Origin of the sequence: Paraburkholderia phosphatilytica, from assembly GCF_003443895.1 — a bacterium.
GTDB lineage: Bacteria > Pseudomonadota > Gammaproteobacteria > Burkholderiales > Burkholderiaceae > Paraburkholderia > Paraburkholderia phosphatilytica.
The window spans coordinates 1-57,671 of the sequence record NZ_QQOA01000014.1 but is presented as its reverse complement, the minus strand read 5'-3'; the positions used below and the strand labels follow the sequence as shown (position 1 = coordinate 57,671).

General features: G+C 59.8%; 53 protein-coding genes and 1 pseudogene (1 of these 54 running past the window's edge). 37 read left to right on the top strand and 17 right to left on the bottom strand.

What is annotated here, in order from left to right; genetic code table 11:
* The 10 genes from DVS29_RS16920 to DVS29_RS16875 all read left to right on the top strand — a co-directional run.
* Nucleotides 1-1,724, top strand: partial view of an acetate--CoA ligase family protein gene (locus DVS29_RS16920; RefSeq protein ID WP_118181618.1) — the 3' portion only. Its footprint begins 397 nt before the window's first position; 1,724 of the gene's 2,121 nt are visible here — the last part of the coding sequence; its start codon lies beyond the left edge, outside the window; its stop codon occupies nt 1,722-1,724.
* Between the two features lie 13 nt (nt 1,725-1,737).
* On the top strand, nt 1,738-2,802 hold the full coding sequence (locus tag DVS29_RS16915; protein WP_240655654.1) for a CDP-6-deoxy-delta-3,4-glucoseen reductase: 1,065 nt from the start codon (nt 1,738-1,740) through the stop codon (nt 2,800-2,802).
* Nucleotides 2,803-2,827: 25 nt separating this feature from the next.
* Nucleotides 2,828-3,556, top strand: coding sequence for an enoyl-CoA hydratase/isomerase family protein (locus tag DVS29_RS16910; RefSeq protein ID WP_118181616.1), 729 nt, complete (start codon nt 2,828-2,830; stop codon nt 3,554-3,556).
* A gap of 44 nt (nt 3,557-3,600) precedes the next feature.
* Entirely contained in the window at nt 3,601-4,389 is a 789-nt protein-coding gene (locus tag DVS29_RS16905) for an enoyl-CoA hydratase/isomerase family protein (RefSeq protein ID WP_164707935.1), read from the top strand.
* An 86-nt stretch (nt 4,390-4,475) separates the two neighbouring features.
* Nucleotides 4,476-4,733 carry a hypothetical protein gene (locus DVS29_RS16900; RefSeq protein WP_118181615.1) on the top strand — a complete coding sequence of 86 codons (258 nt, stop codon included), beginning with the start codon at nt 4,476-4,478 and terminating at the stop codon, nt 4,731-4,733.
* A gap of 131 nt (nt 4,734-4,864) precedes the next feature.
* On the top strand, nt 4,865-6,274 hold the full coding sequence (gene tcuA / locus DVS29_RS16895) for an FAD-dependent tricarballylate dehydrogenase TcuA (protein ID WP_118181707.1): 1,410 nt from the start codon (nt 4,865-4,867) through the stop codon (nt 6,272-6,274).
* Complete coding sequence (tcuB, locus tag DVS29_RS16890; RefSeq protein ID WP_118181614.1) at nt 6,261-7,421, top strand: tricarballylate utilization 4Fe-4S protein TcuB; 1,161 nt, start codon at nt 6,261-6,263, stop codon at nt 7,419-7,421. Before tcuA ends, tcuB begins: the two co-directional genes overlap by 14 nt.
* A gap of 196 nt (nt 7,422-7,617) precedes the next feature.
* The gene (locus DVS29_RS16885) at nt 7,618-8,103 is read left to right on the top strand and encodes a tripartite tricarboxylate transporter TctB family protein (protein WP_118181706.1); all 486 of its coding nucleotides are present in this window, start codon (nt 7,618-7,620) and stop codon (nt 8,101-8,103) included.
* Nucleotides 8,100-9,662: a tripartite tricarboxylate transporter permease gene (locus DVS29_RS16880; RefSeq protein ID WP_118181613.1), complete on the top strand. Its 1,563-nt coding sequence runs from the start codon at nt 8,100-8,102 to the stop codon at nt 9,660-9,662. The genes DVS29_RS16885 and DVS29_RS16880 overlap by 4 nt, the downstream gene beginning before the upstream one ends.
* A 187-nt stretch (nt 9,663-9,849) precedes the next feature.
* The gene (locus DVS29_RS16875) at nt 9,850-10,602 is read left to right on the top strand and encodes an IclR family transcriptional regulator (protein ID WP_205962467.1); all 753 of its coding nucleotides are present in this window, start codon (nt 9,850-9,852) and stop codon (nt 10,600-10,602) included.
* Nucleotides 10,603-10,629: 27 nt separating this feature from the next.
* Here DVS29_RS16875 and DVS29_RS16870 read toward each other — a convergent pair whose 3' ends face one another.
* Together DVS29_RS16870 and DVS29_RS16865 are read right to left on the bottom strand one after the other, a co-directional pair.
* Nucleotides 10,630-11,406, bottom strand: a complete 777-nt coding sequence (locus tag DVS29_RS16870; RefSeq protein WP_118181612.1) for an SDR family oxidoreductase — start codon at nt 11,404-11,406, stop codon at nt 10,630-10,632.
* Nucleotides 11,407-11,457: 51 nt separating this feature from the next.
* Nucleotides 11,458-12,579 (bottom strand): CapA family protein, encoded by a 1,122-nt coding sequence (locus tag DVS29_RS16865; RefSeq protein ID WP_118181611.1) that lies wholly within the window; start codon nt 12,577-12,579, stop codon nt 11,458-11,460.
* Between the two features lie 253 nt (nt 12,580-12,832).
* On the opposite strand from DVS29_RS16865, the gene DVS29_RS16860 reads away from it, so the two are divergent.
* Nucleotides 12,833-13,660 carry an SDR family NAD(P)-dependent oxidoreductase gene (locus tag DVS29_RS16860; RefSeq protein WP_118181704.1) on the top strand — a complete coding sequence of 276 codons (828 nt, stop codon included), beginning with the start codon at nt 12,833-12,835 and terminating at the stop codon, nt 13,658-13,660.
* A 43-nt stretch (nt 13,661-13,703) separates the two neighbouring features.
* On the opposite strand, the gene DVS29_RS16855 is transcribed toward DVS29_RS16860, so the two are convergent.
* The 3 genes from DVS29_RS16855 to DVS29_RS16845 all read right to left on the bottom strand — a co-directional run bounded on the left by DVS29_RS16855 (nt 13,704) and on the right by DVS29_RS16845 (nt 16,535).
* Nucleotides 13,704-14,870 (bottom strand): lactonase family protein, encoded by a 1,167-nt coding sequence (locus tag DVS29_RS16855; protein ID WP_118181610.1) that lies wholly within the window; start codon nt 14,868-14,870, stop codon nt 13,704-13,706.
* A gap of 88 nt (nt 14,871-14,958) precedes the next feature.
* Nucleotides 14,959-15,360, bottom strand: coding sequence for a Zn-ribbon domain-containing OB-fold protein (locus DVS29_RS16850; protein ID WP_118181609.1), 402 nt, complete (start codon nt 15,358-15,360; stop codon nt 14,959-14,961).
* A gap of 5 nt (nt 15,361-15,365) precedes the next feature.
* Nucleotides 15,366-16,535, bottom strand: a complete 1,170-nt coding sequence (locus tag DVS29_RS16845; protein WP_118181608.1) for a thiolase domain-containing protein — start codon at nt 16,533-16,535, stop codon at nt 15,366-15,368.
* Between the two features lie 346 nt (nt 16,536-16,881).
* Here DVS29_RS16845 and DVS29_RS16840 point away from each other — a divergent pair, with 346 nt between their 5' ends.
* Nucleotides 16,882-17,118: a rubredoxin gene (locus tag DVS29_RS16840; RefSeq protein ID WP_205962466.1), complete on the top strand. Its 237-nt coding sequence runs from the start codon at nt 16,882-16,884 to the stop codon at nt 17,116-17,118.
* Between the two features lie 4 nt (nt 17,119-17,122).
* Here DVS29_RS16840 and DVS29_RS36910 read toward each other — a convergent pair whose 3' ends face one another.
* Complete coding sequence (locus tag DVS29_RS36910; protein WP_124800660.1) at nt 17,123-17,302, bottom strand: hypothetical protein; 180 nt, start codon at nt 17,300-17,302, stop codon at nt 17,123-17,125.
* Here DVS29_RS36910 and DVS29_RS16835 point away from each other — a divergent pair.
* From DVS29_RS16835 to DVS29_RS16805, 7 genes are all read left to right on the top strand, one after another.
* Nucleotides 17,301-18,665: an MFS transporter gene (locus DVS29_RS16835; RefSeq protein ID WP_240655653.1), complete on the top strand. Its 1,365-nt coding sequence runs from the start codon at nt 17,301-17,303 to the stop codon at nt 18,663-18,665. The two genes, DVS29_RS36910 and DVS29_RS16835, sit on opposite strands and share 2 nt — an antisense overlap.
* A gap of 44 nt (nt 18,666-18,709) precedes the next feature.
* Nucleotides 18,710-20,557, top strand: a complete 1,848-nt coding sequence (locus DVS29_RS16830; RefSeq protein ID WP_118181607.1) for an NAD-binding protein — start codon at nt 18,710-18,712, stop codon at nt 20,555-20,557.
* A 68-nt stretch (nt 20,558-20,625) separates the two neighbouring features.
* On the top strand, nt 20,626-21,717 hold the full coding sequence (locus DVS29_RS16825; protein WP_240655652.1) for an amidohydrolase family protein: 1,092 nt from the start codon (nt 20,626-20,628) through the stop codon (nt 21,715-21,717).
* A gap of 353 nt (nt 21,718-22,070) precedes the next feature.
* Entirely contained in the window at nt 22,071-23,447 is a 1,377-nt protein-coding gene (locus tag DVS29_RS16820; RefSeq protein ID WP_118181605.1) for an MmgE/PrpD family protein, read from the top strand.
* A gap of 99 nt (nt 23,448-23,546) precedes the next feature.
* Entirely contained in the window at nt 23,547-24,521 is a 975-nt protein-coding gene (locus tag DVS29_RS16815; RefSeq protein WP_240655651.1) for a Bug family tripartite tricarboxylate transporter substrate binding protein, read from the top strand.
* Nucleotides 24,522-24,544: 23 nt separating this feature from the next.
* The gene (locus DVS29_RS16810) at nt 24,545-26,296 is read left to right on the top strand and encodes an NAD(P)-binding domain-containing protein (RefSeq protein WP_118181604.1); all 1,752 of its coding nucleotides are present in this window, start codon (nt 24,545-24,547) and stop codon (nt 26,294-26,296) included.
* Nucleotides 26,293-27,723, top strand: a complete 1,431-nt coding sequence (locus DVS29_RS16805; protein ID WP_118181603.1) for an aldehyde dehydrogenase family protein — start codon at nt 26,293-26,295, stop codon at nt 27,721-27,723. Before DVS29_RS16810 ends, DVS29_RS16805 begins: the two co-directional genes overlap by 4 nt.
* 655 nt (nt 27,724-28,378) lie before the next feature.
* Here the strand turns inward: DVS29_RS16805 and DVS29_RS38335 are convergent.
* The 4 genes and pseudogenes from DVS29_RS38335 to DVS29_RS16785 form a co-directional block, all read right to left on the bottom strand.
* A complete protein-coding gene (locus DVS29_RS38335) occupies nt 28,379-28,672 on the bottom strand; it encodes a helix-turn-helix domain-containing protein (RefSeq protein WP_118181602.1) in 294 nt (97 codons plus the stop codon).
* Between the two features lie 477 nt (nt 28,673-29,149).
* Nucleotides 29,150-29,439 (bottom strand): annotated as a pseudogene (locus tag DVS29_RS37845) (transposase); the annotation flags it as partial.
* A gap of 53 nt (nt 29,440-29,492) precedes the next feature.
* Complete coding sequence (locus tag DVS29_RS16790) at nt 29,493-30,530, bottom strand: amidohydrolase family protein (RefSeq protein WP_118181600.1); 1,038 nt, start codon at nt 30,528-30,530, stop codon at nt 29,493-29,495.
* 109 nt (nt 30,531-30,639) lie between these two features.
* A complete protein-coding gene (locus DVS29_RS16785) occupies nt 30,640-31,974 on the bottom strand; it encodes an MFS transporter (protein ID WP_118181599.1) in 1,335 nt (444 codons plus the stop codon).
* 228 nt (nt 31,975-32,202) lie between these two features.
* Here DVS29_RS16785 and DVS29_RS16780 point away from each other — a divergent pair, with 228 nt between their 5' ends.
* A complete protein-coding gene (locus DVS29_RS16780; protein ID WP_118181598.1) occupies nt 32,203-33,183 on the top strand; it encodes an NAD-dependent epimerase/dehydratase family protein in 981 nt (326 codons plus the stop codon).
* 122 nt (nt 33,184-33,305) lie between these two features.
* Here the strand turns inward: DVS29_RS16780 and DVS29_RS16775 are convergent, their stop codons facing one another.
* Entirely contained in the window at nt 33,306-34,487 is a 1,182-nt protein-coding gene (locus tag DVS29_RS16775) for a porin (protein ID WP_118181597.1), read from the bottom strand.
* A gap of 940 nt (nt 34,488-35,427) precedes the next feature.
* Nucleotides 35,428-36,450 (bottom strand): zinc-dependent alcohol dehydrogenase family protein, encoded by a 1,023-nt coding sequence (locus DVS29_RS16770; protein ID WP_118181596.1) that lies wholly within the window; start codon nt 36,448-36,450, stop codon nt 35,428-35,430.
* A 326-nt stretch (nt 36,451-36,776) separates the two neighbouring features.
* Between DVS29_RS16770 and DVS29_RS16765 the strand changes: the two genes are divergently transcribed.
* The 3 genes from DVS29_RS16765 (at nt 36,777) to DVS29_RS16755 (ending at nt 40,908) form a co-directional block, all read left to right on the top strand.
* Complete coding sequence (locus DVS29_RS16765; RefSeq protein WP_118181595.1) at nt 36,777-38,099, top strand: MFS transporter; 1,323 nt, start codon at nt 36,777-36,779, stop codon at nt 38,097-38,099.
* Between the two features lie 157 nt (nt 38,100-38,256).
* On the top strand, nt 38,257-39,735 hold the full coding sequence (locus tag DVS29_RS16760) for an NAD-dependent succinate-semialdehyde dehydrogenase (RefSeq protein ID WP_118181594.1): 1,479 nt from the start codon (nt 38,257-38,259) through the stop codon (nt 39,733-39,735).
* A 264-nt stretch (nt 39,736-39,999) separates the two neighbouring features.
* Nucleotides 40,000-40,908, top strand: coding sequence for a LysR family transcriptional regulator (locus DVS29_RS16755; RefSeq protein WP_118181593.1), 909 nt, complete (start codon nt 40,000-40,002; stop codon nt 40,906-40,908).
* 112 nt (nt 40,909-41,020) lie between these two features.
* Here the strand turns inward: DVS29_RS16755 and DVS29_RS16750 are convergent, their stop codons facing one another.
* The 3 genes from DVS29_RS16750 to DVS29_RS16740 all read right to left on the bottom strand — a co-directional run bounded on the left by DVS29_RS16750 (nt 41,021) and on the right by DVS29_RS16740 (nt 43,323).
* Nucleotides 41,021-42,439 (bottom strand): arabinose transporter, encoded by a 1,419-nt coding sequence (locus DVS29_RS16750; protein WP_240655650.1) that lies wholly within the window; start codon nt 42,437-42,439, stop codon nt 41,021-41,023.
* Nucleotides 42,440-42,515: 76 nt separating this feature from the next.
* A complete protein-coding gene (locus DVS29_RS16745; protein ID WP_118181699.1) occupies nt 42,516-42,890 on the bottom strand; it encodes a DUF2255 family protein in 375 nt (124 codons plus the stop codon).
* 79 nt (nt 42,891-42,969) lie between these two features.
* Nucleotides 42,970-43,323 (bottom strand): cyclophilin-like fold protein, encoded by a 354-nt coding sequence (locus DVS29_RS16740; protein ID WP_118181592.1) that lies wholly within the window; start codon nt 43,321-43,323, stop codon nt 42,970-42,972.
* 339 nt (nt 43,324-43,662) lie between these two features.
* Here DVS29_RS16740 and DVS29_RS16735 point away from each other — a divergent pair, with 339 nt between their 5' ends.
* From DVS29_RS16735 to DVS29_RS16705, 8 genes are all read left to right on the top strand, one after another.
* A complete protein-coding gene (locus tag DVS29_RS16735; RefSeq protein WP_240655649.1) occupies nt 43,663-44,817 on the top strand; it encodes an aldo/keto reductase in 1,155 nt (384 codons plus the stop codon).
* Nucleotides 44,818-44,896: 79 nt separating this feature from the next.
* On the top strand, nt 44,897-45,559 hold the full coding sequence (gene paoA, locus DVS29_RS16730) for an aldehyde dehydrogenase iron-sulfur subunit PaoA (RefSeq protein ID WP_118181590.1): 663 nt from the start codon (nt 44,897-44,899) through the stop codon (nt 45,557-45,559).
* Complete coding sequence (locus DVS29_RS16725; RefSeq protein WP_118181589.1) at nt 45,556-46,506, top strand: FAD binding domain-containing protein; 951 nt, start codon at nt 45,556-45,558, stop codon at nt 46,504-46,506. Before paoA ends, DVS29_RS16725 begins: the two co-directional genes overlap by 4 nt.
* A 3-nt stretch (nt 46,507-46,509) precedes the next feature.
* Nucleotides 46,510-48,720 carry an aldehyde oxidoreductase molybdenum-binding subunit PaoC gene (paoC, locus tag DVS29_RS16720; protein ID WP_118181588.1) on the top strand — a complete coding sequence of 737 codons (2,211 nt, stop codon included), beginning with the start codon at nt 46,510-46,512 and terminating at the stop codon, nt 48,718-48,720.
* A 32-nt stretch (nt 48,721-48,752) separates the two neighbouring features.
* Entirely contained in the window at nt 48,753-49,037 is a 285-nt protein-coding gene (locus tag DVS29_RS38155) for an SDR family NAD(P)-dependent oxidoreductase (RefSeq protein WP_276314310.1), read from the top strand.
* Nucleotides 49,034-49,603, top strand: a complete 570-nt coding sequence (locus DVS29_RS16715) for an SDR family oxidoreductase (protein ID WP_276314309.1) — start codon at nt 49,034-49,036, stop codon at nt 49,601-49,603. The genes DVS29_RS38155 and DVS29_RS16715 overlap by 4 nt, the downstream gene beginning before the upstream one ends.
* A 62-nt stretch (nt 49,604-49,665) precedes the next feature.
* Nucleotides 49,666-50,172 (top strand): (R)-mandelonitrile lyase, encoded by a 507-nt coding sequence (locus DVS29_RS16710; protein ID WP_420816118.1) that lies wholly within the window; start codon nt 49,666-49,668, stop codon nt 50,170-50,172.
* 105 nt (nt 50,173-50,277) lie between these two features.
* Complete coding sequence (locus DVS29_RS16705) at nt 50,278-50,955, top strand: carboxymuconolactone decarboxylase family protein (protein WP_118181587.1); 678 nt, start codon at nt 50,278-50,280, stop codon at nt 50,953-50,955.
* Between the two features lie 137 nt (nt 50,956-51,092).
* On the opposite strand, the gene DVS29_RS37640 is transcribed toward DVS29_RS16705, so the two are convergent.
* Together DVS29_RS37640 and DVS29_RS16695 are read right to left on the bottom strand one after the other, a co-directional pair.
* Nucleotides 51,093-51,272 (bottom strand): hypothetical protein, encoded by a 180-nt coding sequence (locus tag DVS29_RS37640; protein WP_205962465.1) that lies wholly within the window; start codon nt 51,270-51,272, stop codon nt 51,093-51,095.
* Between the two features lie 16 nt (nt 51,273-51,288).
* Complete coding sequence (locus DVS29_RS16695; RefSeq protein WP_118181697.1) at nt 51,289-52,254, bottom strand: LysR family transcriptional regulator; 966 nt, start codon at nt 52,252-52,254, stop codon at nt 51,289-51,291.
* A 188-nt stretch (nt 52,255-52,442) separates the two neighbouring features.
* Between DVS29_RS16695 and DVS29_RS16690 the strand changes: the two genes are divergently transcribed.
* The 6 genes from DVS29_RS16690 to DVS29_RS16665 all read left to right on the top strand — a co-directional run bounded on the left by DVS29_RS16690 (nt 52,443) and on the right by DVS29_RS16665 (nt 57,444).
* Nucleotides 52,443-53,012 carry a flavodoxin family protein gene (locus DVS29_RS16690; protein WP_118181586.1) on the top strand — a complete coding sequence of 190 codons (570 nt, stop codon included), beginning with the start codon at nt 52,443-52,445 and terminating at the stop codon, nt 53,010-53,012.
* A gap of 35 nt (nt 53,013-53,047) precedes the next feature.
* Nucleotides 53,048-53,347 (top strand): YciI family protein, encoded by a 300-nt coding sequence (locus DVS29_RS16685; protein WP_118181585.1) that lies wholly within the window; start codon nt 53,048-53,050, stop codon nt 53,345-53,347.
* 84 nt (nt 53,348-53,431) lie between these two features.
* Complete coding sequence (locus DVS29_RS16680) at nt 53,432-54,481, top strand: NAD(P)-dependent alcohol dehydrogenase (protein WP_118181584.1); 1,050 nt, start codon at nt 53,432-53,434, stop codon at nt 54,479-54,481.
* A gap of 12 nt (nt 54,482-54,493) precedes the next feature.
* On the top strand, nt 54,494-55,183 hold the full coding sequence (locus tag DVS29_RS16675; RefSeq protein ID WP_118181583.1) for a type 1 glutamine amidotransferase domain-containing protein: 690 nt from the start codon (nt 54,494-54,496) through the stop codon (nt 55,181-55,183).
* 216 nt (nt 55,184-55,399) lie between these two features.
* Complete coding sequence (locus DVS29_RS16670) at nt 55,400-56,431, top strand: amidohydrolase family protein (protein WP_118181582.1); 1,032 nt, start codon at nt 55,400-55,402, stop codon at nt 56,429-56,431.
* A gap of 29 nt (nt 56,432-56,460) precedes the next feature.
* Nucleotides 56,461-57,444 (top strand): aldo/keto reductase, encoded by a 984-nt coding sequence (locus tag DVS29_RS16665; RefSeq protein WP_118181581.1) that lies wholly within the window; start codon nt 56,461-56,463, stop codon nt 57,442-57,444.
* Nucleotides 57,445-57,671 lie beyond the last annotated feature (227 nt).

Genomic DNA, 57,671 nt, shown 5'->3' with positions numbered 1-57,671 from the left:
TGGGCTTCGCAAACATTCATTCGCAGGTGTTCGCCGCGTTCGGAAGCATCACGCGGGAGCCCAAGCTGAAGAAAGGGGGCGTCTCGCTCGTCACACAGAGTGGCGGCTTCGGCTACAGCCTCGCGCTCGCGTGCGCCGAGGCGGACATCGGATTTCGCCACGTGATTGCCACCGGTAATGAGACGGACGTCGACACCGTCCAACTGATCGACGCGTTGCTTAACGATCAGGAGACCGAGATCATCCTCGCGTACATCGAAGGTACGAAGGATGGACGGTCGCTGCTCGATGTCGGCCGGCGCGCGCTCGCGGCTGGCAAGCCCGTTCTGCTCTGGAAGGGGGGCGTCACCGAAGAAGGTGCACGGGCAGCCGCTTCGCATACCGCAAGCATGACCGGGAGTTACGATTTCTATCGTGCGCTCTTCAAACAGACCGGTATCGTCGAAGTCAGGGAGATTCATGAGGCTGTAGACTTCCTCAAGGCTTTCGCGGCAAAGAAATATCCGGCCCACGGCGCCATGGCGGTCATGGGGGTTTCCGGTGGTTCGGCCATCGTTTTCGCGGATGCCGGTGAACCCGAAGGGCTCCGCCTCGCGAATCTTGGGGAAGAGACGGAACGGCTGCTCGCGGAAGTGGTGCCGAATATCGGCGCCGTGCACAATCCGATCGACCTGACTGCGGGCTATTTTTCCGCGGGCAATCGCGACAAGCTGCGCACGGCTATCGAGGTGACACTTGCCGACCCCGGCGTGGATGCCCTTTGCGTGAACCTTGCAACGACTGGTAGCGCAGGCAGTACCGCTGCTGCCGACGTGATCGCCGATGTGGCAAAGGGATCGGCCAAGCCTGTCTGCGTGTTTTCATCGGCGCCCCGCGACCAGATTGCGGATGCCGGCAGACTGCTCGATGCTGCAGCAGTGCCTCTCTTTCCGTCACCGTCCCGCGCGGCGAAAGCGCTCGCGATGCTTGCGCGCTACGGCGCCGCACGAAGCCAGGTGGGAACTTCCGGATCCCCAGATTCCCGCTGCGCCCCGTCGTCGAAAGACGTCCTCTCAGGCTGGGCCGGCAAACTGTCCGAAGCGCAGTCCAAGGACATCCTTTCGCGCGCAGGTATTCCCGTCACTCGTGATGTGCTGGTAACCGATGCCGGGGGCAGCTTGCCGGACCAGTTGTCATGGCCAGTCGTCGTGAAGATCGTATCTCCGGATATCGCTCATAAAACGGAAATCGGCGGCGTCAAGGTCGGAGTCCGCGACGCGAAGGAACTTGAGTCGGCCATCGTCGAGGTTCGCGCGAACGCCCGGTCTCATGCCCCCGACGCCAGAATCGAAGGCGTGATGGTCTCGCAGATGGTCAAGGACGGGTTCGAGCTGATCGCGGGTGTCGTGAACGACGAGGTGTTCGGACCCGTCGTGGTGGTCGGTGCAGGTGGAATCTACGCTGAGCTGATGCGCGACTCCTCCTGCCGGCTCGCACCGTTCGACGAAACGGTCGCGCGACAGATGCTCGACGAACTGCGCTGCCGTCCAATTCTGGACGGAGCTCGAGGCAAGCCGGCGCTCGACGTCGATGCCGCGTCCAAAGCGCTTTCGGCACTCTCCCGGTTCGCATGGGAGCACCGCGATGGCGTATCCGAGATCGACGTCAACCCGCTTTTCGTTTTGCCAGACGGTGTCCTGGCGGCCGACGCGCTGATCGTGCCCGTGCCGTTCCCGGGCCATTGAAAGGATGGACATTGTGGAACTTCCTGTCGATCTTTCCAAGAATGACGAAACAGTTCACGCTGAACGCCACATCGTCACTTTCCAGCCCCTCGATCGCACGCTCGAGGTCCGTCGCGGAGAGAAGATCCTCGCCGCGGCGCTGGCGGCTAACTTTCCTGTTCCATACAGCTGTCAGAGTGGCGTTTGCGGATCATGTAAGGCTAGGGTGACGGCTGGAACCTGTGACCATGGCGAAGCGCAGCATGCAGGTCTTTCAGCTTCGGAGACACAGCAGGGCTATGTCCTGCTGTGTCAGGCAACGCCAGCATCGGATGTGACGGTGCAATGCCGGACGGTCCCGTCCGTCAATGGCTATCCAGTCAAAAAGACACCGTGCCGCGTCGCTGCGCTGGAACGTCTTGCCGACGACGTCATGCGTATCCGGCTCAAGCTGCCAGCCAACGCGCAGTTCAGATTTCTTCCAGGGCAGTACATCGACTTGCTGATCCCAGGCGGGATCAGGCGCAGCCTGTCGATAGCCAACTCGCCGGAGGATGAAGGTTTCATCGAACTGCATCTTCGCAATTACGGCGGACCTCTGAGTAACTTCGTCTTCGGCAAATTGAAGGAGAACGACCTCCTTCGACTGGAGGGGCCGTTTGGCTCGTTCTTCGTGCGGGACGATTCCGACAAGCCAATGATTCTGCTGGCAAGCGGCACCGGATTCGCCCCGATCCAATCCATCATCGAGCACGAACTGCAAAAAGGCAGTGGCCGACAGATGACGCTGTACTGGGGCGGCCGGCGGCCGCACGACCTGTATTTCGATTCACTCGCCCGGTCCTGGGCAGACCACGGAATCACCTATGTCCCGGTCGTTTCCGACGCTCTGTCGGAAGACGACTGGAGAGGGCGTTCGGGATTCGTTCACGAAGCGGTGATGAGGGACATCGCCGATCTCTCGTCGTATCAGGTCTACGCGTGCGGGGCGCCGGTGGTCGTGCTCTCGGCAAAGAGAGACTTTACCGGGCGATGCAGTCTGCCCGAAGACGAATTCTTCGCCGACATTTTCGTCTCGGGCGCATCTCCGTCCGCTTGAATGCGCAAAACACTCAGGAGTTGGTATGTCGTTAGATGGGTTGAAGATCGGGAAACGGGATTCGCAACTGTGGATCGAGATCGACCGCGCCGGGAAGGCGAATGCCATGACGGTCGCGATGATGGATGCGATCTCGTCGGCGATTCTGCAGGCGAGCACCGACGATAGCACGCAGGCCGTGGTGCTGACTGCGAAAGGCGAGAAGCTCTTTTGTGCGGGAGTGGACGTGCGCGAGCAGTCCCCGGATGGCGATGCTGCGCGTCAGCGGGAGAGACGTTCCCACGCGCTCGCCGCGCTTCAGGATGCGGTGATAGCGACGCCGGTTCCGGTCGTCGTGGCGTTGAACGGGCTTGCCGTCGGCGCCGGCGCAATGCTCGCACTCATGGCTGACGGATGTGTCGCCGTTGAAGGATCGGCGCTCTCGCTTCCAGAAATCGATATCGGGATCGCCACCTTTTCGGGCGCAAACATCCTTACGGTGCTAGGCGGACGTGCCCTTGCGGCGGACCTGATCCAGACCGGGCGACGGCTTGTGGCCCGGGACGCGCTCAACCGCGGCCTGATCGGCGCAGTGGTCGAAAGAGGTGAGCTCGAACAATCGGCGAGAGAAATCGCAGAAGCAATGGGATCCAAGAATCGCACGGCATTCGCGGACAACAAGCGCTGGATCAATCGGGGCTTGCGCTCCGCACTCGAGGAAGCCCGGCAGGAGCACGCGCGCCATCGGGCCAAGTTGCAGAGCGTCGAAAAGTAAGGGCCCCTGTGCCCGACAGATCACGAATTCAAACGGAGACGGACGTGGCGGATCTTGAAATCAGCAGGGTTGGTCGTGTAGTGGTTGCTACGCTGAATCGACCGGAGAAAAAGAACGCCTTGAGCGAGGACATGCTCGAGTTGCTTCGCAACGAGCTGAAGAAAGCGAACGACGACGACGATGTAGGCAGTTTCGTTCTCACGGGAGCAGGAGACGCATTCTGCTCGGGCGGGGATCTCGGGCGCCGCGCAGCCGAAGGCGGGGATCCCACGCCGCTTGAGCGAAAACACCGGCTCCAGCGTGTTACTCACAAGGTCGCGCTGGTGGTTGAGGAATTCGAAAAACCGTTGATTGCGGCCGTGAACGGTGCGGCCGTCGGCGCGGGGATGGACCTGTCGCTTATGTGTGACATCCGCTTTGCCGCGCGATCGGCACGGTTCGCGGAAGCGTACATCCGGGTCGGCCTGATCCCGGGTAACGGAGGTTGCTACTTTCTCCCCAGACTGGTTGGGCCGGCCAAGGCACTGGAACTGCTGTGGACGGGTGACTTCGTCGACGCTTACGAAGCGAACCGACTCGGCATCGTCAATCGCGTGATGGCGGACGAAAGCCTTCAGGACGAAACGCTGGCATTTGCGACCCGTCTGGCGGACGGGCCACCCGTTCAGACACGCGATATCAAGAAGCTGATGTACCAGTCGATGCGCACTGATCTTCGCACCAGCCTCGAGACCACCTCGGCTCTTATGGCGGTAGTCCAGTCGACCGACGACTATCGGGAAGCGATCACGGCGTACAAGGAGAAACGCAAGGGTGAATTCAAGGGGCGGTGAGGCGCCTCGAGCATCCGGTACAGCCGGCCTGCGCGTGAAACTCACAGCGAGGCTGGAAGCAGACCTCGACCCTATCAGAGCAGACCATGCAGCAGATCGTGCGCTCGTTGAGATGGAACATCGATAAGTGGTTCGGACCGGCGTGCCGGGATCGAATCATCGTGACCCGGGCCAAAGGCGTCACAAGTGCTGCGAGGTACGTCTGCGTCCGTGAAAAAGATTCGGATGGCGAAATAGCGCTTTTCCTGTTTCGCCATATGGACGGTTCATGGGACGTTTTTCCACCCGACCGGCTCAGGCCGTCGTTCACTTTGCAATTGCAGGAATCAGCGAGCAGCGACTAGTCGCTCTTGTGGAAGTCATGCATGAGGACCGGAATCGGGTCTTCAAAAAAATTGAAGACGTGTTGTCTGAAGGCTGGTGGCGATGACCCCAACGCCACCGTAGCATGGCCTCTCAGAATAGGACAAATATCATGGTAGACGTTCTCGTAATCGGAGGAGGCAACGCCGCACTCTGCGCCGCGATCATGGCGCGGGAAGCGGGGGCCAGCGTACTCTTGCTTGAAGCGGCTCCGCGGGAGTGGCGCGGCGGCAACTCGCAACATACGCGCAACCTGCGCTGCATGCATGACGCACCACAGGACGTACTCGTCGACGCCTATCCCGAAGAGGAGTTCTGGCAGGACCTGCTCAAGGTAACGGGCGGTAACACGAATGAGGAATTGGCGCGTATCGCAATTCGCGCGTCGTCGAGTTGTCGTGACTGGATGAGGAAACACGGTGTGCACTTCCAGCCCCCGCTTTCGGGCGCTCTTCACGTAGCACGTACCAACGCATTCTTTATGGGCGGTGGAAAAGCGCTGGTCAATGCCTACTACCGGAGCGCCGAGGCGATCGGTGTCGCTATCCGTTACGACGCCTCCGTCGATTCGATCGAGCTCGACGGCACACGCTTTGTCGCTGCGAGGATTGGCAATGAGCGCATTGCAGCGACGAGTTGTGTGCTGGCGGCCGGCGGCTTTGAATCGAATCGCGAATGGCTGCGTGAGGCATGGGGACAGGTGGAAGGCGTCTGGGTGGCAGACAACTTTTTGATCCGTGGCACCCGGTTCAATCAGGGCACATTGCTGAAGTTCATGATCGACGCTGGCGCGGACGCTATCGGTGACCCCTCGCAGTCACATTGCGTGGCAATCGATGCGCGCGCGCCTCTCTACGACGGCGGAATCTGCACGCGCGTCGACTGCGTGTCGCTGGGGGTAGTACTCAATCGCGACGGCAAGCGCTTTTACGACGAGGGCGAGGATTTCTGGCCCAAGCGTTACGCGATCTGGGGCCGTCTGGTTGCGCAGCAACCCGGGCAGATTGCCTATTCGATTATCGATTCCAAAGCGATCGGTCGGTTCATGCCTCCTGTATTCCCAGGTACCAGAGCGAACTCGCTTCGGGAACTGGCGACGGCACTCGGTTTCAACGAGGAGGCATTTCTGGAGACGATCCAGACGTACAACCATTCTTGTCGACCCGGTACGTTCAATCATGCCGTGCTCGACGACTGTCATACCGAAGGGTTGACACCGCCCAAGACACACTGGGCGCAGCCGTTGGAGCGTGCTCCGTTTTACGCATACGCATTGCGCCCCGGCATCACATTCACATACCTCGGTCTGAAGGTGAATTCCAATGCCGCCGTTCATTTCGGCGGCGAGCCGTCCCCGAACCTGTTCGTCGCAGGCGAGATGATGGCTGGAAACATTCTTGGCAAGGGGTACACGGCTGGCGTGGGTATGTCGATCGGAACTGCCTTTGGCCGGATCGCTGGCACTCAGGCCGCGGCAGCAGCGCAGCACTACAGGGAAGCTATCAATCATGCAGTCGCTTGAAGCATTGACCCGCGAGGCGAGAGCGCTCGCGGCAAACGAAGTCGTCGCCCTGATCGACATGACGCAGGCAGAGAAGGAAGTCAGCCGGATCATGCAGATCTGTAACGCCTGCCGGTATTGCGAAGGGTTCTGTGCCGTATTTCCGGCAATGACGCGACGGCTCGAGTTCGGGAGGGCAGACGTACATTTCCTCGCGAACCTTTGCCACAACTGTGGTGCGTGTCTGCACGCGTGCCAGTACGCCCCCCCGCACGAGTTCGCTGTCAACGTTCCTCAGGCGATGGCGAAGGTGCGTGTGAACACCTATACCGAATATGCGTGGCCAGCTTCTTTCGGTGCGTTGTACCGGAAAAACGGCACGACGGTCGCGCTGGCGCTCGCCGGCGGGCTTGCGCTGTTTCTCGCCCTTGCCGTGATCTCAGGCAGACCGCAACCGGGGAGCGCAAACTTCTACAGCGTGTTTCCGCACAATCTCCTCGCACTCATCTTTGGGACCGTGTTTCTTCTCGCCCTGATCTCGCTGTCGATCGGTGTGCGCAAATTCTGGAAAAACGAAGACCCGGGAGGCTTGTCGGCCGATGCGGCCGCAGAGGCAGCGGGATCGGTGCTGACGCTCAGATACCTCGGCGGTGGGCACGGCAAAGGCTGCAACAACGACAGCGACAGCTATTCGCTTTCCAGGCGACGGTTTCATCATCTGACCTTCTACGGTTTCATGCTCTGTTTTGCATCGACCTGTGTCGCCACGCTTTATCACTATCTCTTTGCTCTGGAAGCACCTTACGGCCTGACCAGTCTTCCCGTGTTTCTGGGGTCTTTTGGGGGGATGAGTCTTGTCGTCGGATGCAGTGGTCTGTTTATCCTGAACCTCAGGCGTCATCCGCTACACGGCGATGCATCGCAGAAGGGCATGGATCGCGGGTTCATCGCGCTGCTCTGGCTGGCCGGCCTCACCGGGCTGGTGCTGCTGGGCGCCCGGGAAACGGGGGCGATGCCCGTGCTACTGGCTGTGCATCTGGGTGTGGTGATGGCGCTTTTCATGACACTGCCCTACGGAAAGTTTGCGCACGGTATCTATCGATCCGCCGCTTTGCTGAAGTGGGCGATCGAGAAGCGAAAACCGTCTTCGTTGATGGTTGAGGAGTAAGCGCACAAGGAGAGAGCTAACGCGAAGTCCGGTACTCAGGCCGGGTAGCCGCGCCTATGCTGCCGACGGGCACCGGACACGATCGGTATATCCAGCATAAGTCATCGCCATCGGCATCGCAGCGACGTGATAGGAGCAGATCATCTCCTGGCGGAGAGAGAAGTGAATGTTATTGACGTTCATAGGAGGAGACACCATGAACAGAACGCTGTTACATAAGGATCTGATCGGCGGGACATTGCTTATCGTCGTCGGAATCGCAGTACTGACGCATTCGGTTTCCTACCACATCGGCACGCTGGTTCAGATGGGACCCGGGTTCTTCCCATTTTTTCTGGGACTCATTCTGGCCTTGGCCGGTAGCGGGATTGCCGTTCAGGGGTATCTTGCGGCCCATACCGAGGCGGTGCCCGAAAGGCGCACTGCGAAAAAAAAGCTGCGTCCGGAGTGGAAGGCATGGATGCTGATCTGCGTTGGCATGGTGGCGTTCGTCGTCCTGACAAAATGCCTTGGGCTCGTCGCGGGCACGTTTGCGGTCGTGTTTATTTCTGCACTCGGTGATCGGGATAACAACCTTAAGTCAGCCGTCCTGCTGGCGCTGGCGATGGATGCAATCGCCGTGATTGTGTTCTGGTGGGCATTGCAGATCCAGCTGCCGTTGTACAAGTGGGGGGCTCTATGATTGCGCAAACGCTGCATGATCTCATGTATGGTTTTAGCGTCGCAGCGATGCCGCAAAACCTGTTATGGTCGTTCGTCGGTGTGCTGGTCGGCAATCTGATTGGTGTGCTTCCGGGCATGGGAGCACTCTCCGCGATCGCCATGCTGTTGCCGCTGACCTATTCGATGCACGCAGTTCCCGCGCTTCTGATGTTGGCCGGGATATTTTACGGCTCGCAGTATGGCGGTGCGCTCGGTGCGATCCTGTTGAACCTGCCGTCGCATCCACCGCATGCCGTCACCTGTATCGACGGGTATCCGATGACGAAGCAGGGGCGTGGGGGAGCTGCGCTGGGTATCACGATGGTGTCGTCATTTTTTGCGGCGTCGGTCGGCATCATAGTGATGATTTTTCTTTCGCCCTGGCTCGTCAAGATCGCTTTCGAGTTCGGCCCGACTGAGATCGTCTCGATCATGCTGCTCGGTCTGATTGCCGGGGCGACGATGTCCCGGGGTTCGCGGCTTAAAGGGATCGCGATGACGGTCTTCGGTCTTTTGCTCGGCATTGTCGGCACGGACGTCAACAGCGGCGTGGAGCGGTTCACCTTTGGGTTCGCAGAACTCTCGGACAAGGTCGAACTCGTTGCGCTGTCGATGGGGCTGTTCGGCGTTGCCGATTTCCTGATAAACGTGAACCGGATCAGCTTCATCGGGACGCAGATGAAAGTGCGCCTGCGTGATATGCGGCCAACACGCGGCGAGCTTAAGCAGGCCTTCTGGCCGATGGTCCGGGGTACATTCGTCGGCACTCTTTTCGGTGCCATGCCGGGAACAGGTCCGACCATTACCACTTTCCTCGCGTACGCGCTCGAAAAGAAGATATCGAAGCGACCGGATCGTTTCGGCCAGGGTGCTATAGAAGGCGTGGCCAGTCCTGAAGCGTCTGCTCACGCAAAGACACAGGTTGATTTCATCCCGACCATGACGCTCGGTATCCCGGGCGATGCGGTAATGGCCCTGCTGCTTGGCGCATTGCTGATCCAGGGATTCCAGCCCGGTCCCCAACTGATCACACAGCACGCCGATCTGTTCTGGGGGCTGATAGCGAGCTTCTGGATCGGCAACGTGCTTCTTGTGCTGCTGAACGTACCGCTCATCGGAGTCTGGGTAAAACTCCTGCAGGTGCCTTATCGCCTGATGTATCCGTCTGCGCTCTTCTTTATAGCGGTCGGCGTCTTCAGTACGAACAACAGCCTTTTCGAAGTTGGTGAGGTACTGGTGTTCGGGATCATCGGGGCGGTCCTGCTCGCGCTCGATTTTCCTGTCGCTACCATTCTTCTCGGGTACGTTCTCGGGCCGATGGTCGAGGAAAATTTCCGGCGGGCACTGCTGCTCTCGCGCGGCGACCTGGCGATCTTCGTGCAACGGCCGATCAGTGCAACATTCATGGCGATCTGCCTGGTGCTGGTCGTCGGGCAGTGCTACTTCGCCTGGCGCGAGCACAAGCGCAAGCGCTCGAAGGGCGCTTCGCCACAGGTGGCCGTGCCTCCGTTAGCCCATGCTCCGCTGACCGAGGAATGATGCCGAAGCCCCGCCGATGCGGGGCTGTTCATTTCTTTCGGCACGGCCGTGAAACCTGCGGTGCGTATCGCAACGGCCGGCTGCCCGTTTTTTCGGATACTGGGTGCCCCGGCAGTCCAGGTGTAGAGAAGGCCGATTGCTTGACGCGACCGTGGCTGATGTACCATACGCCTGTCTTTGACCCCGTATGGAACGTTACGAAATGATGCGCTCGGTTGAACGTATTCTGGCTGTTTTCGAAAGTTTTAGCGTTGAGCGGAGCAGCCTGTCTCTTCAGGAAATCTCCGAACGCATCGATCTGCCGAAATCTACCACCTTCCGGATTGTGCAGAGTCTGGAGCGGGCCGGCTACCTGGTTCGACTGGAGGATCAACAGTACTGTCTGTCGTTCCGGTTCACGAGGCTTGCCGGTCTCGTGCGCGGCACTCTGGGTATTCGGGAGATCGCCCGTCCGTTCATGCTGGAGCTCGCCGAGACGACGAAAGAAACGGTCTCTCTCCATACGGTCAACGGCCGCAACCGCGTATGCATCGATTCCATATCGACGGTTACCGCCCCTCTAAGAGCAGTAGTGCAGGCGGGCGAACAGATACCGCTGCAGGCGGGCTCAGGTTCCAAGGTGCTGATGGCGTATATGTCGAAGGCGGACCTGACGCCGCTGCTGCCAGCTGCGACGAAAGCCACCAGGCAGACCAAGGCGGCTTTTCTCGAAGAACTCCAGCACATCCGTGAGCATGGCTACGCGGTCTCGCACGGTGAGCGTCTCATGGGCATCTCGGCGATCTCCGCACCGATCATAGGGGTCGACGAGCAGGTCCACTATTGCCTGTCCGTCGGCGCCCCTACCGTGCGCATGGAGATGCATGAGAAGAACTTCATCAAGCTCGTAGTCGATGCCGCTGTGAATATCTCGCGTCAGTTTGGGGGACACACGGAATAGGGCGTGCAGGGGCGACGAGCAGGGCGTTCAGAACAAAGATCCCAGCATTCCACCTTCAACCGGGATCGTCGCACCGGTAATGAATCCCGCTTGGACCGACGCCAGAAAGGTCACGACACCGGCAAGTTCGTCTTGCGTGCCCATCCGGCCTAGAGGCGTCAACTTCTTGCGCGCCTCGGCCTGAGCAGGAGTGTAGGCAGCGGATCCCGCGCGATGCGGGGTCTCGATCAGGGCGGGCGCAACACAGTTGACCGTGACGCCGCTCAAGCCAACTTCATTCGCGAGATGTTTCATATAAGCGGTCACACCGGCTCGAAAGACCGTCGAAAGGCTATGGTGAGCCATGGGGGCTTTCACCGAAGCCGATGTGATCGCAATCACCCGGCCCCATCCGCGCCTGGTGATCAACGGAATAGTCTGGCTAACGACCTGCACCACCCCGGCGAGCTGATTCTGATAAGCCTCGTCCCAGCGCGCCATATCGACCTCCTCGGTTGTCTCCCGAATAGGATTGGGTGGGCGAGCCGTGTTGAGTACGATGATGTCCAGTCCGCCAAACTCCGTTTTCACCACTTCGACCAGCGCAGCGACGTCGCTGCCGACGCGCATGTCTCCGGCTTTCGCGACGGCCCTCACTCCGTGCTCCCGGGTGATCTCGTCCGCGACCGACTTCAGCTTGTCCGCCGAGCGTGCGAAAAGCACTACATTGGCTCCCTCTGCCGCGAGTGCGTGAGCGATGTTGCGACCCATGCCGCCACTTGATGCGGTGACCAGAGCGGTTTTCCCTTTGATGCCCAAATCCATGATTAACTACCCTTCACGTTTGATGATGGAACGGTTTGCGTGGCAACTGTCTCACTGCGCGGTGACCTTGACTTCATCGCCCTCGATCTCGAACCGGTGGGGCATATCTTCCGAAGCCCATCTCATATATTCGACTACTTCCTCGAATCGCGGATCGCCTGCGCGAAGCACCTCAGGGCGGTAGCGACCGTCGAATTTGACCGGAAGAAACGAGACCTTGGCGACTCCCTGGGAGGAAACGTACGCTTTTGCGAGCAGCGCGAGCGTGCAATCCTTTCCGTAAGGCATCAAGGGGTATTGCGGATCGAGATCCATGAAGTTGCGCACGGCGCCCTGCGCCCACGCGGGCTCGTTTGTCCAGGCGGGGGCCGCGAAGGATTTCGTCATCGCGAAGACGCCCAGACTGTAGAAAATGACCTTCCCCCTGTATACCTCGATGGCCTTAGGGATATGCGGGGCGTGTCCGACGACAAGATCAGCGCCTGCATCGATCGCTGCGTGAGCGACGTCGATCTGATAGTCGGAAATGATGCGCGGAAGACGTATTGCGCCGGCGTGGTACGCGAGTATCACCACGTCGACCCGCTTGCGAAGAGCGGCGATATCCTCTGTCAGCAGGGCAAGATCCTGAGGGTTTGGCGCGGTCCATACACGAACCGGCTGATGGGGGCCATGCGGCTCGTATGTCGTTTTGATCCGGATATTGACGACCCCGGGTTTCCCTTTGCCTGCGTCGGTCCCGGCAGTGGCTACCGACGTGTAGCCGAGATAGCCTACGCGTACGCCCGCCTTTTCGACGATCGCCGGTTGACGGGCCTCGTCCAGATCACGTCCCGCACCGGTGACCTGCAGGCCGTTTTCGAGGAAAAGCCTTCGCGTGTCGAGCATCGCTTCCGGACCCGCATCGAGACTGTGATTGTTCGCCATCGTCACCGCGTCGAACAGACCGCCCGTGAAAAGCGTCGACATTTCAACCGGCTGACAGACCTGAGGGGCGTGGTCCGACTTCACTCCACGTGTGGAGTACGTCCGCATGCAATTCACGAAGCGGAAATCGGCCTCCCGCAGGGCGGGCGCTACCAGCTCCGTGTAGCCTTCGATGGGGAACCCTTGCTCTGGCCCGTGGGTGGGACCGCAGTCGCCACCGATCAGAATCGATGCAAGCCGTGTCATTGCGCCTCCTTATGTATGTCGCCGGTCGCCTGCTAACGGGCCTCGTGGAAAGGCTAGCGCAACCAGCCGTCCATGGAAACCAGAAAAACGCATCGGCGATCAGTGCTTAAAGTTTCAACCAGTGAAATGAGTATTGATTATAGGAACCCATGATAGCATCTGACGACGCGGCGATGTGCGTGAATACAGCGTGTGGGTTTGTGTTTTGCGCATGCCCCGTTCCGTTTTGACTTACAACACGAAGGAGACAGTGGTGGCTGATACTGATGGCTGGACCTCGAGCGCCCGCCTCGCCGGCAAGGTGGCGGTCGTGATCGGGGCAGGACAGAGTCCGGGCGAGGGCGTCGGCAACGGGCGGGCGGTCGCGATGCGTTTCGCGAGGGAAGGTGCGCGCGTGCTCGCCGTCGACAGATCGGTGGAATCAGCGCAGGAGACCGCGCGAATTATCAGAAACGAGGGTTTCGAGGCTGATGCGATTGCCGCCGACGTGGCGAACGAGGATCAACTCGCGGCGGCTATCCATGGCGCCAGACAGAGGTGGGGGGCCGTCGACATACTGCACAACAACGTCGGCGTCAGTCTTGGCGGCGGCGACGCCGACCTGATGGATATCACCGAAGAGCGCTTCGACAATATCTGCCGCATCAATCTGCGCGGCACCGTGTTTGCGTGTAAACATGCGGTGGCGATCATGCGCGAGCAGCGATCGGGGGTGATCGTCAACGTATCGTCGGCCGCCGGACCTGGAAAGTATCCCTATGTCGCCTACAAGGCGACCAAGGCCGGCGTCATCGCGTTCACGGAGCAACTCGCGTTGCAGAATGCGCCGCATGGCATCCGCGCCAACTGCATCCTGCCAGGGCTGATCGCCACCCCGATGGCGGTCGATACGCGGGCTCGCGAGTGGAATCAAAGCCGGGAACAGGTTCTGGCGGAACGGGACGCGAAGGTTCCGCTCGGCCGTCAAGGCACCGCATGGGACGTCGCGAATGCCGCCCTTTACCTTGCGTCCGACGAGGCGTCCTTCGTTACGGGCGTGTCGTTACTTGTCGACGGCGGCCGGATTCTGAACCGTATCTGACGGTGAGCGGAGGCAGCGCAGAGGCTGCCTTTCGCTTCTAATGTCAGGCTACCGCAACGATGCCCATCCAGTACTGCAACTGACCATCGTGCGTGTCGATCGGGTATTGATGGGCATACGCGAGCGAGCCGTCGTCGTGCACCCGGAATACCGTGAGGGCGGCCGGGATCGGCTTGATTTCGCCCTCGACGTTTGCCGCGAGCGGTTTGATGCTCGCCGTCACCAGTAGTCTGCCGGTAGGGTCGCACGCAAAAGTTCGAACGTGAACGCTTCGCGTGTCGGCATGCTGCACAAGCGTCGGTTCGCCTGTCGACGGGTCGATCCTGAACACGGCGATGCTGTTCTCGCCGCCCGCGAAAACCTTCTGGCCATCGATTTCCTCTGTCCGGTCGGCGCGGTTCGCCACGTATACATATCGACCCGAGGGGTGGACGTGGATGGGGCCGCCCAGTTGCCGGGCGTCTACGCGGTCGGGCGTTTCAAGCAGGCTGCAACGATATGCCGGCTCGCTCGCGATGGTGCTGTCGGTCACCCGGAACATGTAGAGCTGGTTTGTGCGCTCGTCCGAAACATACATCCACGGCCGAGTGGGATGAAAATCGACGTGCCTTGGGCCGAAGCCGTAGCCCCGATCCGGCGCGATCACCTCGCCCGGCGAGAGGACGCCGTGCGAAAACGGGAACAGCCTCAGGGCGCCGGGATCCTCCGTCTTGTCCGGCCGGGCGTGGTTTCCGCGGTCGACGATCAACGCTGCCTGCGCCGACGGCAGCACACGAACCTGATGGGGATAGGCCCCGCAGTCAGGGACACCGCCCTGAGTAACGGGCTCGCCGATGGTGCCGTCTTCCAGAAGGGCGTGAACGGTCAGACCGCTGCGCGGAAAGTTGTGCGCGCTCAGAAGGTACTTTCCATCCGGATCTACGCAGATATGGACAGCTCGTCGCTCAAGCGGACGTGACGGGCCGTGTCTGGTCAGCGACCCGCCATGGTCGATCCTGTACGCACTCACGTGGTTGAAATCGGAGGGTACGCGCGGCCCCGCAGCGCTGGTCGCCACGTAAAGATAAGGGCGATGCGGATGACGCCAGGCATACTGGACTTTTGCGGCAGTCCGGATACTTTCCCGTCGGGTCAGGGTTGCGGAAGCGACGTCGAGATCGTAGCGTGTCAGGGTATCGTCGACGGCACTGAAAAGCGGAATGAGGCTCATTGCTCGGGGCTCCAGATTTCGGCGTAACGGGCGGGTTCGCCGTCCTTGTCACTGTCGTGCGGCAGCCCACCCGGTCAAGGATTGCATGTCAGACCGGCGTGAACATCGGGATGGCGACGCCGCTTTCGGATCTCTTGAAAACTACCCGAACCCGCTGCCCAATTGCGATCGCGTCACAGTCGGTGTCGACGATATTGGTGAGCATCTTGGGACCGTCGTCCAGCTTCACATAAGCGATGCAATAGGGTGCCCCAGTGCCTCGCCGCATGACGCTGTACGAGTAGATTTCGCCAGTTCCAGCGGCCTCCTTCCACGACAGGTCGGTGCTCCAGCAGAAAGGGCACAGGGCCCGGGGATAGTGATGAGGCCGGCGGCAGCTCGTGCAGAACCTGAGCACCAGCTGTCCTCTATCGGCCGCCTCGAAGTAAGGCTCGTCACCGGGATTGATAGCGGGATCCTTGATCACGCGTTCTACGACGGTTGAAGTCATGCGAGTTACTCCCTTTCAAGGATGACGGTTGCGCCGCCATGGCGACTTCCGATCGCGCCACCAATGCCAGTGGCGAGAGCAAGCGCGCAGTTCGGTACCTGTACGGACGGATGGGCTTCAGCGCGCAACTGTCTTACCGCCTCGATGATTTTCGTCATTCCGCCGCGATTCGATGGGTGGTTGTTACAGAGGCCGCCGCCGTCGGTGTTGAAGGGCAGCCTTCCCGTGCCGGAGATCAGGTTGCCATCGGCGACGAACCGGCCACCTTCGCCCTTCGGGCAGAACCCGAGGTCCTCAAGCTGTAGGATCACCGTGATGGTGAAGCTGTCGTAGATCGACGCGTACTGGATGTCTGCGGGCGTCACCGCAGCCTCTTCGAAGGCTCGTGGTCCGGTCCACGCGGCTGTCGTGTAGGTGAGGTCGATATCCCCTCCCGTCAGGTGCTTGGCCGACTCGCCGCAGCCAAGCACGCGCACGCGGGGGCGTGAAAGCGACTTTGCGATCTCCGGTCGTGCAATCACGATGGCGCCCCCGCCGTCGCTGACGACGCACGAATCAAGCCGGTGAAGCGGGTCCGAGATCATTGGCGATGCCAGAACGTCCTCGACGGACACGACGGAACGCAGCATCGCATGCTCGTTGTATTGCGCGTGGTGGGAAGCGGCCACCTTGACCCATGCCAGCTGCTCGTTTGTCGTCCCGAATTCGTGCATATGGCGTTTTGCCGCCATTGCATAGAGGTTGAGCGGTACAGGACCGTATGGAATTTCAAACGGAGCGTCGGGGAGGTGGGCGCCCCGGTTGCGCACCTGTGTTCCAGCGCTCCCTTCGGAGTTGGGCCGGCCGGCAAGCGTCACGAGCGCGACATTGCACTTGCCTGCCGCAATCGCCTGCGCGGCGTGCGCCACGTGGATCAGGTATGAGCAGCCGCCCATGTCTGTCGAATCGATGTGGCGCAGCCTCGTCAGATTCAGATAGTCCGACAGCGACCATGCGTTTGCGCCGGGAGCGTCACCAGCGCAGAAAAAGCCGTCGATGTCGTCGCGTGTAAGACCGGCGTCCTCGATCGCACCCTTCGCGACCTCAGCGTGCAGCTGGGCAACAGAGTGATTGGGCGCCTTGCGCAACGGGTGTTCGTAGGCACCGACGATATAGGCCTTGCCTCTGATTGTCATACGGTACGTCTCCTGTCTCAGTGATGCATCCGCAGCGTCAAACCGTCTTGTCGCCGGGGATGTTCAAGGTTTCGATGACTGTATTTTTCCGTTTCTTTGTTCCACTCAGTGGAATCGATGCTATCAGTCAGAACCATGATACCATCGCTTTACGCTCGGAAGTTCTTCTGCGAAACGGACTGAAAATCGCGGAATGACGTGCTCGCGCGTAGTGGAGGTCGCCGCAGGTGGAGGCCGATCCGGTATTTCTGGCTTCATCGGCGCGGCTGCCCGAGCCGGAGGCTACTGATCAGGCGACACCTGATGGCCCGGCATCCATATGGGTTGTCAGCGCTGGCGCGCTGTCATGGAGAAGATCATGATTGAACAGGTGAAAGAAGTGACGACGGAAATTGCTAAGTCTCAGCCGCAGGCGGAATTCAGGATCTGGCAATGCGCTTTGTGTGGTTTTATCTACGACGAGGCGGAGGGTCTGCCGTCGGAAGGCATTGCGCCGGGTACGCGCTGGGAAGACGTGCCGGACGACTGGGTTTGCCCAGAATGCTCGGTAGGTAAGGCCGACTTCGACATGGTGGAGGTCTAGGTCTTCAGCGCAGCGGCTGGGCATGTCCGCGCACCACCTTCGCCGCGCGACTGTCACCCGGGCCGCAGGCAAGAGATGCATTCAGGCAACGGTTCAATGACGCCTTCAGGGTCGGTCGAGCCGGGATCTGGTAGTTCGCACAAAAACGACTCAGCCGCAGATGACGGTTGAAGGAGACACCCATGAACCACTCAGTGCAGTCACCCATCGAAAAGTGGGGTGAAAGCGTCGGCAATTCGGTCGTAACCGACCAGCAGATTCAGCACACGTATCGCAAGGTTGCGTTTCGTCTCGTGCCGTTTCTTTTTCTGTGCTGGGTCGTGAACTACCTCGATCGGGTCAACCTTGGCTTCGCGAAGATGTCGCTCTCCCAGGATCTTGGCCTTTCGGACGCTGCGTACGGTTTGGGGGTTGGTCTCTTTTCGATTGGCTATGTGCTTTTCGAGGTGCCCAGCAATCTGATGCTTGAGAAAATCGGGGCGAGGCTCACCATGACCCGCATCATGGTGCTATGGGGCGCAGTAACGTGTTCGATGATGTTCATCCATAACACCACCCAGTTTTACATTGCACGCATCCTTCTCGGTGCCGCTGAAGCCGGTTTCTACCCTGGGCTTCTGCTTTACCTGACCTACTGGTTCCCGTCGGCTCGACGTGCGCGTATCACTTCACGCTTCCTGCTGTCGATCGCCGTTTCGGGAATCATCGGCGGCCCCATCGCCGGATGGATCCTTCACAGCTTCAACAACGTGGCGGGACTGCGTGACTGGCAGTGGCTTTTCCTGATTGAGGGGCTACCGGCCGTCCTGCTTGGCGTCATCGCCTACTTCTATCTCGACGACAGGCCGAAGGACGCTAAGTGGCTAACAGAGACTGAGAGGCAGATTCTGATCGACAACATCCAGGCAGACAGGAAGTTCAAAGGATCGACTGGCCATCAGGGGTTGGTCGCGGTTCTGCGCGACCCACGAGTCTACGTGGTCGTTCTCGCTTCACTGGTTACGCCAATGCTTGGCATCGTAATGAATTACTGGATTCCCACGATCATTCATCGGGCAGGAGTGAAAGACATTCTGCATGTAGCGCTGCTTTCGGCGATACCGTCGATTTTCGGGGCGATCGGGATGGTTCTGATCGCTCGACATTCCGACAAACGCGTGGAAAGACGCTGGCATTACTTCTTCTCGATCTCGATCGGAGCGGTTGGCCTCGTGCTTCTACCCCAGGTGGGCAGCAATCCCGTGCTGACGATCGGATGCCTCTCGTTGCTCGGCATCGCCTACTACGCGGGCAGTACGATGTTCTGGACGATTCCACCGGCGTATTTCTCGGCCGCATCGGTCGCAGCGGGTATCGCGTTAATGAGCAGCCTGGGACAGGCGGGGTCGCTTCTCACGCCAACCTGGCTCGGATGGCTCATGACGAATACTCACAGCATCGCGATCGGACTGTACACCATCGCGGCAATCGCGCTCGCCGGAGGTGTGATCATCCTGGTCGGCGTGCCGGCCGCCGCGCTGCGGGAACGTCAGGACACTTCAATTTGATCATCATCCCGGCTCCGGGCATGAGCTAACCACGGTAAGAGTGCATGGACACGGCAGAACTGAAAGCGGAATTCGATCTCGACACATCGATCGGTTTCATCGGACTTGGCGCCATGGGCGCGCCTATGGCGCGCCATCTTGCCCGGCAGGGCTACAGGCTGGTCGTCAACGACTTCAACCGTTCGGCGGTCGATTCTGTCGTCGCACTGGGCGCGCACGCGGCGGCTTCGGCCAGGGAAGTGGCAGATCAATGCAGCATTGTCCTGCTGTGTCTGCCGTCTCTACCCGCGATCCGCGATGTCGTCTTCGGTGAAGCCGGTGTTGCCGGTGGTTCTGCCGTTCGTGTCGTGGTCGATTTTTCGACGACGGGAGCGAGCTTCGCCAAAGAAGTCGCGGAAGGCCTTGCGACCCGGGATATAGCGCTGCTCGATTCTCCGATTACAGGAAACGTCACGACCGCAGGTAACGGCACATTGGGAATCATGTGCTCGGGGCCTCGGGCTGCATACGAAAAGGTCGCTGCAGTCGTGGCAACCCTTGCCAGTGCCACGGTGCTCTATCTTGATGAGGAGTCGGGTAAGGCGCAGACCCTTAAATTACTGAACAACCTGTTGTCTGCGACTGGAATGGCGTCGACGTGCGAGGCGTTCATTCTGGGCGTCAAGGGTGGACTTGCGCCGCGACGGATGCTCGAGATTATCAATTCGGGAGACGCGAGTTCCAGTGCCTCGCGGAACAAGTTCGCGCGATCGGTGTTGCCCCGCCGTTTCGATTTCGGCGCACGGATGGCGATTACGGCGAAGGACATCAGCCTGTCGGTCGAAGAAGCGCAGAGTCGCGGCGTACCAATGTGGGTGGCGCAGACCGTCCAGCAGATCTGGAAGTTCGCATCCACGCAGGGAGGAAGCGACCGCGATGGCACCTCCCTGATCACATACCTCGAACCTTGGGCCGGCATCGAGGTTTCCAGCGCGGAAGAGGAGCCGTCCTGCCGGATTTCATTTTCCGAACCCGCGCATCGATCGCTGGTGCTGATCTGCGCCCTCGCGGACGTCCGCGAACTGGCCGACAGACTGGTCGCCTCAGGATACCTCGGCCAGCAAGACGATGAAGACGCGCACCTGATCCGTTTGCGGTTGCCGAACGGTTCCCCGATCGGCGTGACACTTCTCGGCGTAGCAGCGGGGGCAGAAGAGTCGATGGCGGCCGGCATCGCAGAAGCTGCCGATGGCGGTGCCGCAGTTGTGAACATGTGCGCGATGGCCATGAGCAAGGCCGCCAGGATGAAGGCGCTTCTTGGTCCGGGGATCCCGTATTGCGACGCGCTTCACACGGGCACACACCGCGATATTGCGGCAGGCGATGGCGTGATCGTCGTCGGGGGGGATGCCTTGGCCATCGATGCCGCGGGCCATGTGATCGTGAACCTGTGCCGCGACGCCTTCCGGATCGGCTCGGCAGCGGGCGCCGCACATCTGATGCTGAACATCCATGCGTCGCTGTTCGCGACGCTGCTGGTGGTCACGAGCGAAGCGTACGTTGCCGGCGCCAAGGCGGGGTTGACGCCCGGGCAGATGGCGAAAATCATGGGCATCGAAACGGGGCGCAACGCGGCAAGTTCGCGAATTCTGCCTTGCGAGGTGGCAACACGTCACTTCAACTACGGCTTCAGCCTGGGCGAGACGTTCGCCCGACTCACTGCTGCGACCGACGAGGCGCGTCGACTCGGCGTGACCACCTGGATCTTCGACAAGGTACGGGGCATCTACGGCCTCGTGCAGGCGTGCACCGGTCCGACCGACGACGTGACGGCCGTGGCACGGCAGTATGAGCGATGGGCTGGCGTCGAAGTGCGGAGTGTCGAATCGGGTGGCGTCGAGCCGGTTCGGTAGGACGCGCGCTACGCGATGTGCAACTGCTTTTCCGTTTCAGTGAATTCTGTCGCAAAGGTTGGCACAGCATGAACAGGAATGAAGTGATGCAGTCCTCCGGGGCTGCAGGTGTCGCGTTCAAGGGAACGACCCACCGTCCGATTGCGGAACTGGCGAAGTGGGCCGATCTGCTGCGCGAAGATGCGCTCGAACCGGATCTTCCCATCATCGATCCGCATCATCATGTATGGGATGACGAACGTGGACGGTACATGTCCTCGGAACTGATGCACGATCTGTCGAGCGGACACCGTATCGAATCGACGGTCTTCGTGCAGTTCAAGTCCGGATACCGGAAGGACGGCCCGGCGTCGATGCAGCCCGTCGGTGAGGTCGAATTCGCCCGTTCATTCGCGGAGACTTGCGCGATCCAGATGCCGGATGGGCCGCGACTTTGCGAAGGGATCGTCGCTCACGCGGATCTGACTCTCGGAGACGACGTGCAGGCCGTTCTCGACGCGATGGCAGCGGCCGGAGGCAAGCGGCTCAAGGGCATCCGACATGGCGCTACCCGGGACAGCGGCAGCGCCGGGTATGGGCGGACCTTCGCAAAGCCACATCTTCTCTCCGACCCGGCTTTCCGGCGCGGATTCGCAAGACTCGCTCCGATGGGTCTCGCATTCGATGCATGGCTCTTCTACCCGCAACTGCCTGACCTGGTTTCGCTTCTGCGTGATTATCCCGACTCCACGGTAGTCATGGATCATGCGGGGGGTGTCCTCGGCGTTGACCCGCACACTGATCGAGCTGCCGTCTTCAACGCGTGGCGTGAAAACCTGAAGCCGGTCGCCAGTTGCCCGAACGTATCGGTGAAGATCGGTGGACTGGGGATGCTATACGCCGGATGGAATTTCCATCTTCGCGACACGCCGCCGTCCTCCGAAGATCTGGCAAAGCACTGGAGTCCATACGTCGAAACGTGCATAGACCTGTTCGGCCCCGAACGATGCATGTTTGAAAGCAACTTCCCGGTTGACAAGCAGACATGCGGGTACGGTGTTCTCTGGAATGCGTTCAAGCGGATTACCGAGAGCTTCTCGCCGGCAGAAAAGCTCGCGCTCTACAGTGGCACAGCCGCCCAGGTCTACAGCCTCGAGAAACCGGTCGTAAGGCAGCAATAGGCGTTCCTTCGCTGTATCGCTCCCTGCATCGGTCACCGCAAACGCAGGCTCGCGGGTGGAAGCGCCGCCCCGGGCCCCATCGGTATCGGCGCTACTCCCGCTGGCCCACTGGAATTTCAGGCGAGCGCGCCTCACTCCGCAACCGGTCCTTCCTCGCAAGAAAGCACAACGTTACGTCATGTCTATTAGTTTCATTCAGTGGAATGAGTTTCTTTTTTGTTGACTCGAATCCTGTTGCAGTCGTAAAGTCAAATGAACAGGTTCCGTTTTCGCCAGCTTTGGTTCGCATCTGGAAAAGCGGTCCTGACCGAGCCGGCAAGCAGGGCCAGTAAAAATATCGACAGGAGACGGATTTGTCTTATCGCACTGAAACAGTTGCGCAGCGCTACGGCCGCTTCATCGCGGATGCGGATCTTGCAAGCTTCCCGAGCGACGTCGCAGAACACGGAAAGATGCTGGTGGCCAGCACCCTGGCGAGTGCAGCGCTGGGATCGACGCTGCAATCGAGCAAACTGATCAGGAAGCTCGAAAAGGAGCGCGGCGGATTTCCGGTCAGTACGATCTGGTTCGGCGGGTGGGACAGGATGCCAGCCGTAGCCGCCGCGCGCCTGAACGCCCTCATGAGCGATGCGGCTGCGTCCGATGACAGTGACCTTCGCAACATTGTGCATAGCGGTACACAAGCCTGTGCGGCCGCCATGGCCGTGGGTGAAGCCTGCAAGGCAAATGGGCAGCAGGTGCTGGAGGCGGTGGTCGCGGGATATGAAGTCGCGGGAAACATCAATACCGCAATGATCGGCGGCCTGCAACGCAAGGGCTTTCATGGTTGTGTGGTCGCGACCTTTGCTGCGGCTGCAGCTACGGCACGCCTGCTCAGGCTGCAGCCTGAGCAGGCTGCCCATGCGCTGGTTCTCGCAGCAACGTCGTTGGGCGGTCTGCATGCCGTCGCAGCTACGAGCCTCGCGCGCGAATATCACGCGGGCAATGCAGCGATGATGGGCGTGTCGGCTGCCGAAGCTGCGAAGCATGGATACACCGCAGATCTGACTGGTTTCGAGATGCCGAGAGGTTTCTTCGATACGCTTGGCACGGGCAACCACGCACAGGACGTCGTCGGGCAGCTAGGCAGCAAGTGGAGTCTCCAGGCAGAACTGGGCATCAAGCTGGTACCCGGGGGCTCTCCCTTCCATGCGGTTGCGGAAGCCGCGGCCATCGCAGCAGAAAAGGGCGATCTCGATGTGGCCGACATCAAGGAAATCGAATTCACGCTGCCCGACTATCCGTTTCCCGGGCCGAAACACCCGACCGATCTGATCGGTATCGCCCACAGCCCCTTCTACTTCGCTGCTGCGGGCGCGGCTGACCGCGAGTATGGCTGGCAGCATGCGCTTCCTGAAAAGATTGCAGATCCACGCATCCGCTCGCTCTTCGATCGTGTCACGCGGCTCGACATTGACGTTCCGAACAAGATCGACTTCAAGAGCGGCGCGATCGTGCGGATAACGACGGTCGATGGTGCGGTCCACGAGGCTTCCGTGCAAGCGCCAAAGGGCGCGGCGGTTCGTGGTATTCACTGGGCCGAAGTCAGGCAGAAGTATGAGGCGCTCATGCCATACGGTGGGGTGAGCGCAGGGAAGGTGGCCGCGAGTTTCAGTCAGATCCAGGAATTGAACGCACTGACATCCATCAGTGAGTTGATCGACACGATAGAAGCGGATACGCCGTCGTGAGAGGAGACTTGCGCCGCGTTGGCGCAATTGAGTTAACCATCGCGCAACACAGCCGTCATACAGTGCGGTCGCGCGCGAAACTGGAGTGAGGAGATGCAAGTGAAAACACTGAACAGGATTGCAGTCGGGATGCTCGTCGCTGCGACCGGCGCTTTTTCGGGCATTGCTTCATCGGCCGAATTTCCATCCCGAACGATAAGAATCATCGTCCCCGTGTCGGCTGGCGGGTGGGGCGACGTGACGACCCGTGTCGTTGCACAAAAACTCGGTGAGGTGCTTGGCCAGTCCGTACTCGTCGACAACCGGACTGGGGCGGGGGGGTTGGTGGGTATTCGATATACGAAGGAGCAGCCGGCGGACGGATACACCCTGATGTCTACCGGAAGCACCCTTTCCATCCAAGAAGCGGTTAACAAGGAGCCGGGATACGACGCTCTGAAAGACTTTGCTTTCGTAGGAACCTTCGCTCGCTCGCCGGCCCTCGTCGTCGCCGGTGCAAAGTCGAACTACAAGAGCTTCAGCGATCTCGTCGCCGACGCGAAGGCGCATCCCGGACAGATCAGCTTTGGTTCGGCCGGCATCGGAACGACGACGCATATCGCTGCTGCGATGATGCTCAAGCAGGCGAATCTTCAGATGCAGCATGTCCCCTACAAAGGCAACGGCGCGGCCATGCCTGATGTGATAGCAGGACGGGTAAGCTTTATGATCGACGCTTATGGCAGCAGCGCGGCGGGTATTCATGGAGGACTCCTCAAGGCACTCGCCGTCACCAGCGACTCGCGCCTGCCCGTGCTCGCAGACGTTCCCACGACGGCCCAGCAAGGTTTGCCCGGCTTCACCTATTACTACTGGCTCGGGCTGTTCGCACCCGCAGGAACGCCCCCAGACGTCATCAAGAAGCTGAACGACGCGATGTCGAAGGTGCTCAGCGATCCCGCATTGAAAGCGAAACTGCAAGCCCAGGGAACCGAACCGTTCTACAAGACTACTGCAGACTCCGCTGCGTTCCTGAAGAAAGATCTGACCGACAATCAGGACATGATCAAGACGATGGGAATTCCCAGGCAGTAGTCGCGTAAAGCTGAGGAGCAAAGATGCGATCGGTCGTATGTGTCGGAAAACCATCTGGGAAATGGTTGACTGCTTTGCGCAAACTCGATGCCTTGACGTGGGTGAGCGCGGGCGAGGAGCAGGGCATCAGGTTAGCGACCCTCGATTTAACATGCGTCCTGATCGCCTCCGACGTGAGTCCGAAGCTCAGTAGGCAGGTTCTCACCGCCCGGAAGCCAGCATCGAACGCCGTAATCGTGGTGCTGGTAGACGAGCAGTCGCGCGAAGCAGCTCCCTGTCTCGCGACGACGGTGAATGGACCGGTCGTATCGGCCGCATTGGCGCTCGATGAAAAGCCCGGGGGACGTGTTTTTCTGTCCGGTGACGCCGTGGCGAGTGAAACGGCCGCGTCGATCTTCGCGCTGATGTCGTTGGACCCAGTTTATTGCGGCTCCCGTGCGGAGGACGCCCGGCTGGTCGCACTGATCCGGCTTGCAACCTGTGCGCTCGGCCGGATGATGGCCATTGAAGCGGCCGACCTTGGCGCGCGTGCTGGCTTACCCGTCGACCTGGCCGCGTCGGTGATTGGTCGGAGCAGCGGGCGCAGCCGGCAGGCGGAGATATTCTTTGATGGCCTGCTTCATGGGGATCGCGATGAGACCGGAGAGTCGGGGCCGGTCACGAGGATGCTGGGAAACCTCGTCAATGTGGGAATGGCACTGAGCCTGCCGCTTCCCCTGACTTCCGCCGCTCTGGCTCTGTTAAGCCTCGAACCGGTCAATGGCGTCAACGACGGGCAGGATGCGGCAGATCCGTTCGCCGGCTATGAAAGGCTCATAGGACTGCGAAGAGACAAACTGGTAACCAGTAAGGAAGATGAGTCTGCGGAAGCCGATGCCCCGCCTTCGCCGATTATCGGCTACGTCGGGTTGGGGGCAATGGGCAGTGCTCTGGCAATGCAAGCCCTGCGGGTTGCCCGGGAGCTCCACGTTTACGATCCTGATCCTGCGAAGGTCGCGCATCTGAAGAGGGAAGGTGCACGTGCTGCTGCGGACGTCGCTTCACTCGCTGCGGTATGTGACCTGATCTTTCTTTGCGTTCCCAGCGCGAAAGAGGTTGAACAGATCCTCTTTGGTGTCGGCGGGATGTATACAGGCCTGCGCCACGGAACGATCGTGATCGACCAGACGACGTGCAACCCGGCCGAATCCATTCGCTTCGGTGAGCGACTGGCGGTTGCAGGGGTGGCGATGATCGACGCGCCCGTGACAGGCGGGCCCGACGGAGCCCGCAACGGTAGTCTCGTCACGATGTGCGGTGGACAGAAGTCGGCGTTCTCCCGTGTGAGGCCGATACTCGAAGCGATGGGGGGGGAGGTCGTGTATTTCGGAGAGCCGGGTTCCGGGCAGGCGATCAAGCTGGTCAAAAATTCGCTTGGTGCGGGCAACCGGCTGATCGTCTATGAGATGTTGTCCGTAGCAGCAGCTTCCGGCTTGCGGATCGACACGTTGCGCGCTGCCCTGTCGACAGGGGCGAGCGCTTCGGGTGCGCTCGACCGGATCCTGCGCTCAATCATGACGGGCTCTCCTACGGCCGACGCGAGTCTGAGGACGGTCGTTAAAGATCAGCAACTGATCGGTCGCATGGGATGTGCGGCCGGGGCGCCTTTACCCCTGCTCAATCTGGCAAGGACGGTGCTAGAGGCCGGATCAAGAATGTTGGGACAGGCGGCACAGATCGATGAAGTCGGCCGCCTCTATGGAATCGACTCTTTTCAGGGAATCGAGAAATCATGAAAAAGCTTGACCGGTTTTATATCGATGGGAAATGGACGGAGCCTGCAGGTACGGGCCTCTTCGAACTGATCAACCCCGCAACTGAAGACGTGTACGGACACGTTACGCTCGGAAGCGCCGAGGATGTCGACCTGGCGGTCGCTGCAGCCCGACGAGCATTCTCATCCTTCTCCCAGTCGAAGAAGGAATGGCGGATGGAACTGCTTGGCAACGTCGTCGAGTCGATGCTGAAGCGCGAATCGGACCTGATGGATGCGGTAACCGAGGAGATGGGTGCGCCCAGCAGTCTGAAGGGACAGACCGGCACGGCAGTACAGGCCTTCCGCCAGGCAATTGTGACGCTGCGTGACTACTCTTTCGAGCACATGCTCGGCGACAACGTGGTTCGCCGCGAGCCGATCGGTGTCTGTGGCCTTATCTCCGCGTGGAACTGGCCTTTGCAGCTGCTGTGCCAGAAACTGGCATCGGCATTCGCAGCGGGTTGTACCGTCGTCGCGAAGCCGAGCGAATTCACCCCCCTCAGCGCTGTCGTCTTGGCGGAGGCGCTCGACTCGGCGGGAGTTCCGCCGGGAGTGTTCAATCTGGTGAATGGTGATGGCCCGACCGTTGGCGAGGCGATCTCCAGCCATCCCGGCATCGATATGGTTTCGTTCACCGGGTCCACGCGCGCCGGTGTGATGGTGGCTCAGGCTGCGGCCGGCACCGTGAAGCGGGTATGCCAGGAACTGGGTGGGAAGTCTGCCAACATCATTCTGCCTGACGCGGATCTTGTCGCTGCTGCGCGGTTCAATGTCTCCCGGGGCTTTTCGAATACGGGGCAGTCCTGCCATTCTCCGACGCGCATGCTCGTGTCCGAACGTCAGGTCGATACGCTGACCGACCTGATCAGAAAAGAAGCCGCGCAAGTGCGAGTAGGCGATCCGCTCGATTCCGCGACTACCATGGGCCCTGTCGTCAACAGTGCCCAGTTCGCGCGAGTGCAGCGATTTATCGAGAGGGGGATCGAAGAGGGCGCGGCAGTGGTAACAGGTGGCCCCGGCCGGCCGGAAGGGATCACAAGAGGCTTCTTCATCCGACCCACAGTGTTTTCGTCGGTCAAACCGGACATGACAATCGCACAGGAAGAGATTTTCGGGCCGGTGCTTTCGGTCATTTCATATCGGGATGTTGACGAGGCCGTCGAAATCGCTAACGGCACGCGGTATGGGCTCGGAGGCTACATTTTCTCCTCGAATTGGGAACTTGCACGTGAAGTCGCAGAGCGCATGCAGGCGGGCCGGATTTTCCTTAACGGAGCGCCGTCCAATAACGTCGCTCCGATGGGTGGCTACAAGCAGTCAGGTAACGGTCGCGAAATGGGGGTTTTCGGTCTGGAGGAGTACCTCGAGGTCAAAGCGATGCTTGGCTTTGCAGGCGTGCTGTCGTAAGGCTTGCGGCCAGTGTCCGGCGTATGCAGTCGGAGATACGGCCTGCTATTGGGTCAAGTCATTGGCTCGGTCCGCTGCGCCTGGGCATACACGCAGTCGCGAGTGGGCGAGGGTTGACCGGTGCGACGTTTCGCCTAGCGTAGAACATGTGTCGCGACGGGGATTGACTTCGGTATGCTCCCTTGTTCGTGCGCGCCTCGCGTTTCGACGGCTGCGAGCCGTGTTGCTACCAGCATCGGGCGCGTCGCGTCGGAACGTCCGCCCGGAGTCGACGACGAACGTTGCATTTGGTCGCGAGCAAGCGTCTACTCGAGGGCCGGGTGGCAATATCCGGATTGCTCATTCTGCGGCTATCCGGCCGCCGCCTCTCCATTGTGCAAGCGGCTTGAGCTACGTCAATCCACGGTCAATGGCGACTAGGGCTAACGGTTCAGTCGATGCAGGCGCGAGGAATTTGTTGTGGGCGATCACGTGAAAGCAGGTTCGACGTTTCTGACATCTCCACACAACCCGGTCCGGTTCGGATGCCTCTACCTTTCTTATGGAAGTTCCTACCCAGTTCACGCCTTCTGAGACTATCGCGATCATGCCTTTGGCAGTGCAGTTTCGCACGCTCCCAATCTTCAAACGCGCCTGGATTCAGAGTCGCGTGCTATCAGCGCGCCTTCCGAAATGTCTCACGAGGGGATTCTCCAAATGCACTTATGTAGGTCTGGGAAAACCTGTGAAAGTTTGTGAACCCCCAACGAGCTACGATTTGTTCGCAGCTGCCGAGGATGGCATCGTTCAGTAGGTCCTCTCGAACCCGCTCCAGTCGGACCTTGCGCAAAACGTTCATTGGCTTCATGCCTCTGTGACGCATGAAGCCCGCCTGAAGTCCGCGCACGCTTAGCGCGGCCGACTCAGCTATTTGTGATAGACGCAAAGGCTGACCAGCATTGGCATACATAAAATCGATTGCGCGCTTGATTCGCCCTGGTGTGACATCCGAGGGGATAGACTTCAGCTAGTCGGTGTAATTGTGCCTTGCGCTTTGAAGAACGACTGTCAGGTATCGACCCCTTGCTTAGTATGATCGAGCGGCGATCGACGTTTATGGAGTGTGCCGCGAAAGAGTACCGTTCAAGAGATCCAGAGTTCTCACAGAGTGCGTGGCTTGCCGGGCTTCTATCATTGGCGCACATTCCGAACGGGACAGGTCCGGAGGAGTTCATCGGTGCATTGCCCATAAGCCCGTCCATTCAAGAGGCAATCATCGCGCGCGGCGGAGAGTTGGGACGTTTGCTCTTACTTGCGGAGGAGATCGAAGCAGGGCGATTCGATGCAGCTACGACCATCGGTTCAGTTATGGCGCTTGATCGGTAGATGACGAACGCCGACGGATAGCAATTTCTGTAGCCATGCCTGCAGCATGCAACGGACGTCAATGCTTGTCGTGACCGTGGCCGCTGTCGCCCTGAACGACCCGAGGCTTCGATAGCGGTCTGCCAGGCTTACCGCCGATGGGCAAGATGGCGTCTACCAGCGCCTGAAGCTGAGTGAGGTCGTCGAGTTTGGCGCCGGTCGGTATCACCACGAGCGGGATGCCGTACGCGTCGGTGATAAGGTGGCGCGTTGAGCCGTGCCGCGCGCGGTCTGTGGGACTCGATCCCGTTTTTGACGTGCGCCCACAGCACCGATTGAGGAGGAGTCGGCGATCACGCGAGACCAGTTGAATAGTTTGGCGATAAGCGTACGTCGGTCGAATCTGACTCGAAAGGTTTTGACGTTCACACCGCGATGCGATAAACCCGGGCTGCCGTCGCGGAGAATAGATCCTGACGTTCCACCGGCGTTAGATCCGAAGTCATTTTCTTGTACGCATTCCAAAGAGCCCTGTAACTGCACATCGCCTTGTCGACAGGAAAGTTGCTTTCAAACATGCAACGCTTCGGACCAAAAAGATCGATGCATAGACGCATGTAGGGCTTCCAGGCGGCGACCAGTTCATCGGAAGAAGGGGGCGAGGTCCGTTCGTTGAACACAAAGCCTGCGTACCGCATGGCGAGGCCACCGAGTTTCATCACCGTGTTCGGCAGTTCCGATAGATCCTGAATTCTGTCACGCCATTCGGAAAAAACCTCGTCACGCCTGCCCCGATATGGACCAATACCTAGTGGACCACCGGTATGATTAATTATGACGGTCAGATCCGGATGCGCTTCACAGAACTGCGCGACCTCGCCCAGTTGGGTAAAAAACGCCCACAGGTCAAGCGTCATTCCCATCTTCCGGATACAGGTCGCGGCGGCGTGCGCCTGATTCGACTGTAAAACCCCGGCGGGGGCGCTTACCGGAAGTATCTCCCGGTTCTCATGCCAGACGACGGTAGGTCGAATGCCGCGAAACTGTCCTTCGCCGGCTTCGACGTGGGCTTCGAGTGCCGGCTGTACAGCCTGGCCGAGTAGCAGATCGACGGTGCCTACGATGCCCGCACAAATCTGGATAGGCTGATCCGTTTGCGCGGTCCGCGCGGCGATTCTGCGCACAAACTCTGTCTCGCCAACGGGCTTCAGAACTTCGGGGCCATGCTCCCGATACATCGACCGGCACTGTACATGAACCGTCGCGGTGACTTTGTGACCAGACGAAAAGTCTTCCACGGCCTGGTCATAGAGGTATCGATCCCCCGGATGATTCCAGAGGTGATGATGAGGATCGACGACCTCAAGTTCAGGCGCGATGACTTCTTCGGAGTATGTGGCGAGCCAGTCCGCGCGTACAGCGGGGTGCGCTTTCAGCACAGCTTGGATGGATTCGTCAGGCATGCGGGCGAGTAATCCGTAACGACAAGAACGAAGCAACCGTCACGTGGCTGCCGTTTGGTGCGGCCGGCGCGAACGGAGTCCGTCTACGCCGGCAGTATGGATCCTCCGTTCAGGGCACCGTGTTGATCTGGTGCTCGCGTCCACGCTGACCGCCGGCGCTACCCACGAGAGAATAGTGGGGCTTGCTGGCCATGATGGCGATGAGGCTCACGAGACCGATCAGCATTGCGTAACCGAAGAAGAGGCGGATGCCACCGTTCTGATAAGCGATAAGGATGGTCGCGACGATTGGTAGGGGGCCACCGAAGATTGCCCCGGACATCTGATATCCCGCGGAAATTCCAGTGTACCGGACCGATGTGGGGAACATATCCGAAAAAAGCGAAGCCTGCGAACTATGGCAAGCGGCGTGTCCCACGCCAAGTACCCAGACGTAGCCTGCGACCATGCCGGCGTAGGAGCGGGCCTCGACGGCGAGACAAAACGGAATTGCACCGATAAGAAGTGCAGCAATACCCCAGACGAATACCTTTCGACGCCCGATCCTGTCGGAGAGAATCCCATAGACCGGGATCATCAGCATTTCCACTGCCGCGCCGATCGATACGGCGATCAGCATGTCAGCCTGGTTCATCTTGAGCTTCGATACCGCATACGACACCATCGCCACGGCGCAGGTATAGAAAAACGTGTTGGGCGCCGCCTGGGCGAACAGTACGCCTAGGAGTTGCCGCGGGAACTCGCGGAGCACGGTCATCACAGGTAGTTTTTCGATATTTCCCGCGGCCTTTGCCTTCACGAACGCCGGCGACTCGGCAACCCTGTTCCGGATATAGATGCCAACCATCAGCATCGCTGCACTCAGCACGAATGGCACACGCCAACCCCAATTCATTAGCGCCTGTTTGTCGAGCGTCGTCATTGCCAGGAAGGTCAGATTTCCGAGCAGGAGACCGAAGAATGCTGCACTCTGGGGAACGCTGCCGAACAGGCCGCGTCGCGATTCATCGGCGTGCTCGACTACAGCCACGATCGCACCACCGTACTCGGCGCCCGCCGACAGACCCTGCACGATGCGAAGCAGGACAAGGAGAACCGCACCGACGTATCCGGCACTCTCGTATGTAGGCAGCAACCCGATGAGCGTCGTCGCGGCTCCCATGATGATGAAGCTCCACAACAGCGTAGTCTTGCGGCCGATCCTGTCGCCCAGGTGTCCGGCGACCACGCCTCCGATCGGGCGGACCAGCCACGCCGTCGCGAACGTCATGAAACCGAAAATGGTTCCCATCGTAGGATCGACGGCAGGGAAAAACAGCTTGTTGAGGAAGAGTGCTGAGACCGTGCCGAAGATGAAAAAGTCGTACCACTCGATTGTCGATCCGATGAACGTGGATGCAATGATCAGTCGCTTTTGCCGCGCGGTCGATGCTGTGCTTGCCATCGTCTGTCTCCGTAATTTTTCGATATCGTTCTAGCGATCAGGCTGCAGATGCTCGACCACCGGAAAGCAATCTATTCCGATTCTAGGCAAGGGTCAATATTTTTAGAATTGGTTTCGATCAGTGGAACTTTAATGTTTCAACATGTGGGCCTCATAATCGGGCTTGGAGCACTCAGGGCGGCGAGCGCCCACCGGCCTTAACCGGCCGCATTTGATAAGGGATAGTTCATGAAGGTTCTTCTCACCGGTGGTGCGGGATTTCTCGGTGCGTATATTTTCAACGCCTTGCGCAGCGCAGGACATGACGTCCACTTGTACGACCGTGCGCACGTCATGTCGGACCTTGCGTCGGTTGCGCCGGAACTGGCGGGCGTCCTGAGTCTGGGCGAAATTTCCGACGTCGCAGCACTGTCCGCGGTCTGCGAGGAAGTCAAGCCGGACGCCGTGGTGCATGCGGCGGCGCGCGTAGGTTTCGAGCCGTCGCTTGAGGATCCCGGTGGTTTTTACCAGACCAACGTCATGGGGTTCGTCAACGTATGCGAAGTCGCACGCAAGCATGAGGTGAAAAAGGTTGTCCTGATCTCGAGTAACACGGCGTGCCATGCCGGAGTGGGTTCTGTCCAGAAGGAAACCGATCCGGTCTTTTCTGTATCTAACGCGAATCCCTCCGCGCACTATGGGACTTCCAAGATGATCGCGGAAGCCATTGGCATGTCGTACAGCCAGTTTCACGGGATCGATTTTCTCGCACTTCGGATTGCTGCGGTGTATGGATTCGGTATGCGCACGCCGCTTTACATCAAGCCGATGGTCGAGAATGCCGTTGACGGACTAAAAACGGTGTTCGCGACTGGGGGGCGAATGAAGCGGGACCTGACTCACGTGCTCGACGTGAGTCGCGCCGTGGCGAAAGCGGTGGATTACGAAGGCCCGTATGCGGGACGCTCGCATGTCGTTAATGTCGCTGCAGGAAATCTGGTATCGCCAGCTGAGATTGCGGAAATCGTTCGCCATACCGTAAATGGCGCCGACATCGACATCGGTGACGCATTGACTCCGCTTGAGGAAGAAAACGTCAAGAGTCGGGTGCCGCTGGACATCACGTTGGCAAGGGATCTCCTCGACTGGACACCACAGTTGCAGATTAGACAGGGTGTCGCCGAGTACGCGGCCAGGTACCGGACGTACCGGAACGGCCAGACCCGTTGAACAGGATAATCGACGGCAGGCCGGCCATGAACGAACATGGCCGGCACTATATTTCTCGTTCTCGTACTGGCAAGCCCGATTTTTGCGAACCCGCGCCGACGACGTCCGGGGAAATTGCTACGTTAGAACTTGTGGCGAATGCCGAAGCGTACGGCGACCTGATGATTCGAGGTCGAAGGGGTCAACTGATTGATAGACGCGACGGCGGTCTTGCCGGTGGAGTCCGTTCCGTGCGCCTGCTGGAAAGTCGCAACCGTATAGACGTCCGTCCGCTTCGAAAGGAAGTAGTCTGCACCAGCCGACTCCTGATGATAGGTGGCCGAGCTTTGCTCCGATGCACCGCTATTGTGGGTATAGTCGTATGCGACGCCGGCAACGAGCGCTGGAGTAATCTGATACTTGAAGTTCACCTCGGCGTTGTTGAACGTGGCGGTGCCAGAAATGCCACCAGCGGGTACCGGGCCTGTTGTCCTGTCGCCGAGGCTCATGAATTTCGTGTTCGAATAAGTCGCTCCAAAGCTCGCGGCGCCAAATGTATAAGCACCACCTGCTCCGATGACCTGTAACGTATGTGCTGACGCGTATCCGGAAATGACGGGGGACGATCCGAGATTTGATCCGGGGACGCCATTAACAGTCGAGGCCGGCGATCCGCCCCCACCGTAGAACGAGACATTGGGGTTCCGGACGTTCAGGTAGCCTACGCCAGCGAGGAGGGGGCCATTGGCGTAATTGGCCCCCAGCGACCAGATCTGGTTGCGACTTACGTTGCCCGCAACCCCACCGAGAGAGTAAGTGCCGCCGAACGTGAGCCCGGCGATCGGCTTGCTCGTGTACTTGATTTCGTTGTTGACCCGATAGGTGTTATTGAAGTTGTCGAGATCGGCTGGATGTGCAGCCATGTACCCGCCCCATTGATCGCCGACCTCGAACTGACCAAGGTTGTCGACGACCATGTCGTACTGGCGACCGAGGGTCACGGTCCCATACTGGCTGCTCAATCCGACGTATGCCTGCCGGCCGAAAATCAGACCGCCTTGACCGAGCTTGCCGTTGTTCACGTCGAACCCGCTTTCGAGGACGAAGAGAGCATTGAATCCGCCGCCGAGATCCTCACGCCCCCGCAAACCCCAACGACTTCCGTTGAGAACGCCACTCGACAGGTTGTAGAGACGTTCACCTCCCGCATTGCTGTTGTAGTTGACCCCTTCATCGATGATGCCGTACAACGTCACACTGCTTTGTGCGAAAGCCGACACGTTAGTAATGCCAAGTGCTGCTAGGAACAAGAATTTCATTTTCATTGCCTGTCTCCGATTTTATTGATAGGTAAGCTAAGAGATAGTCGTATCTCCAAACGACTCGCGGAAGGATCCTAAATTCGTTTTCGCTGACGCCGCGTCGCTGACGTCGAGGCGTCTGCGCATCTGTTTCGGCTCAATAGGGGAACGGGTCGGGACGTGAAGCACCATCTCGGAAGGGCTTTTTTCCGAACTGGCGCGGACTTGTCTCTAAGGTTCTCGTCTTGCAGCGATTCACAGGAACCACGCGTGTAGAAATCTAGTAAGGACGATTTGACGCGTCAACTTTTTAGCACCGGTTCCGATGTTCGAAACCAAAGGGCGGGAGAAATGAGCGACCCCTGCAAGGGGGATTCGGGTCCATCCCGATTACGGGGCGGCTTGCGGAAATGCGACGCGGACAGGAACCTCGCTCAGGTGTCGCTATCCGTAGAAGAAGATGTGCCAGTACTAGCGTACGCTTCGTCCAACCACGCAAGTGCTCGCGCGGTCGCAGAGGCGACGAGGGTAACCCCCAGTCCTGCCATTAGCACGCCGCGCAACTGTGTTGCGCTCGCGCCTAGCGTCAACGCGCGCTGAGCATGAACCTTGAACGCAGTTTCTTCTCCCAATACCGCAAACTGGACGGTGAGCACAACTTCGCTTAGGGCTGCATCGACATCGGCATGCCGTAAAAGCACTGCGCGCATTCGACGGTAATGCTCCATGGCCTCGGGATTCGCCTCGGCGAGTCGTTTAGACGAGGGCGTTCGGGGGGGGGGCGGTCTTCATGATGGGAATGCCGAAAATGAGTTCTCGTCGAGAAAAGCCTTGCTGCCGTCAAGGAACACCTATCCATATTCGGTGTGGTTGGTAATCTTCCATATCAACTATGCGAGGCGCCGGCGAAACCATGCAGATTCTGAAGGTGGACGGAAACAGGGATTGCTTTGCGCGGTCGCCCTTACATCAGAAATACGCCTTTGCCACCACTCTGGCGGTTGAACTTCTCGTAGGCCGCACCTGCCTGATCGAGACTCCACCGATCAGTAAATAGGGGGTCCAGTTTGATACCACGGGAAACGATGAAGTCTGCGCATGCCTTTTGCGCGGGTATTGACATGGTCCATGACGTCAGAATGCGCAGTTGACTACGCAAAAATTCAGACAGAGAGATCGTAAGCTCTGCCCCTAGCCCAACGAGGCAGATTGTTCCCCACGGTTCAACGCATTTGAGGGCATCTTGACCGGCACGAGCGACGCCGGAAGTTTCCAATGCCATCGTCGCTCCCCGTCCTCCGGTCATGTCTCGAATCATCTCTGGGATCTTTCCATCTCGCGGGTTAAGCGCGATATCGGCCCCGAACTGCCTGGCGTGTTTAAGCCGCACTTCATCGACGTCAAGTGCGATGATCCGGGCTCCTTGAGCCTTCGCAAGAAGCGTCGCGGACAGCCCGACCGGCCCCTGGCCGAAAATTGCGACGGTGTCTCGACCCGTCAATTTCATGCGTTCAAATGCACCCCATGCGGTACCGGTCCCGCAGGAAATCGCCGCGCCTGCCTCGAAGCTCAAATTGTCGTCAAGGGGAACCAACGTGTCCGCGCGGACTTTCATGTAGGGAGCGTGCGCACCGTGAGCGTTAGCGCTATAAACCGTGAGCGGACCATTCCGGCACATTTGTGGCCAGCCTGAGCGGCAGTCGATGCATCCCGCGCATCCGTGATAGTGATGGACCATCACCCGGGCACCGATCCGGGCGTATGGACTAACGACGCCTGGCGCTACAGCAACGACGACACCACACGGCTCGTGTCCAGCAATCATCGCATCAACCACGGCGTTGGCAGGACGACGATAGAAATGCAGGTCACTGCCGCACATCCCCGAAGCCTTGATCTCGAGAACAACTTCCCCGGGACCAGGCGTTGGATCGGGAACGGCAAGCAAGTCAAGTTTGCAATCGCCTTGGAAAACGATTCCGTGCATTTAACTCCTCCCTTTGATTCTCGACGTACGCTTTGCAGGGCGCGGCAATAAGCATGTCAAATTGTTCATATGGTTCCGATGAATGGAATCGATGCTATTCAACAGAATTCATGCTACTCTGGATTTGTGTGCTAAGGGAAGTGTTGTCGTCGCAATATCCGATGGCCGCATGTCAGAAGGCGGTTCGTCGGGCAATTGGAACTGATCGGGCACTTCTCAAATGCGTGCTGTAGCGGAGCGTAAGCCACAGGAAAGTGATCGCTGCGGAAGTTGCAAAAAATCAGCAGCCTGCTTCTATCAGGTGGCTACCAAAAAGGAGGAGACAAATGAAGAGGACAAGTCCATGGCGCGCCCTTGCAGCAGGCTCAATCGGAAATTTTGGCGAACTCTATGACTTCGCCGTGTTTGGCTTCTCAGTGCCCATTCTGGCGGCGAATTTCTTTCCAGGAGGAAATCGAGTCACTGCGATCCTGAGCACGTTTGCGGTGTATGCCGTCGCTTTCCTTGCACGCCCGCTGGGCGGACTGTTCTTCGGCATGCTCGCTGACCGAATCGGGCGAGTGAAAGTCATGGCCGCCACAGTATGGTTAATGGCGCTTGGAACCGCATCCATGGGTATGCTGCCAACTTACGCCGAGGTCGGAATCATCGCGCCTATCCTGCTTGTGACCTGCCGGTTCGGACAAGGACTTGCGATTGGCGGTGAAACTTCGGGGTCGACGAGTTATATCGTCGAGGCGGCTCCGCCTGATCGCCGGGGAAGATGGGTAGGTTTCACGCTGATTTTTTCGCATTTGCCGCAAGCCTTCGCAGCGTTTGCGCTACTCGGGCTGCAGTTTGCGGCCGGGTCCGCGGCTTACAACGAGTGGCTCTGGCGCCTTCCTTTTCTTTTGGGTGGACTGATTGGGATAGTCGGATTCTGGCTTCGCCGAAGCATTGATGAACCGGAAGAGTTCAAACAGGCTACCGGAGAATCTGGCGCGGGCAGTCCTCTGCGGGCGTTATTCACCTCTGGTGGTTTCAGGAGCATGCTGAACGTTCTCAGGATTCAACCGGTCTATTCGGTTGGCGCGTATCTGCTTCTCGGCTTCATGTACACCTTCCTTGTAAGAGTGGCGAAGCTTGAGCCACTTTCAGCTCTTTTTTCCAACGCGGCTTCGATCGTTGTGCTTGCCCTGGTTTTGCCACTAGGCGGTATGTTGAGTGACCGCTTTGGTCGGAAAAAAATACTATCCCTCGGCGCCGCGTGGGTTGCACTTGCAGCTTACCCGGCCATTCACCTTGCCAGCAGCGGGACATTCTCCGGTGCTATTTTGGGTCAGCTTCTTTTCGCGTTAGGTCTCGGCATCAATGGCGGTGCGAGTTTTGTCGCAGCGCCGGAGTTTTTCCCCACGTCTTTCAGAGCTACGGGACATGCGATTTCCTATCAAATTAGTGTCGCAGTATTTGGAGGCACTTGTCCTTTCGTTGCCGCGCTGCTGACGCAGGTGATGGACACGCCGCTGGCACCATCTTTCTACGTTGCGTTGATTGCGGTTGGCTGTTTGATCGGAACTCAGTTCGTACCGGAGACGCGAGGTGTTAGGCTGCGCACGTCGGTCGAATCGGACTCCGGCCTCGTCGAAGATGTGATTCAGGATGCGCGATGAAGAAGGGAATGTCGTGCCCTTAACATTCAACGAAACAGCGAAGCGATCCTGTGCTTTCGTCCTGTGCAAGTTACCAGGGAACGGGTGGAAAGTGAAGCTGCGACCGCTCGCGCTCGGCTCATTCGACTGAAAACAACGTCACAAAAAGGAGCAAGTCATGCCGTTGTCGGGGACACAGGAAATCAGAAGCGACGCCGTGAAGGCTTATCCGCGCATTGGATGTTTCATCGACGGCGAATGGATTTTTGATCGGCCTGCCTGCCGGCAAGCCGTCAATCCCAGTGATGAAAGTGCGCTAGGTCCGGTTCCAGGCGCAACAGCTGATGACCTTGCGCGTGCGCTTGAAGCAGCGGGTAGAGGTTTTCAAACGTGGCGGGATACGCCACCGCAGATGCGTGCCGAACTGCTTCTGCGAACGACGGCATTGCTACGTGACCGCGCGGAAGCAATCGCGCGCGTCATCACGCTGGAACAGGGCAAACCGCTTGCCGATGCACTAGGCGAGGTCGAACGCGCCAGCACATTTCTCGAGTGGGATGCGGCCCAGTGTCTGCGCACATACGGAACCATCGTTCCGGCCGAGCCGCAGATGCAGAGCTTGGTGATGCGGCAGCCGATCGGCCCTGTAGCGGCGTTCACACCCTGGAACGTGCCGATCAGTTCGCCGTCGCGCAAGATCAGCGCCTCGCTGGCGGCGGGCTGCTCGGTCGTCCTCAAGGCCGCAGAGGAAACACCTGGCACGGCCTGTGCCTTTGTCCAATGCTTCGTCGATGCCGGTTTGCCACCGGGCGTCCTGAATCTCGTGTTCGGCGACCCCGCGCAGATATCGTCAACGTTGATCGCGTCTCCCGTAATTCGAATGATTACGCTGACGGGATCGGTTCAGGTCGGCAAACAGTTGACTCAACTTGCTGCGCTCGCGATGAAACCCGTTCTGATGGAACTTGGCGGCCACGCGCCGGTGCTCGTTGGGGCGCATGTTGAGGTTGCAAACGTCGCGCGACTCGCAGCGGCCTCGAAAATGCGAATGGCCGGGCAGATCTGCGCTTCACCGACACGCTTCATCGTTCATGAGACGGTCTATGAAGACTTTGTCTCGGCGTTCGCCGAGGCCGCCAGTGAGGTGCGTGTTGGCGATGGTTTTGAACCCGGCGTCCAGATGGGACCCGTTGCCAATGAACGCAGACTCGCCGCACTCGAAGCACTTGTAGGGGACGCGAAGGACCTCGGTGGGCGAGTGGCCGCTGGCGGACATCGTATCGGTGAGCGGGGCTACTTCTTCGCGCCCACGATAATCGCAGACGTGCCTCTGAATGCAAAGGCGATGAATGAGGAGCCGTTTGGCCCGCTTGCGCTGTGTGTGCCCATGCGCGAACTGGGCGAAGGCATCGCTTTGGCCAACGGTTTGTCGTTGGGTCTGGCGGCATTTGCGTTTACCAACTCGTTGCACGATGCCGAACTCATCAGCCGCGAAGTCGAATGCGGAGTGCTGTCGATCAACCATTTCGGTGCACCCGGCGCAGAAACGCCTTTTGGCGGCGTCAAGGAGAGCGGTATGGGACGCGAGGGCGGCGAGGGATCGCTGGATTCATACACCATAACGAAGACCGTGTTGCAACGTACAGTGCGCGTTTGAAAAATCCAGGCACGCGGTGTGCCCTGTACAGCCCAAAGTCAGGAGGTGTCAGACAGCCTTTATGCGGGCCAGGTTCAACAGCGTCGCCGCCAAGGTGCAAACCGTGCTTGAGCGGGATCTGCCAAAGAACGTTCAGCCGCGAGGCGGCGTGATCGACGGCGGCGGTTGCTCGTGGGCGACTCCCCGCCGCAGATAAACGGAGCCGGACCGTATCGGCACGGGTCCGCGCGATATAATCGCCTGCATGGTGGAAAGGTTCTCGACATGCAGATAAATCGGGCTGACGTAGCGGATCTAATCTATTTTCTCGCAATAGCACGCCACAGAAGTTTCAGTCGTGCGGCGATTGAACTCGGTGTGAGTACCTCCGCGCTCAGTCACGCTTTGAAGGGTCTGGAAAGTCGTCTCGGAGTTCGCCTCCTCAACCGCACGACGAAGAGCGTTACGCTGACGGGCGCGGGCGACGCGCTGGCAGCGTCGGTGGGGCTTCCCTTCGAGGCGATCGATAGCGCGCTGGAGACGTTAAATCGGTTTCGCGATGCGCCTGCGGGTCGCATCAGGCTCAATGTTGCAGTCGAGGCGGCGACGTTGCTGCTGGCCCCGGTGATTCCCGCATTCGTTGAACGCTACCCCGATGTAGAGCTGGACATCGTTGCGAGCAACCGCATGGTGAACGTGACGGAGGGAGGCTTCGACGCGGGAATTCGCTACGGTGGCACCGTCCCCGAAGATATGATCGCGCAGCGTCTTTCCGCGAACATTCGATGGGTCGTCGCTGCGGCACCCACCTATCTCGACAGGTATGGAGTGCCGGCTCATCCGGACGATCTTCTTCGGCATCGCTGCGTCAGCAACCGTCTGGGGGACGACCGCATATACCTGTGGGAGTTCGAGCGCGGTAGTGAGAAGTTGTCGGTGACGGTGCCGCCGTCTGTCACGGTGGATCAAGCCGACACCGGACTCATAGCCGTGCTCGGTGGTGTGGGTCTCATGTACTTTCCTGAACCGCTCGTCGCACCGCACGTCAAGGCCGGGCTTCTCCGTCTCGTGCTGGCCGACTGGGCTCCCTCCGGCCCAGGGTTTCAAATTTACTATTCAAGTCGCCGTCAGATGCCTACCGGGCTGCGCCTGTTGATCGATCTGGTTCGGGAGCTTCAGCCACTCGGTCTGTAAAAAGATGCACCCGACAGTCGCTTCGCCGATCTCGTATCACGCTTGCACGCGAGTACACAGATGCAACGCGATCAGAGTGCGTCTCCGGGAAGAACCCAGGCACGCGGAACAGTCAGTGCGCCGTGCGATGGGATTGTAGTCGGATCGCAATCGGGACGGCGCACAACGCGAGAACCGCTGCGATGAGGAAGATCGGACCCAGCCCCGTCACGTCGGCGACCAGTCCGAGTACTGGTGCGAACACGCCGAGCGCGAGATCGATGAAGGCCGTATAGACGCCCATTGCGAGACCTCGCGCATCTGCCGGTGCGCGCGCCACCGCCTCCATGCCGAAGCCCGGATACACGAGCGCGTAGCCGAAGCCTGCCAGCGTGGCGCCGGCGTAAGCGAGCGATGCGATAGGAGACAGGTAGACGAGCGCCATGCCGCCGCTGTGAATGACCACGAAGACCGCCGCAGTTCTTGCGCCGCCGAGACGGTCGGGCAATGTGCCGAAGAATGCACGCGCGAGTATCAACCCCGTGGCGAATGCAGTGAACGATAGCCAGGCAGGCTGCCAGCCGCGCTGGATGAAAAGCAGAACGGCGAAAGCCGTCATCATGCCGTAGCCGAGGCTCGATAAGGCCATTCCTATCCCAGGCATCCAGACGGCAGACAGGACCTTCGTTACTACCGCGTTGCTGCGGGAATCTGTTCGCACGGCGGGGATGGGGACGATCAGGGCGAGCGTGACCGCCGCGCCGACGACCGTGGCCAATCCGATCGATGTAAAGCCGTAGTGTCTGAACAGGTAACTTCCAGATGGTGAGCCGAGCGCAAGCGCCACGAACATCGCCGTCCCGATCCACGCAATCATCCTGCCGACGTTGCCAGGGCCGGCAAGGGCGAGACACCAGCTTTGGGCGCCCGTCATGATAAAACTTTCTGCGCCGCCCAGCAGCGCACGGCCAATCAGCAGTATCGCGACCGACAGTAATGGTGTCCCGGTGGCGCGCAAGGACAGGAGGTAGAGCAAGCCGGCGAGCACCGCCATCAGCAGGCCCGTCGATACCGCGAACTTTGGACCTCTACGATCGGAGATCGTGCCGGACCAGAGGCGGGAGATCAGCGACGCCGCGAACTGGACACCCGACACGAGCCCTACGGTGAACGTTCCAAATTGAAGGTCGTCATGGACGTGCAGCGGAAGAACTGACAACGCGGCACCCGTGACCAGAAATACCGTGAAGACAGACGCCATGACCGACAGCAGAGACCGGGCGGCGGGGGATGTGGACCGTCGGGACATTACGAACATAGAGACGTTCTCGCGCGACGCATGGTCACGTTCCAAGGTTTCGGCGATAGCAGCCGGACTGGCGCCGCTCGAGTCGGGTGCATGGCGACGCGCTGCCACGGTACGACGCAGATCGACGAGTGGCCGATCGATCTCATGCGCCTGGGCGCGAAAGTCACTGCTGCCCAAGTTTGTCTGCGTGTGGATCTTTCCGGTGGCGGCCAGTCGCGAGCGATCGGGGATGTCGCGTGACATGCCGAATACCATGCGCTCCGGCGGGTGACGGGACCTCGAAACCTCGGCCCGAATTACGTCGTTGCATGTGCGCACCTCAGTCTTCCGGAACGATCCTGAGGGTCGCCTGGCGAGCGCGCTCACCGATCATGGGCGCGAGGTATGCACTCTCGCGGTACTTGTTCCGATAGGCGTCGTCGACCTGATCGACGATCGCACCCGCGGTCGGCTGGAAGCAAACGTCCCTTGCTGTGCCTGCCACTGTGATTCGCCCGAGTCCCTGAAGGATCGCCGCTTGATACCAACGCGAGGCTTTACCGTTATAGGCACGAACATAAAGGTCACCGTTCACGACCACGGACCAGACCCAGGTTAGGGTTCCATATGTTTTCCGATCCTCACGCAACGCGGCGATATGTAGATCGTCCGAGGCTGCGATGCGATCCAACTCATCTTTCGTCCACATACTCATCCTGACGAACCTCCTATGAACCGGCGAGAAAATTTGGGGGCACCGGTAACGCATGAGATGCCGGTCGGCGCGAGCGCGATCAGTCTTCCTCGCGTTCGATGACGACCTCCGCGGAGCCCGCTGTTCGCAGCGCTGCCAGGCCATGGTCGACGTGCCCGAATTTGACGAGGCTCGGCGAATAGCGAAAATCCGCGTGGAAAACAGCAAGGTTGCCCCACGGCACGTAATACGCCACGTCACCGGCGTCCGGAGCAACCCCTGATGGTGCTCCCGCCGTATCGAGCTTCTGTGGAAGGTAGGCGATTTTCTCCGTCGCTGCGAAGTCTTCCAGCCTGACAGCCAACGGCAGCATGGTGATGAAGTCACGACTTGTCGCGTTGTCTTCCAGACTGGCGGTTACACGTGCGCCGTTAAAGTCGAATCTTATTTTCACGACTGTCCTTTGGGTTGCCGGTGTGTCGACCGATTGGTTCCAGTGCCGGCAGGTTGCCTCCGGCCTTCTTTCGTAGGTGCGGACGTCTCGTGTCGCGCCGTCAGGGCGGCTATGCCGCGCATCCCGTTAGGCCACCTTTGCGTATCCAGGGGGATGCCTCTCGAGTGCACTCTAGTTCGGTCGCACGCGCTATTGAAGCCTGTTTTATGTCAATGCTGCTGTGAGCTACGTTCACAGGAGTACCGCGATGGCGGTGCCTGTCCTTTCGACATGGCGCAGACGGGACCTCTACCGCCGGTAACGAGCGCGGTTCTTGAGCTTTGTTCAAAGGTGCATTCGATGAGCACCAGCTTTCAAAACGGTTCGTTCCCGTTAAAGTCGACCGATATCGCATTGGGACGCAATGTATCCGCGCAGAACGTTGCGCGGCTTGCGCGCCGGATAACGGATCCGCGGCCATTGCGCAGGCGGATCTACTGCGGGGCGAAAACGAAATCAGGAACTGAAATGCAATATGTTCATCTCGGTCGTTCGGGCCTGCAGGTTAGTCGTCTATGCCTCGGAACCATGAATTTCGGCGAATTTACGGACGAATCGTCTAGCTTTCGAATTCTGGACGAGGCGTTGGAGTCAGGTATCAATTTCGTGGATACCGCCGACGTATATGGTGGACCTCAGACTCCGCAAATGAAGAAGGGCTTCGGTATCTCCGAAGAAATCATCGGGCGCTGGCTGGATCAGGGTGGGCGGCGTGATCAGATCGTGCTGGCCACAAAGGTGTATCAACCAATGGGGCTCGGCCCCAATGATCGCCGTTTGTCCGCCTACCACATAAGGCGAGCATGTGAGGACAGCTTGCGTCGACTGCGAACGGGCCACATTGATCTCTACCAGATGCATCACATCGACAGACACACGCCATGGGAGGAAGTCTGGCAAGCCATGGATGTACTGATGCAACAGGGAAAAGTGCTTTACGTGGTTAGCTGCAATTTTGCCGGCTGGGATATTGCGACGGCGCAAGCCGCTGCCCATTCACGCCATTTCATGGGACTTGTATCCGAGCAGAGTCTCTACAACCTCTCTGCGCGGTCCATCGAGCTCGAAGTGATTCCAGCTTGTCGCCATTACGGCGTGGGACTTCTTCCCTGGAGTCCACTGGGTGGCGGGCTTCTGGGAGGTGTGTTGCGGAAGATTCATGAAGGTCGTCGCGCAAATCCTGACATGGCACGACGAATCCTGCGCTATCAGGAGCAGCTCAAGGCTTACGAGGCGCTATGCGAGGACCTGGAAGAGCGTCCAGCGGACATTGCACTGGCCTGGCTGCTTCACAACCCGTCGGTTACGGCTCCGATTGTTGGTCCCCGGACGGCGGAACAACTGACGCTTGCGCTACGGGCCATGGAGATATCGCTTTCCGACGACGCACTTCGATGCCTCGACGAAATCTGGCCCGGGCCTGGCGGAGCGGCACCGGAGGCTTACGCCTGGTGAACACCGCGGTTTAACCGGCTTCAACGTTGACGACCGAAAGCGATGCGTAGCGTTAGACGAGTAAAAGGAGCAGCGATACATGGATGAACCTCGGCAACCAAATCCGACGAGACGAAATCTGCTCATCGTGGGCGCAGTTTCTGCCGTCGTGCCGATATTGCCAGCTGGTACGGCGAACGCGCGCGCGTCGATGGGTAGCGCAGATGGGGTGAAATCGCCGGAGGTACCGGGAACGATGCGGGTCACGCTTGCGGTAAACGGTAGCGATCGCGAGATCGATGTCGATCCCCGAACGACGTTGCTTGATGCCTTGCGTGAGCACCTTCATCTCACGGGCACGAAGAAGGGTTGCGATCACGGTCAGTGTGGAGCGTGCACGGTTCTCGTCGGCGGCGTTCGTATCAACGCCTGTCTCAGTCCCGCGGTAATGCACGAGGGAGACAGGATCACGACGATCGAGGGGCTCGGGACACCGGAGAGTCTTCATCCGATGCAAGCAGCCTTCATCAAGCACGATGGCTATCAGTGCGGCTACTGCACGCCCGGTCAGATCTGTTCGGCCGTCGCCGTCCTCCGTGAGATCGAGGACGGAGTGCCGAGTCATGTAACGGACACCCTGACTGCGCTGATCAGCGCCACGAATCTCGAAATGCGCGAACGGATGAGCGGCAATATCTGCCGCTGCGGCGCCTACTCGAATATCGCCGACGCGATGGCGGAAGTCGCCGGGAGCCGGGCGTGAAGGCATTCACCTACGAGAGGGCGGCAAGCCCTGCCGAGGCGGCGAGAATCGTAGCGCAGCGACGTGACGCGAAATTCATCGCTGGAGGCACCAATCTGATCGACCTGATGAAGCTCGAGATCGAGACGCCGACTCATCTCGTCGATATTCGGGGTATCGGCCTTGACAGAGTAGAGGACACGGCAGAGGGCGGCTTGCGCATCGGTACCCTAGTGACCAATACACAGCTTGCGTGCGATTTGAGAGTGCGGCGCGACTACGGGCTGCTTGCACGCGCAATTGTCGCGGGTGCCTCAGGACAGTTGCGCAACAAGGCGACAACCGGTGGCAATTTGCTACAGCGCACCCGCTGCCCATACTTCTATGACATCAATCAGGCTTGCAACAAGCGGCAGCCCGGTTCTGGGTGCGCGGGAATCGGTGGGATCAGCCGGCAACTTGCCGTGATCGGCGGAAGTTCCGACTGTATCGCAACAAACCCGAGTGACATGGCAGTGGCATTGCGCGTGTTGGACGCATCCGTCGGAACGGTTCGCGCTGACGGGAGGACGCGGGTAATTCCGATTGCCGACTTCCATCGATTACCAGGTACGACGCCGGATGTCGAGACGTTGCTTGAGCCTGGTGAGCTTGTCACCGCTGTCACGTTGCCTCCGCCGGTCGGTGGCCGCCACATCTACCAGAAAGTCCGTGATCGCGCATCCTATGCGTTCGCGCTTGTATCGGTCGCAGCAGTCATACACGACGACGGCCGCGGACGGGTCGCAGTTGGCGGCGTTGCACCGAAACCCTGGCGCGTTTCTGCTGCCGACGCGGCGATGCCCCGCGGAGCAAAGGCGGTCGCGCATGAACTCATGAAGGGCGCCCAGCCGACCGACGAGAACGCATTCAAGTTGTCATTGGTGGAACGGACACTCGCCTACGTCATGGCGCAAGCCAGAGGATGAGTCATGAAATTCGACGCGCTTGCAGGGCCCAACCCCGTCGACCGGTTGACGGTAGTCGGTCAGCCGCACGACCGGTTCGAGGCGAAGCTGAAAACCACAGGCACCGCGACATACGCTTATGAGCATCACGGCATCGCACCGAATATCTGCTACGGCTACATTTTGGGCGCCGGGATTTCGAAAGGGCGGATCAAGGCCATCGATACGCGGCAGGCAGAGGCCGCGCCGGGCGTGCTGGGCGTTGTGACGTATCGCAACGCGGGTCCGCTTGGGACTGGCAAGTTCTACGTGCAGCACATGCTCGCGTCGCTCGACGTGGATCATTATCACCAGCCTGTTGCCGTCGTGGTCGCCGAGACATTCGAGCAGGCGCGGGCGGCGGCGTCGCTTGTTCGCATCGATTACGTGCGTAGTGCTGGCCGGTTCGATCTCGGCGCTCAACTGACAAGCGCCCCGACTGCACCACAGATGGCGTTCGGTGGTCCGACCGAGACGCACGTGGGGAACTTCGAACGCGCCTATTCAGAAGCGGAGTTCAAGGTAGACGAGACCTACACGGTTCCTGATCAGGCGCACGCAATGATGGAACCGCACGCGACGATTGCGTCGTGGGACGGTGATAACCTGACCTGCTGGACTTCGATCCAGCAGATGAACTGGGGAACCCGTGATCTTGGGCTAATCCTAGGTATCCCACGCGAGAACGTCCGGCTGGTTTCCACTTTCATCGGAGGCGGTTTCGGAGGGAAGGGTACAGTCCAGTCCGATCTTGTGCTTGCAGCCGTCGCCGCAAAGGTGGTACGTCGGCCAGTCAAGGTCGCACTTCAACGCCCGATCATGTTCAACAATACGATCCACCGGCCCAAGACCATCCAGCGCATCCGGCTTGGCGCGACCCGCGACGGAAGGCTGACGGCGGTCGGTCATGAAAGTCTGTCTGGAAACCTTGCGGGCGGGCGCACGGAACCGACGACCTTGTCTACCCGGATGCTGTATGCGGGAGAAAACAGGATGACCCGCGTCCGGCTGGCAACGCTGGATCTCGCGGAGGGTAACGCCATGCGAGCGCCCGGGGAGGCGCCCGGCCTGATGGCGCTCGAGATCGCCATGGACGAGATGGCGGAGAAGTTGCGGATGGACCCCGTGACGTTTCGTATCCTGAACGATACGAAGGTCGATCCCGAGAATCCCGATCGGCCTTTCTCCTCCCGCCCATTCGTCGAATGTCTGCGCACGGGGGCCGAACGCTTTGGATGGAGTGCGCGAAACGCGCAGCCGAGCCAGGTTCGCGAGGGGCACTGGTTCGTCGGGCTTGGCATGGCGAGCGCGATACGAGGAGCGCCCATCGCCAGAGCAGGCGCGCGCGTACGACTCGATCGTAACGGTCTGCTAACGGTCGAGACCGACATGACCGACATCGGCACGGGCAGCTACACCATCGTCCAACAGACCGCGGCCGAGATGATGGGCGTGCCGATCGACAGGGTCGTGGCGAAGCTGGGCGATTCGAGCTTCCCTGAGACGCCCGGTTCCGGAGGGCAGCAGGGTGCTGCTTCCGTCACGGCAGGCGTTTACGCGGCGTGTATGAAGCTACGACAGGTTGTTGCCCAGCGACTGGGATTTATTGCCTCGGAAACCGAGTTCGTCGCTGGCGAAGTGCGCTTTGGTAACCGAAACGTGTCGCTGGCTCGTGCCGCTGCCGACAGCGACATTGTCGTCGAAGACAGTATGGAATTCGGAGAACTGTCAAGGCAATTCGCGATTCAAACCTTTGGAGCGCATTTCGCCGAGGTTGCCGTGAATGCCTTTACCGGCGAGATTCGTGTTCGCCGCATGCTTGCGGTTTGCGCCGCCGGTCGCATTCTCAATCCCAAGACGGCACGAAGCCAGGTGATCGGAGGAATGACGATGGGCGTGGGCGCGGCGTTGATGGAAGAAATGGCGGTCGACACGCGTCAGGGTTTCTTCGTCAATCATGACCTCGCCGGTTACGAGGTTCCAGTTCATGCCGATGTCCCCCATCTTGACGCCGTCTTCATCGACGAGGTTGACCCTGCAATTTCGCCGGTAAAAGCGAAGGGAGTCGGTGAACTGGGCCTGACGGGAGTTGCCCCGGCCCTCGCCAATGCGGTCTATAACGCGACCGGAGTGCGCGTGCGCCAGTATCCCGTCACGCTGGACAAGTTTCTCGACCAGCTGCCGGTCGTCAGCTGATATTGGACGTCAAGGGCCGGCAGGACGGATGTATGGCGGAAGCGTTCGAGCGGGCACCGCTGGAACGTCCCCCATGGTTGTCGGAACGTTCAAGTCAACAAATACGGAGGAAGTATCGTGCAGGTTACATTCGATTTTCCGGGCAGATCGCGCTGGTCACTGGTGCGGCATCCGGAATGGGGCTCGCGACGGCCAGGGCGTTCGCGCAGGCGGGGGCGTCCGTAACGCTCGCAGATGTCAATGCCGATGCCCTGCACCACGCGGTGGATTCGTTGAGCGTTCCAGCGCACCGGGTGCTGGCGTGCCTTGCGACGTGACCGATGAAGCGCAGGTTGCCGAGATGGTAAATCGGACGGTGGCGACGTTCGGCCGCCTGGACGCGGCCTTCAACAACGCTGGGATTCAGGTGCCGCCTAGCGATGCAGCAGACGAACCTGCAGAAAATTTCGAAAGAGTCACCGCCGTGAACCTGCGAGGCGTCTGGGCTTGCATGAAACACGAGTTGAGCCACATGAGAAAACAGGGCAGCGGCGCAATCGTCAACTGCTCTTCCCTCGGAAGCCTCGTGGGACTTCCTGGCCGGGCGCCCTATCACGCGTCGAAACACGGTGTGATCGGGCTAACGCGAAGCGCGGCCCAGGAATACGCGCCACGCGGGATCCGCATCAACGCAGTTTGCCCTGGTACCTTCGATACTCCAATGGTCTCTGCGATGCTGGAAAAGCAGGCCGATGACATGAAGGAGATCCTTCGCGAGCAGCCGATCGGACGGCTTGGGCGCGTAGAGGAAATCGCGGATGCGGTGCTTTGGCTTTGCAGTACTGGGTCAACCTTCGTGATAGGTCACGCCCTTGCAATCGACGGTGGCTTCACCGCTCATTGACTGTCGGACTAGCGGGCCTGATTCGGGCTGCGACGTCGATCACTTTGAAACGGGTGCCTTCTATGAATGCTTCGCCTCTGCGCTTCGCATTGACCTTCGTAGTCCTGCAAACATTCCTGACAGGTGCAGTAGAGGTGTGGGCGAACGACATGGTGCTTGCCGATGCGCAGCAGAAGATCACACGAGCCGGTGCGCGGGTTTCGGTGACTGGTTCCACCGAGAACTTCACCGGCCAGGTACGAGTGGACCCTGTCTGGTCGGCAGACGGGAACAGCAACGTCTCGGGTGGGCTGGTGAGTTTCGAGCCCGGAGCGCGTTCTGCCTGGCACACCCATCCGGCGGGCCAACGACTGCTTGTGATATCAGGAGTGGGGCTCATACAGGAGTGGGGAAAACCAGTCCAGGAAGTCCGGCCGGGCGACCTGATCTGGTGCCCACCGGGCGTGAAACACTGGCATGGCGCCGCGCCCAATTCCGCCATGACTCATCTGGCTGTGACAGGCGCGGTTGCTGGCAAGAACGTTTCATGGATGGAGAAAGTCACCGATGAGCAATACGACGCACGGTAAGCGCCGAAGGAAACTAACGAAACGCGCGCAGGTTACGGCATTGGCCGTAATCGTGAGCGTGGCAGCAACATCAAGCTTCCCCTCAACAAACGAAGGATTGAAGACATGTCGAATACCGGTACCATCTCACCATCTGCTTCTGAAACGCTGACCGACCGCCAGCAGGCGATCGTGCCGATTGCCGCGTTCGCAGCCGCCGGCAACATTGCCAGTCTGAATACTTCCCTGGACCATGGCCTGGACGCGGGCTTGACGGTCGGCGAAGCCAAGGAGATTCTGGTGCAGCTATACGCCTACGCTGGCTTTCCGAGAAGCCTTAACGCTTTGGCAGAACTGATGAAAGTGCTGGATATGCGCAAGCAGCGCGGAATCGCGGATGCGGCGGGCCGCCAACCCAGCTCTCCCATTCCTACTGGAGATGCCCTGCTTGCCGCGGGCACCGCGAACCAGACCAAACTGTCGGGCAGCCCGGTTAAGGGGAAACTGTTCGAATTCGCCCCTGCGATTGATGCGTATCTTAAGACCCATCTATTTGGGGATATCTTCGAGCGCGATAACCTTGACTGGCAGAGCCGTGAACTTGCCACCGTGAGCATGCTTTCCGCGTTATCCGGAGTCGATTCGCAGCTACAGGCCCACATGCGCATCAGCATGAACGTCGGCTTTACTGCGAATCAGTTGCGGCAGGTAGGGAAAGTGTTGGGTAATCGCGTAGACGGAAACGTTGCACGGCGTGCGCAAGAGGCGCTGGATCGACAGCTTGCTATCGCGCCGGGGAACTGATTGCTCCATTCCCAAAGCAGTTGCCACAATACGCCTCGGTCTTTGGGCAGGCGTCATGTATCGAGGCATCAACAAGTGGACTTGTCTTTCTCCGTGACCGAATAGATGGCGAGCACACTGGGCTCGATACGGATGGATTAATCCATCTCTTCCTTGACAGCCGCTTTGTAGGCGTCAAGGTTGGCTGGGTCAATCATCAGTTCGGCGACGCGCACTACGGGTTTGTCCGTTTCCTGCGCGTGCATCGCATTCATTCCGATGCAACAGATCATGCCGGTGGCAAGTACCGCAGCATTCTGTCGTTGTCGATTCACCATGTGATAGGTCCTTGGCTCAAGGGTTAGTGATTTTCGATGTCACAGATGGTGAGTTGCCGTTGAAATCGCCTTGGGCCCTGTTGCCCGGGAATTTCTCCAGTTCCTCGGCCAGCACGTCGATTGCAAGGCGTGATCGCAGCGGCAGGTACTGGGCAGCGGGCCAGACCGCGTAGCACTCCATGGCGGCGCTCGGCCGATCGCCCCATATTTCGACGAGTTCACCTCGCTGCATCCGCTCGCGGATCAACCAGAAGGGAAGCCACGCCAGGCCCATACCCTCAACGGCAGCGTCCGCGATCACCTCCAGATCGTTCAGGCGCAGACGTGAGGCCACCCGGACGTCGACCAATGCACCGGACGCGTCGGGGAGTTGCCAGGCCAGTGCATGGTCGTTGCGCCAGTACGGGAGCAGTTCATGCTTCATGAGGTCGGCGAGCGTATGCGGCTCGCTGCGCTCCACCAGATAGGCTGGCGACGCACACAGCACCTTTCGCTGGTTGACCAGGCGGCGCGCGCGCAGGGTAGAGCCGTTGTCAAGGCGGCCATTGCGCACGGCGAGGTCGAAGCCCTCCGCGATCAGATCCACCTGGCGGTCAGTGAAATTCAATTCCAGTTCGAGCTTGGGATGATGGCGTGCGTAGGCGCGCAGGATGGGCGCGACGCAGTAGCGGCCGAAGAGGACAGGCAGGGTGACGCGCAACTTGCCAACCACTTCCCGCCGTCCGTTCTCCAGCATGGTCTCGCCCGCACGCAGTTCCTCGATCGCCCGCAAACAGCGCTCGTAATACTGTTGGCCGTCCTCTGTCAGGCATTGAGTTCGTGTGGTCCGCTGGAAGAGTTGGACACCCAGTCGCTCTTCCATCCGCGCGATCGCCTTTCCGACGGCCGAGCGCGTCAACGAAAGCCGTTCCCCGGCTTTCGCAAAGCCCCCGGCCTCGACAACCTCCACGAACAACTGCACGCCGTCGAATCTGTCCCGCATGGTGAATACCTGCAGTTGTAGAAGAAAATGAAGCATTGATGGGAATATTTTCCGCCAATGCATAATTAAATTCTACTTTAAAGTAAGTACGCGGCAAGTGCTTTCTGTCGAGCCGGAACGGGCCTTTTGCTAGAGGCAGTCCGGCTGACGACCGCTTGTGTTTCACATCAAAAAACAAGGGCAGACAGATGTTGATTTCGATTGTGTACGACAGTGGGTATGGCCATACGGCAAAAGTGGCCGAGGCCGTTGCCAAAGGGGCTGGAGAAGTGGAAGGGGCGCAGGTCAAGCTCGTCGCCGTTGCGGACGCTCCGATGGATTGGGATCTGCTGGAGAAGAGCGATGCGATCATCTTTGGCTCGCCGACATACAACGGCATGATCAGTGCCCGCTTCAAGCAGTTTTTCGAGGATTCCACCAAAGCCGCGTGGTTCGAACTCAAGTGGCGCGACAAGCTTGCCGCGGGATTCACCAATTCCGGCGCGCAGCACGGCGATAAGCTGAATTCGCTCGTTTCCATCTCGCTGTTCGCCGCCCAGCATGGAATGGTCTGGGTCGGCCTGGACTTGATGCCGGGCAACAGCAGCAGCACGGGCAGTGAGAACGACCTCAATCGGCATGGAAGCTGGCTCGGCGTGATGACGCAGTCCAACAACGACCAAAGCGCCGATCTCACGCCGATCCGAAGCGATCTCGACACTGCCTCTTACCTAGGCAAGCGTGTTGCCGTGACGGTCCGCCGGTTCAATCCGGCCTGAACGGTTCGAGTTCCAGCCAACCAGGAGTCAAGACCATGAAGCTGCTTTGCCTCGATGTCCCGCAACCGGGCGCCACGAAGGAGAAATACGCGCCGCATATGGCGGATGAAGCCCGGCATGCCTGGCAGATGTACAAGGGTGGCATCATCCGCGACATCTACTTCCGGCAGGACCGTCCCGGCGTCGCGATCATCGCCGAAGCCGAATCAGTCGACGCTGCCAAGGCCGCACTGGCTGAGTTTCCGCTCGCCAGAGCCGGGCTCATCGGCTGGGAAGTGATCCCGCTGGGCCCCTTCACCAACTGGGAAACGTTGTTCGCGCCAGATAAAGGCTGAGACCCGTCCGCGCCGCGGATGTCGAAATATCTGTCGCGCGGTGCGAGTCGTGTGGCCTGCCTCACGAACCAGAGAATCCTTATCATGACCGTACAGGGCTTCGCTGCTCAATCCGCCGTCGGGTCGCTCGAACGCTTTGCTTTCGAACGACGCGCGCCACGGCCTGATGACGTTGTCATCGACATCCTCTATTGCGGTGTCTGCCACACCGACCTGCACCTGGCGCGCAACCATGGCGGCTTCACGACGTATCCGATCGTTCCGGGGCACGAGATCATCGGTCGCGTGCGGCAGGTCGGGGCGGATGTCTCCCGCTTCAAGGCGGGAGACATGGTGGGCGTGGGTTGCATGGTGGATTCCTGCCAGCACTGCAAGCCTTGCCTGAAAGGCTGGGAGCAGGACTGCGTCGAGGGCCCAACGTTCACCTACAACAGCATTGACCGCGAGGACCGTGGCGTCACCTACGGCGGTTACGCCGAATCCATTGTCGTGCGGGACAGGTTCGTGCTGTTGCTGCCCGATGGGCTGGATCCAGCCGGCGCTGCGCCGCTGCTGTGCGCCGGCATCACCACCTGGTCGCCGCTGCACCGCTGGAACGTGGGCAAGGACAGCAAGGTCGCGGTCATCGGTCTCGGTGGACTCGGGCACATGGCGCTGAAACTCGCCAAGGCGCTCGGCGCCGACGTGACCCTGTTCACCCGGTCGGCGGGTAAGGAAGAAGACGCCTTCCGCCTGGGCGCTGACCATGTCGTGCTGTCGAGCGATCCAGCCCAGATGAAAGCCGTCGCGGGTCGCTTCGATGTGGTCATCGATACGGTTCCCTATGACCATGACGTCAATCCCTACATGCCGACGCTGGCACTCGAAGGTGTGCTTGTCCTGGTCGGTTACATGGGGCCGCTCGGCACGCCGGTGAATGCAGGGGGCGTCGTGCGCGGCCGCCGGGCGATCTCCGGCTCGTTCATTGGCGGTGTGCCGGAAACGCAGCAGATGCTCGATTTCTGCGGCTCACACGGCATCGTCTCGGACATTGAAATCATCCCCATCCAGAACATCAACCAGGCCTACGAGCGCATGTTGAAGAGCGACGTGAAATATCGCTTCGTCATCGACATGGCTTCAATCAGGTCCTGAGGAGTAGAAAACATGCCAGACACGATCAAACCTGTTCTGTGTGTAGTGACCAGCCACCCGATCCGTGGCGACAGCGGCGAGCCCACCGGCTTTGCCATGGTCGAGTTGACCCATCCGCTGGAGGTCTTCGAGGCTGCCGGCATCCCTGTCGAGATCGCCTCGATCCGGGGCGGTCATCCACCGATCGACTTCTTTGACCTGTCCTGCCCGACAAATGCCCGTTATTGGAATGACAGGGGTTTTCGTGACGCGTTGGCGCATTCCCTGGTACTTGGCGAACTTGACCCGTCGCGCTATTCGGCGGTCTTCTTCGCTGGCGGCCACGGTACGATGTGGGATTTCGCTGACAGCGAAGCGGTGCAGAAGGTCATCCGTGAAATCTGGGAAGCCGGTGGCATCGTTTCGGCCGTCTGCCACGGCCCGGCTGCACTGGTGAACGCGCTCTTGTCGGATGGCCGGTATCTGGTCGCTGGCAGGAAGTTCGCCGCCTTCACCGATGAGGAGGAGGCAGAGGTCAAGTACACCCAGGTCGTGCCGTATCTGCTTGCGAGCACGCTGAAGCAGCGCGGTGCCTTGCATCAGCCAGCCGCCAACTGGTCGAAGAATGTAGTCACCGACGGCCGTCTAATCACCGGCCAGAACCCGGCCTCGGCGCGAGGCGTGGGCGAGGCAGTCATCGCCCGGTTGAAGGCGGCGGCCTGACGGCCGATTGGCTGCGGTGGTGTTTCGCGAAGATGGCCAATAGAAAAGACGGCATCGGCTCCCCGGTGTCGCCTTTGCCCGTCGGGGCGGGCTGCAATGAATCATCCCGCTACGGTTTGCGCTGCTCATCACGCCAGTGCCTCCGCTCACACGGCCGGGACGCGCAAGGCCATTGACTTGTGCCTGGCAACATTCCCTGAGCCAGACGAGGCTTCCATGAAATTGATATGTGTTGAAGAGCACGTGTTCGATCCGGCGATCGGCAAGACGGCGCAACCGCGTGTACTGGCTGAAGCCCCTTATGTTCCCGACTGGGGGATCCGGGTGACCGATGGCCAGCACGTCACCGACCACAGTCGTCCGCACGTTGTGGCGGCCAGCGAGTCGGCCCGAAAGGCGCTGGACATGGGGGCCGCACGTTTGACGGACATGGATGCGGCAGGAATTGACATGCAGGTGCTCTCCTATGGTGGGTTCCCGCAACTGCTTTCCACCTCGGCGGCCATCGATGTGAATCGTGCCGCCAATGACAGGCTGGCCGAGGCGGCACGGGCACATCCTGAACGCTTCGCCGGCTTCGCGACCCTGCCATGGCAGGCGCCGGAAGCGGCCGCGCGAGAACTGGAGAGGGCTGTAAAGGATCTCGGCCTGAAAGGGGCGCTCATCAACGGCCGTCCTGGCGAAACCTTCCTGGACGATCCGCGCTACGCTCCGATCCTGGCTGCGCTCGACGCCTTGCGGGTGCCGCTATTCGTTCATCCTGGCTTGCCGTTGCCGGCGGTGCAGACTGCCTACTATGGAGGATTCGATCGTGAGCTGAGTGCGCGGCTGTCTATGTTCGCATGGGGTTGGCACAACGAAGCCGGTATCCATGTCGTGCGCCTGTTGCTGGCGGGGGTGTTCGACCGCTACCGGAACCTGCAACTCATCAGCGGGCACTGGGGCGAAATGGTGCCGTTCTATCTCCAGCGCCTGGAGGATTCCATTCCGCAGGAGGCGTCCGGCCTGAGTCGCACGATCGTGCAGACGTATCGCGAGCATGTGTACGTCACCCCCAGTGGCATGCTGACGATGCCTCACTTCCAGTTCGTTTATTCCTTGATGGGCGCCGGGCGCATCCTGCACTCCATCGACTATCCGTACCAGAGTCTGGACGGCGCACACGCTTTCATTGACGCGCTTCCCATCAGCAATGCCGAAAAGGCGCTGATTGCCCATCGCAATGCTGAGCGCCTGCTGCGCCTTTGAAGTAGGATGCCGAACGAAGGAGATGCAACATGATGAAACGCAAACTCGGCCAGGGTCTGGAGGTCTCGGCCCTGTCACTCGGGGCGATGGGCTATGGCAAGGCCCGGGAATTACCCGACCGGGCGGAGATGATTGCGCTCATCCGTCATGCAGTCGAGCGCGGCGTGGACTTCTTCGACACGGCCGAAGTCTATGGCCCGTGGACCAACGAAGAGATGGTTGGCGAAGCGCTTGCACCGATACGTGACACGGTCAAGATTGCTACGAAGTTCGGCTGGGACATCGACCAGGAGACCGGAGCGCACCGCGGTGGGGTCAACAGCAGGCCAGCGCAGATCCGCCGTTCCATTGAGGGGAGCCTCAAGAGGCTGCGCACCGATCACGTCGATCTCTATTACCAGCACCGGGTCGATCCCGCCGTGCCAGTGGAGGACGTTGCAGGTACGGTGAAGGACCTGATCGCCGAAGGCAAGGTGCTGTGGTTCGGCATGTCCGAAGCCAGTGCCCGATCGATTCGCCGCGCCCATGCGGTGCAGCCGCTGGCGGCGCTGCAAAGCGAGTATTCGTTGTGGACGCGCGAACCCGAGACCGAGATTATCCCGACCATTGAGGAGTTGGGTATCGGGCTGGTGCCGTACAGCCCGTTGGGCAAGGGCTTCCTGACAGGCAGCATCGACGCGACCACCACGTTCGACAGTGCCGACATCCGCACGCAGACGCCGCGTTTTGCCAGCGAAGCCCGGATCGCAAACCAGAAGTTGGTCGATCTGATCCGCAAGATCGGGGAGAAGCATAATGCGACCCCGGCCCGGGTTGCGTTGGCCTGGTTGCTGGCACAGAAGCCATGGATCGTACCGCTATTTGGTACGCGCAAGCTGGCGCGCTTTGAGGAAAACATCGGAGCGTTAAACGTGACGCTCGATCTCTCCGACCTCGACGAGATCCAGAAGGCCAACATCGTCATCCAGGGCGCGCGGTACCCGGAGGAGATGCTGCGTCTGTCGGGGCTGTGACAATGACGCTCGCCGGCACTGCTTTTCCGGGGAATGGTTACACAGTGACGGCGAGGCCGAATGTTGCAATGACCCAGGCCGATGCCGCGACATTCAGGTCCAGTGGGTATCGTACCGACTGCAGATGCGCAGCCTATTGAGACTTACGTAAGTCATGACATCACCACAGCTCGGCTTGTTTCCAACATGCGACGATGATCGATTTGCGCTTCTGGCCGCTCTTGAGC

Coding starts and splice junctions, on each gene's coding strand:
- DVS29_RS16840 (WP_205962466.1), top strand. CDS start 16,882: ATGGAGAAGATCATGATTGAACAGGTGAAAGAAGTGACGACGGAAATT.
- DVS29_RS16755 (WP_118181593.1), top strand. CDS start 40,000: ATGCAGATAAATCGGGCTGACGTAGCGGATCTAATCTATTTTCTCGCA.
- DVS29_RS38335 (WP_118181602.1), bottom strand. CDS start 28,672: ATGTATGCCAATGCTGGTCAGCCTTTGCGTCTATCACAAATAGCTGAG.
- DVS29_RS16690 (WP_118181586.1), top strand. CDS start 52,443: ATGTTGATTTCGATTGTGTACGACAGTGGGTATGGCCATACGGCAAAA.
- DVS29_RS16665 (WP_118181581.1), top strand. CDS start 56,461: ATGATGAAACGCAAACTCGGCCAGGGTCTGGAGGTCTCGGCCCTGTCA.
- DVS29_RS16830 (WP_118181607.1), top strand. CDS start 18,710: ATGGACACGGCAGAACTGAAAGCGGAATTCGATCTCGACACATCGATC.
- DVS29_RS16865 (WP_118181611.1), bottom strand. CDS start 12,579: ATGACACGGCTTGCATCGATTCTGATCGGTGGCGACTGCGGTCCCACC.
- DVS29_RS36910 (WP_124800660.1), bottom strand. CDS start 17,302: ATGGGTGTCTCCTTCAACCGTCATCTGCGGCTGAGTCGTTTTTGTGCG.
- DVS29_RS16880 (WP_118181613.1), top strand. CDS start 8,100: ATGATTGCGCAAACGCTGCATGATCTCATGTATGGTTTTAGCGTCGCA.
- paoA (WP_118181590.1), top strand. CDS start 44,897: ATGGATGAACCTCGGCAACCAAATCCGACGAGACGAAATCTGCTCATC.
- tcuB (WP_118181614.1), top strand. CDS start 6,261: ATGCAGTCGCTTGAAGCATTGACCCGCGAGGCGAGAGCGCTCGCGGCA.
- DVS29_RS16765 (WP_118181595.1), top strand. CDS start 36,777: ATGAAGAGGACAAGTCCATGGCGCGCCCTTGCAGCAGGCTCAATCGGA.
- DVS29_RS16855 (WP_118181610.1), bottom strand. CDS start 14,870: ATGAGCCTCATTCCGCTTTTCAGTGCCGTCGACGATACCCTGACACGC.
- DVS29_RS16685 (WP_118181585.1), top strand. CDS start 53,048: ATGAAGCTGCTTTGCCTCGATGTCCCGCAACCGGGCGCCACGAAGGAG.
- DVS29_RS16750 (WP_240655650.1), bottom strand. CDS start 42,439: ATGTCACGCGACATCCCCGATCGCTCGCGACTGGCCGCCACCGGAAAG.
- DVS29_RS16745 (WP_118181699.1), bottom strand. CDS start 42,890: ATGAGTATGTGGACGAAAGATGAGTTGGATCGCATCGCAGCCTCGGAC.
- DVS29_RS16785 (WP_118181599.1), bottom strand. CDS start 31,974: ATGGCAAGCACAGCATCGACCGCGCGGCAAAAGCGACTGATCATTGCA.
- tcuA (WP_118181707.1), top strand. CDS start 4,865: ATGGTAGACGTTCTCGTAATCGGAGGAGGCAACGCCGCACTCTGCGCC.
- DVS29_RS16675 (WP_118181583.1), top strand. CDS start 54,494: ATGCCAGACACGATCAAACCTGTTCTGTGTGTAGTGACCAGCCACCCG.
- DVS29_RS16875 (WP_205962467.1), top strand. CDS start 9,850: ATGGAACGTTACGAAATGATGCGCTCGGTTGAACGTATTCTGGCTGTT.
- DVS29_RS16825 (WP_240655652.1), top strand. CDS start 20,626: ATGAACAGGAATGAAGTGATGCAGTCCTCCGGGGCTGCAGGTGTCGCG.
- DVS29_RS16775 (WP_118181597.1), bottom strand. CDS start 34,487: ATGAAAATGAAATTCTTGTTCCTAGCAGCACTTGGCATTACTAACGTG.
- DVS29_RS38155 (WP_276314310.1), top strand. CDS start 48,753: ATGGCGGAAGCGTTCGAGCGGGCACCGCTGGAACGTCCCCCATGGTTG.
- DVS29_RS16680 (WP_118181584.1), top strand. CDS start 53,432: ATGACCGTACAGGGCTTCGCTGCTCAATCCGCCGTCGGGTCGCTCGAA.
- DVS29_RS16845 (WP_118181608.1), bottom strand. CDS start 16,535: ATGACAATCAGAGGCAAGGCCTATATCGTCGGTGCCTACGAACACCCG.
- DVS29_RS16770 (WP_118181596.1), bottom strand. CDS start 36,450: ATGCACGGAATCGTTTTCCAAGGCGATTGCAAACTTGACTTGCTTGCC.
- DVS29_RS16910 (WP_118181616.1), top strand. CDS start 2,828: ATGTCGTTAGATGGGTTGAAGATCGGGAAACGGGATTCGCAACTGTGG.
- DVS29_RS16670 (WP_118181582.1), top strand. CDS start 55,400: ATGAAATTGATATGTGTTGAAGAGCACGTGTTCGATCCGGCGATCGGC.
- DVS29_RS16810 (WP_118181604.1), top strand. CDS start 24,545: ATGCGATCGGTCGTATGTGTCGGAAAACCATCTGGGAAATGGTTGACT.
- DVS29_RS16735 (WP_240655649.1), top strand. CDS start 43,663: ATGAGCACCAGCTTTCAAAACGGTTCGTTCCCGTTAAAGTCGACCGAT.
- DVS29_RS16760 (WP_118181594.1), top strand. CDS start 38,257: ATGCCGTTGTCGGGGACACAGGAAATCAGAAGCGACGCCGTGAAGGCT.
- DVS29_RS16790 (WP_118181600.1), bottom strand. CDS start 30,530: ATGCCTGACGAATCCATCCAAGCTGTGCTGAAAGCGCACCCCGCTGTA.
- paoC (WP_118181588.1), top strand. CDS start 46,510: ATGAAATTCGACGCGCTTGCAGGGCCCAACCCCGTCGACCGGTTGACG.
- DVS29_RS16710 (WP_420816118.1), top strand. CDS start 49,666: ATGAATGCTTCGCCTCTGCGCTTCGCATTGACCTTCGTAGTCCTGCAA.
- DVS29_RS16835 (WP_240655653.1), top strand. CDS start 17,301: ATGAACCACTCAGTGCAGTCACCCATCGAAAAGTGGGGTGAAAGCGTC.
- DVS29_RS37640 (WP_205962465.1), bottom strand. CDS start 51,272: ATGGTGAATCGACAACGACAGAATGCTGCGGTACTTGCCACCGGCATG.
- DVS29_RS16900 (WP_118181615.1), top strand. CDS start 4,476: ATGCAGCAGATCGTGCGCTCGTTGAGATGGAACATCGATAAGTGGTTC.
- DVS29_RS16780 (WP_118181598.1), top strand. CDS start 32,203: ATGAAGGTTCTTCTCACCGGTGGTGCGGGATTTCTCGGTGCGTATATT.
- DVS29_RS16805 (WP_118181603.1), top strand. CDS start 26,293: ATGAAAAAGCTTGACCGGTTTTATATCGATGGGAAATGGACGGAGCCT.
- DVS29_RS16885 (WP_118181706.1), top strand. CDS start 7,618: ATGAACAGAACGCTGTTACATAAGGATCTGATCGGCGGGACATTGCTT.
- DVS29_RS16850 (WP_118181609.1), bottom strand. CDS start 15,360: ATGACTTCAACCGTCGTAGAACGCGTGATCAAGGATCCCGCTATCAAT.
- DVS29_RS16705 (WP_118181587.1), top strand. CDS start 50,278: ATGTCGAATACCGGTACCATCTCACCATCTGCTTCTGAAACGCTGACC.
- DVS29_RS16695 (WP_118181697.1), bottom strand. CDS start 52,254: ATGCGGGACAGATTCGACGGCGTGCAGTTGTTCGTGGAGGTTGTCGAG.
- DVS29_RS16870 (WP_118181612.1), bottom strand. CDS start 11,406: ATGGATTTGGGCATCAAAGGGAAAACCGCTCTGGTCACCGCATCAAGT.